The sequence below is a fragment of the Lysinibacillus composti genome (assembly GCF_016908465.1).
Classification (GTDB): Bacteria; Bacillota; Bacilli; order Bacillales_A; family Planococcaceae; genus Ureibacillus; species Ureibacillus composti_A.
On record NZ_JAFBDY010000007.1, the window covers coordinates 57,672 to 115,342 of the forward strand.

58 protein-coding genes, 1 pseudogene and 1 other annotated feature (2 of these 60 cut by a window edge) are annotated in these 57,671 nt (G+C 35.0%); of the genes and pseudogenes, 24 read left to right on the forward strand and 35 right to left on the reverse strand.

Going from position 1 to position 57,671, the window contains the following annotated elements; all coding sequences use genetic code 11:
• Positions 1-272 carry the 3' end of an enoyl-CoA hydratase-related protein gene (locus JOD29_RS09490; protein ID WP_124764378.1) on the forward strand. Its footprint begins 505 nt before the window's first position, so the window shows 272 of its 777 coding nt (coding positions 506-777); its start codon lies beyond the left edge, outside the window; it ends in the stop codon at positions 270-272.
• Positions 273-326: 54 nt separating this feature from the next.
• Here JOD29_RS09490 and JOD29_RS09495 read toward each other — a convergent pair whose 3' ends face one another.
• The 8 genes from JOD29_RS09495 to JOD29_RS09525 all read right to left on the reverse strand — a co-directional run bounded on the left by JOD29_RS09495 (position 327) and on the right by JOD29_RS09525 (position 9,480).
• Positions 327-968 (reverse strand): DedA family protein, encoded by a 642-nt coding sequence (locus tag JOD29_RS09495; RefSeq protein WP_124764379.1) that lies wholly within the window; start codon positions 966-968, stop codon positions 327-329.
• Positions 969-1,153: 185 nt separating this feature from the next.
• Positions 1,154-2,431, reverse strand: a complete 1,278-nt coding sequence (locus tag JOD29_RS20735) for a S9 family peptidase (RefSeq protein WP_338088300.1) — start codon at positions 2,429-2,431, stop codon at positions 1,154-1,156.
• 54 nt (positions 2,432-2,485) lie between these two features.
• The gene (locus JOD29_RS20740) at positions 2,486-3,211 is read right to left on the reverse strand and encodes a TolB family protein (RefSeq protein ID WP_338088301.1); all 726 of its coding nucleotides are present in this window, start codon (positions 3,209-3,211) and stop codon (positions 2,486-2,488) included.
• Between the two features lie 96 nt (positions 3,212-3,307).
• Positions 3,308-4,861 carry a long-chain-fatty-acid--CoA ligase gene (locus tag JOD29_RS09505; protein WP_124764380.1) on the reverse strand — a complete coding sequence of 518 codons (1,554 nt, stop codon included), beginning with the start codon at positions 4,859-4,861 and terminating at the stop codon, positions 3,308-3,310.
• Positions 4,862-5,093: 232 nt separating this feature from the next.
• Entirely contained in the window at positions 5,094-7,025 is a 1,932-nt protein-coding gene (locus tag JOD29_RS09510; protein ID WP_124764381.1) for an FtsX-like permease family protein, read from the reverse strand.
• A complete protein-coding gene (locus tag JOD29_RS09515; protein ID WP_124764382.1) occupies positions 6,997-7,773 on the reverse strand; it encodes an ABC transporter ATP-binding protein in 777 nt (258 codons plus the stop codon). The genes JOD29_RS09510 and JOD29_RS09515 overlap by 29 nt, the downstream gene beginning before the upstream one ends.
• A gap of 22 nt (positions 7,774-7,795) precedes the next feature.
• On the reverse strand, positions 7,796-8,776 hold the full coding sequence (locus JOD29_RS09520) for a sensor histidine kinase (protein ID WP_124764383.1): 981 nt from the start codon (positions 8,774-8,776) through the stop codon (positions 7,796-7,798).
• A complete protein-coding gene (locus tag JOD29_RS09525; RefSeq protein ID WP_124764384.1) occupies positions 8,776-9,480 on the reverse strand; it encodes a response regulator transcription factor in 705 nt (234 codons plus the stop codon). The genes JOD29_RS09520 and JOD29_RS09525 overlap by 1 nt, the downstream gene beginning before the upstream one ends.
• A 323-nt stretch (positions 9,481-9,803) precedes the next feature.
• Here JOD29_RS09525 and yhfH point away from each other — a divergent pair, with 323 nt between their 5' ends.
• Complete coding sequence (yhfH, locus tag JOD29_RS09530) at positions 9,804-9,929, forward strand: protein YhfH (RefSeq protein WP_124764385.1); 126 nt, start codon at positions 9,804-9,806, stop codon at positions 9,927-9,929.
• Between the two features lie 130 nt (positions 9,930-10,059).
• Here the strand turns inward: yhfH and JOD29_RS09535 are convergent, their stop codons facing one another.
• The 7 genes from JOD29_RS09535 to hemE form a co-directional block, all read right to left on the reverse strand.
• Positions 10,060-10,590 (reverse strand): FixH family protein, encoded by a 531-nt coding sequence (locus tag JOD29_RS09535; protein WP_124764386.1) that lies wholly within the window; start codon positions 10,588-10,590, stop codon positions 10,060-10,062.
• A complete protein-coding gene (locus JOD29_RS09540; protein WP_124764387.1) occupies positions 10,591-11,982 on the reverse strand; it encodes a sensor histidine kinase in 1,392 nt (463 codons plus the stop codon).
• Complete coding sequence (locus JOD29_RS09545; RefSeq protein ID WP_124764388.1) at positions 11,983-12,672, reverse strand: response regulator transcription factor; 690 nt, start codon at positions 12,670-12,672, stop codon at positions 11,983-11,985.
• Positions 12,669-13,637: a YncE family protein gene (locus JOD29_RS09550; RefSeq protein WP_124764389.1), complete on the reverse strand. Its 969-nt coding sequence runs from the start codon at positions 13,635-13,637 to the stop codon at positions 12,669-12,671. The genes JOD29_RS09545 and JOD29_RS09550 overlap by 4 nt, the downstream gene beginning before the upstream one ends.
• Before the next feature lie 178 nt (positions 13,638-13,815).
• Positions 13,816-15,240, reverse strand: coding sequence for a protoporphyrinogen oxidase (hemY, locus tag JOD29_RS09555; protein WP_338088302.1), 1,425 nt, complete (start codon positions 15,238-15,240; stop codon positions 13,816-13,818).
• Positions 15,241-15,259: 19 nt separating this feature from the next.
• Positions 15,260-16,192, reverse strand: coding sequence for a ferrochelatase (gene hemH / locus JOD29_RS09560; protein WP_124764390.1), 933 nt, complete (start codon positions 16,190-16,192; stop codon positions 15,260-15,262).
• A 217-nt stretch (positions 16,193-16,409) separates the two neighbouring features.
• On the reverse strand, positions 16,410-17,462 hold the full coding sequence (gene hemE / locus JOD29_RS09565) for a uroporphyrinogen decarboxylase (RefSeq protein WP_124764391.1): 1,053 nt from the start codon (positions 17,460-17,462) through the stop codon (positions 16,410-16,412).
• A gap of 402 nt (positions 17,463-17,864) precedes the next feature.
• Between hemE and JOD29_RS09570 the strand changes: the two genes are divergently transcribed.
• Positions 17,865-18,374 carry an antibiotic biosynthesis monooxygenase family protein gene (locus tag JOD29_RS09570; protein ID WP_124764392.1) on the forward strand — a complete coding sequence of 170 codons (510 nt, stop codon included), beginning with the start codon at positions 17,865-17,867 and terminating at the stop codon, positions 18,372-18,374.
• 585 nt (positions 18,375-18,959) lie between these two features.
• On the opposite strand, the gene JOD29_RS09575 is transcribed toward JOD29_RS09570, so the two are convergent.
• Entirely contained in the window at positions 18,960-19,943 is a 984-nt protein-coding gene (locus JOD29_RS09575) for an ornithine cyclodeaminase family protein (protein ID WP_124764393.1), read from the reverse strand.
• A gap of 30 nt (positions 19,944-19,973) precedes the next feature.
• Positions 19,974-21,316: pseudogene (locus JOD29_RS09580) on the reverse strand (MFS transporter).
• A 449-nt stretch (positions 21,317-21,765) separates the two neighbouring features.
• Here JOD29_RS09580 and JOD29_RS09585 point away from each other — a divergent pair.
• Entirely contained in the window at positions 21,766-22,263 is a 498-nt protein-coding gene (locus JOD29_RS09585) for a helix-turn-helix domain-containing protein (protein ID WP_124764394.1), read from the forward strand.
• Between the two features lie 48 nt (positions 22,264-22,311).
• Here the strand turns inward: JOD29_RS09585 and JOD29_RS09590 are convergent, their stop codons facing one another.
• On the reverse strand, positions 22,312-23,511 hold the full coding sequence (locus JOD29_RS09590) for an ABC transporter permease (protein WP_124764395.1): 1,200 nt from the start codon (positions 23,509-23,511) through the stop codon (positions 22,312-22,314).
• Entirely contained in the window at positions 23,504-24,244 is a 741-nt protein-coding gene (locus JOD29_RS09595) for an ABC transporter ATP-binding protein (protein WP_124764396.1), read from the reverse strand. The genes JOD29_RS09590 and JOD29_RS09595 overlap by 8 nt, the downstream gene beginning before the upstream one ends.
• A gap of 104 nt (positions 24,245-24,348) precedes the next feature.
• Here JOD29_RS09595 and JOD29_RS09600 point away from each other — a divergent pair, with 104 nt between their 5' ends.
• The 6 genes from JOD29_RS09600 (at position 24,349) to JOD29_RS09625 (ending at position 27,718) form a co-directional block, all read left to right on the forward strand.
• Positions 24,349-24,774 carry an HIT family protein gene (locus JOD29_RS09600; protein ID WP_124764397.1) on the forward strand — a complete coding sequence of 142 codons (426 nt, stop codon included), beginning with the start codon at positions 24,349-24,351 and terminating at the stop codon, positions 24,772-24,774.
• Between the two features lie 188 nt (positions 24,775-24,962).
• Positions 24,963-25,490, forward strand: a complete 528-nt coding sequence (locus tag JOD29_RS09605) for a tryptophan transporter (RefSeq protein WP_124764398.1) — start codon at positions 24,963-24,965, stop codon at positions 25,488-25,490.
• Positions 25,491-25,631: 141 nt separating this feature from the next.
• The gene (locus JOD29_RS09610; RefSeq protein WP_124764399.1) at positions 25,632-26,009 is read left to right on the forward strand and encodes a YtxH domain-containing protein; all 378 of its coding nucleotides are present in this window, start codon (positions 25,632-25,634) and stop codon (positions 26,007-26,009) included.
• Positions 26,010-26,212: 203 nt separating this feature from the next.
• Positions 26,213-26,746, forward strand: a complete 534-nt coding sequence (locus JOD29_RS09615) for an HTH-type transcriptional regulator Hpr (protein ID WP_192894221.1) — start codon at positions 26,213-26,215, stop codon at positions 26,744-26,746.
• A 179-nt stretch (positions 26,747-26,925) separates the two neighbouring features.
• Positions 26,926-27,462: a DUF3267 domain-containing protein gene (locus JOD29_RS09620; protein WP_124764401.1), complete on the forward strand. Its 537-nt coding sequence runs from the start codon at positions 26,926-26,928 to the stop codon at positions 27,460-27,462.
• Positions 27,463-27,532: 70 nt separating this feature from the next.
• Entirely contained in the window at positions 27,533-27,718 is a 186-nt protein-coding gene (locus JOD29_RS09625) for a hypothetical protein (RefSeq protein ID WP_124764402.1), read from the forward strand.
• Positions 27,719-27,787: 69 nt separating this feature from the next.
• Here JOD29_RS09625 and JOD29_RS09630 read toward each other — a convergent pair whose 3' ends face one another.
• The gene (locus tag JOD29_RS09630; protein WP_124764403.1) at positions 27,788-27,886 is read right to left on the reverse strand and encodes a YjcZ family sporulation protein; all 99 of its coding nucleotides are present in this window, start codon (positions 27,884-27,886) and stop codon (positions 27,788-27,790) included.
• A gap of 136 nt (positions 27,887-28,022) precedes the next feature.
• Between JOD29_RS09630 and JOD29_RS09635 the strand changes: the two genes are divergently transcribed.
• A complete protein-coding gene (locus JOD29_RS09635; RefSeq protein ID WP_124764404.1) occupies positions 28,023-28,910 on the forward strand; it encodes a peptidylprolyl isomerase in 888 nt (295 codons plus the stop codon).
• 122 nt (positions 28,911-29,032) lie between these two features.
• On the opposite strand, the gene JOD29_RS09640 is transcribed toward JOD29_RS09635, so the two are convergent.
• Together JOD29_RS09640 and yhaM are read right to left on the reverse strand one after the other, a co-directional pair.
• Complete coding sequence (locus JOD29_RS09640; protein WP_124764405.1) at positions 29,033-29,365, reverse strand: zinc ribbon domain-containing protein YjdM; 333 nt, start codon at positions 29,363-29,365, stop codon at positions 29,033-29,035.
• A gap of 105 nt (positions 29,366-29,470) precedes the next feature.
• Positions 29,471-30,409 (reverse strand): 3'-5' exoribonuclease YhaM, encoded by a 939-nt coding sequence (yhaM, locus tag JOD29_RS09645; protein WP_124764406.1) that lies wholly within the window; start codon positions 30,407-30,409, stop codon positions 29,471-29,473.
• A gap of 175 nt (positions 30,410-30,584) precedes the next feature.
• On the opposite strand from yhaM, the gene JOD29_RS09650 reads away from it, so the two are divergent.
• Positions 30,585-30,770 (forward strand): YhzD family protein, encoded by a 186-nt coding sequence (locus tag JOD29_RS09650; protein WP_124764407.1) that lies wholly within the window; start codon positions 30,585-30,587, stop codon positions 30,768-30,770.
• A 143-nt stretch (positions 30,771-30,913) separates the two neighbouring features.
• Here the strand turns inward: JOD29_RS09650 and JOD29_RS09655 are convergent, their stop codons facing one another.
• Positions 30,914-31,696, reverse strand: coding sequence for an enoyl-CoA hydratase (locus JOD29_RS09655; RefSeq protein ID WP_124764408.1), 783 nt, complete (start codon positions 31,694-31,696; stop codon positions 30,914-30,916).
• A gap of 339 nt (positions 31,697-32,035) precedes the next feature.
• Positions 32,036-32,281 (forward strand) — a binding site (T-box leader).
• A 161-nt stretch (positions 32,282-32,442) separates the two neighbouring features.
• On the opposite strand from JOD29_RS09655, the gene serA reads away from it, so the two are divergent.
• Entirely contained in the window at positions 32,443-34,062 is a 1,620-nt protein-coding gene (gene serA, locus JOD29_RS09660; RefSeq protein WP_124764409.1) for a phosphoglycerate dehydrogenase, read from the forward strand.
• A 266-nt stretch (positions 34,063-34,328) separates the two neighbouring features.
• On the forward strand, positions 34,329-35,015 hold the full coding sequence (locus JOD29_RS09665; protein ID WP_124764581.1) for a TraR/DksA C4-type zinc finger protein: 687 nt from the start codon (positions 34,329-34,331) through the stop codon (positions 35,013-35,015).
• Between the two features lie 334 nt (positions 35,016-35,349).
• Here JOD29_RS09665 and JOD29_RS09670 read toward each other — a convergent pair whose 3' ends face one another.
• Positions 35,350-36,141 carry an HAD family hydrolase gene (locus JOD29_RS09670; RefSeq protein WP_124764410.1) on the reverse strand — a complete coding sequence of 264 codons (792 nt, stop codon included), beginning with the start codon at positions 36,139-36,141 and terminating at the stop codon, positions 35,350-35,352.
• A gap of 173 nt (positions 36,142-36,314) precedes the next feature.
• Between JOD29_RS09670 and JOD29_RS09675 the strand changes: the two genes are divergently transcribed.
• Complete coding sequence (locus tag JOD29_RS09675; protein WP_124764411.1) at positions 36,315-36,932, forward strand: PH domain-containing protein; 618 nt, start codon at positions 36,315-36,317, stop codon at positions 36,930-36,932.
• 306 nt (positions 36,933-37,238) lie between these two features.
• Positions 37,239-37,643 (forward strand): DoxX family protein, encoded by a 405-nt coding sequence (locus JOD29_RS09680; RefSeq protein ID WP_124764412.1) that lies wholly within the window; start codon positions 37,239-37,241, stop codon positions 37,641-37,643.
• Between the two features lie 58 nt (positions 37,644-37,701).
• Here the strand turns inward: JOD29_RS09680 and JOD29_RS09685 are convergent, their stop codons facing one another.
• The 4 genes from JOD29_RS09685 to JOD29_RS09700 all read right to left on the reverse strand — a co-directional run bounded on the left by JOD29_RS09685 (position 37,702) and on the right by JOD29_RS09700 (position 42,164).
• Positions 37,702-37,953 (reverse strand): DUF3006 domain-containing protein, encoded by a 252-nt coding sequence (locus JOD29_RS09685; protein WP_124764413.1) that lies wholly within the window; start codon positions 37,951-37,953, stop codon positions 37,702-37,704.
• A 295-nt stretch (positions 37,954-38,248) separates the two neighbouring features.
• The gene (locus JOD29_RS09690) at positions 38,249-39,769 is read right to left on the reverse strand and encodes a coproporphyrinogen III oxidase (RefSeq protein ID WP_124764414.1); all 1,521 of its coding nucleotides are present in this window, start codon (positions 39,767-39,769) and stop codon (positions 38,249-38,251) included.
• An 884-nt stretch (positions 39,770-40,653) separates the two neighbouring features.
• On the reverse strand, positions 40,654-40,998 hold the full coding sequence (locus JOD29_RS09695; RefSeq protein WP_124764415.1) for a YlbF family regulator: 345 nt from the start codon (positions 40,996-40,998) through the stop codon (positions 40,654-40,656).
• A 20-nt stretch (positions 40,999-41,018) separates the two neighbouring features.
• Complete coding sequence (locus JOD29_RS09700) at positions 41,019-42,164, reverse strand: DUF445 domain-containing protein (protein WP_124764417.1); 1,146 nt, start codon at positions 42,162-42,164, stop codon at positions 41,019-41,021.
• A 128-nt stretch (positions 42,165-42,292) separates the two neighbouring features.
• On the opposite strand from JOD29_RS09700, the gene JOD29_RS09705 reads away from it, so the two are divergent.
• A complete protein-coding gene (locus JOD29_RS09705; RefSeq protein WP_124764419.1) occupies positions 42,293-42,496 on the forward strand; it encodes a YheE family protein in 204 nt (67 codons plus the stop codon).
• A gap of 336 nt (positions 42,497-42,832) precedes the next feature.
• Here JOD29_RS09705 and JOD29_RS09710 read toward each other — a convergent pair whose 3' ends face one another.
• Complete coding sequence (locus tag JOD29_RS09710) at positions 42,833-44,563, reverse strand: ABC transporter ATP-binding protein (protein WP_124764583.1); 1,731 nt, start codon at positions 44,561-44,563, stop codon at positions 42,833-42,835.
• Positions 44,563-46,305: an ABC transporter ATP-binding protein gene (locus JOD29_RS09715; RefSeq protein WP_124764421.1), complete on the reverse strand. Its 1,743-nt coding sequence runs from the start codon at positions 46,303-46,305 to the stop codon at positions 44,563-44,565. The genes JOD29_RS09710 and JOD29_RS09715 overlap by 1 nt, the downstream gene beginning before the upstream one ends.
• Positions 46,306-46,909: 604 nt before the next feature.
• On the opposite strand from JOD29_RS09715, the gene JOD29_RS09720 reads away from it, so the two are divergent.
• Positions 46,910-48,295 carry a hemolysin family protein gene (locus JOD29_RS09720; RefSeq protein WP_192894218.1) on the forward strand — a complete coding sequence of 462 codons (1,386 nt, stop codon included), beginning with the start codon at positions 46,910-46,912 and terminating at the stop codon, positions 48,293-48,295.
• 75 nt (positions 48,296-48,370) lie between these two features.
• Entirely contained in the window at positions 48,371-49,270 is a 900-nt protein-coding gene (locus JOD29_RS09725; RefSeq protein WP_124764425.1) for a cation diffusion facilitator family transporter, read from the forward strand.
• 177 nt (positions 49,271-49,447) lie between these two features.
• Here JOD29_RS09725 and JOD29_RS09730 read toward each other — a convergent pair whose 3' ends face one another.
• A complete protein-coding gene (locus tag JOD29_RS09730; RefSeq protein ID WP_124764427.1) occupies positions 49,448-50,098 on the reverse strand; it encodes a response regulator transcription factor in 651 nt (216 codons plus the stop codon).
• Between the two features lie 11 nt (positions 50,099-50,109).
• Entirely contained in the window at positions 50,110-51,225 is a 1,116-nt protein-coding gene (locus JOD29_RS09735; RefSeq protein WP_124764429.1) for a GAF domain-containing sensor histidine kinase, read from the reverse strand.
• 197 nt (positions 51,226-51,422) lie between these two features.
• Between JOD29_RS09735 and JOD29_RS09740 the strand changes: the two genes are divergently transcribed.
• From JOD29_RS09740 to JOD29_RS09755, 4 genes are all read left to right on the forward strand, one after another.
• Positions 51,423-52,043: a GntR family transcriptional regulator gene (locus tag JOD29_RS09740; protein ID WP_158610554.1), complete on the forward strand. Its 621-nt coding sequence runs from the start codon at positions 51,423-51,425 to the stop codon at positions 52,041-52,043.
• A 160-nt stretch (positions 52,044-52,203) separates the two neighbouring features.
• Entirely contained in the window at positions 52,204-52,629 is a 426-nt protein-coding gene (locus JOD29_RS09745; RefSeq protein ID WP_124764433.1) for a disulfide formation protein C, read from the forward strand.
• A 1-nt stretch (position 52,630) separates the two neighbouring features.
• Positions 52,631-53,101 carry a thioredoxin family protein gene (locus JOD29_RS09750; protein ID WP_124764435.1) on the forward strand — a complete coding sequence of 157 codons (471 nt, stop codon included), beginning with the start codon at positions 52,631-52,633 and terminating at the stop codon, positions 53,099-53,101.
• Between the two features lie 60 nt (positions 53,102-53,161).
• Complete coding sequence (locus JOD29_RS09755; RefSeq protein ID WP_124764437.1) at positions 53,162-53,998, forward strand: RluA family pseudouridine synthase; 837 nt, start codon at positions 53,162-53,164, stop codon at positions 53,996-53,998.
• A gap of 56 nt (positions 53,999-54,054) precedes the next feature.
• Here JOD29_RS09755 and JOD29_RS09760 read toward each other — a convergent pair whose 3' ends face one another.
• Positions 54,055-54,876, reverse strand: coding sequence for an aldo/keto reductase (locus JOD29_RS09760; protein WP_124764439.1), 822 nt, complete (start codon positions 54,874-54,876; stop codon positions 54,055-54,057).
• 26 nt (positions 54,877-54,902) lie between these two features.
• Entirely contained in the window at positions 54,903-55,733 is an 831-nt protein-coding gene (locus tag JOD29_RS09765) for an aldo/keto reductase (RefSeq protein WP_124764441.1), read from the reverse strand.
• Positions 55,734-55,980: 247 nt separating this feature from the next.
• Between JOD29_RS09765 and JOD29_RS09770 the strand changes: the two genes are divergently transcribed.
• Complete coding sequence (locus JOD29_RS09770) at positions 55,981-57,594, forward strand: long-chain fatty acid--CoA ligase (protein WP_124764585.1); 1,614 nt, start codon at positions 55,981-55,983, stop codon at positions 57,592-57,594.
• A gap of 46 nt (positions 57,595-57,640) precedes the next feature.
• On the opposite strand, the gene JOD29_RS09775 is transcribed toward JOD29_RS09770, so the two are convergent.
• Positions 57,641-57,671, reverse strand: partial view of a hypothetical protein gene (locus JOD29_RS09775; RefSeq protein ID WP_124764443.1) — the 3' portion only. The gene runs 167 nt beyond the window's last position; 31 of the gene's 198 nt are visible here — the last part of the coding sequence; the start codon falls outside the window, past its right edge — the gene reads right to left on this strand; its stop codon occupies positions 57,641-57,643.

Genomic DNA, 57,671 nt, shown 5'->3' on the forward strand with positions numbered 1-57,671 from the left:
TAGAGGCAATGGAATACGGATTGCTAACAAAAATTGTCCCTGCAGAACAACTATTAGAAGAGGTTAATCTCTTCGCTCAATCTATATTGCAAAATGCACCCATTGCTATTAATCAAGCTAAATTCGCAGTAAAACAAGGAATGAAGGTTGATATACAAACAGGTTTACAAATTGAACGTAAAGCCTACGAACTAACAATTCCAACCAAAGATCGCATTGAGGCACTTCAAGCATTTGCAGAAAAAAGGAAGCCAAATTTTAAAGGGAAATAAAGCTTCTGGAAAGATAGAAAAAACACCATTCACATGTGTGTGAATGGTGCTTACTTATACTTTTTTCTTCGAACGGAATGCGCCAATAATGGCCGGTAATACTGAAATAAATATGATAATCAAGATTACGGTTGAGAAGTTTTCTTTAATAACAGGGATATTCCCAAAGAAGTAGCCAGCTAGGGTACAAATAAGCACCCATAATGCACCGCCAAGAGCGTTATAAACTAAAAAATACGAATAATTCATTTTACTTGCTCCGGCTACAAACGGGATAAATGTACGAATAAATGGCATGAATCGTGCAAAGACGATTGTTTTCCCACCATGTTTATTAAAGAATCTTTGTGCTGCATCCATTTTTTCTTGGTTGATGATACGACCTAAAAATGAATTCGATGAAATCGTTAAACCTACCTTTTTCCCGATATGGTAGTTTAACGTATCTCCTAGTACAGCTGCTAAAAAGAATACTATGATTAATGTAACTAAATTGAAGGCATCCATAGCTGCTAGTGCACCGCTAGCAAATAATAAGGAATCCCCCGGTAAAAATGGCATAATCACGACTCCAGTTTCTACAAACACAATTGAGAAAATAATTCCGTATGACCATATTCCGAAATCTTGAATAATCTCAACTAAATGTTCATCAATATGTAGAATAAAGTCAATTAGACCCTGTATAAATGACATAATACTTCTCTCTTTCAATATGAATTTATTTTGCTTCTGTTCTAATGAAGTTGAAAAAATGAAACAGTTCATTCAGCGAATGCGCTAGCACCTATATTAAGAAGCATTTTTCATTATAATCTCTAAATCCTCTTTTAACCATACCTAATAATGAATATGCATTAGCATCATATCATCCCCGCAGGCTAAAGATATTTTTCAAACCAACTGACGATTTGACGTAACCGTTCGATCCGAAGATTCGGTGTCCCTGTTCGTGATAAGTTATGATTATTTTCAGGGAAGCGCACAAAGCTTATCTCTTTCTTCATCGTTTTAAGAGTCATAAATAGTTGCTCTGCTTGTTCAATTGGACATCTGAAATCCTTTTCGCTATGCAAGATTAATAAAGGCGTTTCTATATTCTTAGCATATTTCAGTGGTGAGTGATCCCATAATTTCTCTGGGTTCCTCATATCAGTGCCAAGTTGCCAATCTGTAAAATAATACCCTATATCTGAAACGCCGAAGAAACTAATCCAGTTGGATATACTTCTTTGTGTGACCGCTGCTTTAAATCGGTTTGTATGACCAACAATCCAGTTCGTCATAAACCCACCATAGCTACCGCCTGTTACTCCTAGTCGACTCTCATCAATCCAGCTATTTTCTTGAATTGCAAAATCTAGCCCAGATATGATGTCCTCATAATCGCCACCGCCATAGTCTCCGCGCACCGCGTTCACAAAGGTCTGACTATATCCATGGCTACCACGAGGATTCACATATAACACACCATATCCCTGTGCTGCTAACAGTTGTAACTCATGGAAAAACGTGTTCGAATACATTGTATGTGGGCCACCATGTATTTCAACAATTAAGGGATATTTTTTTCCCTCTTCCAAACGAATAGGCTTCATCATCCATCCATGTACATCTACTCCATCACCACTCTTATAACTAATTGGTGCGGGAGTTGCTAATTCAACTTCATTAAGAAATGCATCATGAAAATGAGTTAAATTTTTCCGATTCCCCGTTGTAATTTCGTAATGATACAATTCTCCAGGAGAAGTGGGATTCGAAACACAAACTAAAGCAAATAAGCCACCTTTTGAAACATCATAGTCATAAATGTGCTCTTCTTCAGGAGATGCTGGATATATGGCTCCATCTAATGTTCCGTAATAAAGTCGAACATCTCCCATTGAGGATAATCGAAAATAGTAATCGTTCGTTTCAGTCCAACAAATAGATGGTGCGTTCACCCCCTGTTGGATATCAGCAACAGCATAATCACCCACCGGAGAATCAATGCCTTCAGTTAAGTTCTGAGTTATATTAGTTAATGTATCAAATATATATAAACTAGCTTGTGTTGCGTTTTTATAGGAATCGTCACTACCCACATAAGCTACATAACGATTGTCTGGCGAAAACCTTGCACCACCAAAGTATCCATCCTGATTTACAATAACCATTTCTTCCTTAGTTTCAACATCAACTAAGTAAATTGGCTCGCTAAAGTTAAAATCTTAATTTTCTTCTCGATTTACTCCAATTATTAGCTTCTTACCATCAGAAGAAATGTCCATAATTTTGTGTGAATAGTTCCCTCGCGAAAATTGAGTAACCGACTGATCTCTTAATGAAATCATTGCAATTTGTGAGTAAACACCTTGTTTAACTAATCCTTCTCCACCAATTCCGTCCATTTTGTATTTCATTTGGTCAACAATATATGGTTTGGGAGGGTTCTTTTGCTCTTTATTGTTCTTTTCGAAAAAATCAGCGTCTTCTGTTATTTGACTAGTAATCCAAATTTCCCCCCCACAAGGAGACCATAAAAATGATTCTACTTCTGATTCGAAAGTTGTTATTTTTTTTGGTTCCCCACCATCTTTATTCATTAAATATAACCGGTTCTTTTCATCACGGTTGGAGATAAAGGCAACTTGGTTTCCGTCTGGAGACCATTGTGGATTTACGATTTTCTCTTTCCCAAATGTCCATTGTAAGACTTTTCCCGTTGAAAGCTCTATATGAAATAAATGAGAATAATACTTGTTATCTTCCTGATCCATTTGTGTTCTTATAAATATTGCTGATTCTCCGTCTGGTGAAATTCTTGGATTAGTAATCGATTGAATTTTATATAAATCTTCTGCATTTAATAGCCTTTTTGAAGTCACAAAATCACCCTTTTCTTCATATTTCGAATCGCGTATTTTATAGTTTAACATTCTTACATTTTCTGTCAATTCTCTCTTGGATATTAAAAAAAACTCTTTCCACCATGAAATTAGTGAAAAGAGTTTTAATGATCTGGAATTACTAACTCTCGTATACTGTATACTTTAATTAGTTTTCTCCATTTCTTTCAACTCACGTTTTAAGATCTTGCCTGTTGAGTTTTTTGGAATACGATCAATAAACTCAATTACTTCAGGTATTTTATATTTTGCTAAACTTTTAGCACAAAATTGTTGTAGTTCACAAATAGTAGAAGTGTTCTCTTTTAATGTAACGTATGCATAAACAGTTTCACCAAAATCCGGGTCTGGAATTCCCACTACTGCTGACTCTAAAACATTGGGATGAGAATATAGTACTTCCTCTACTTCACGAGGGTAAACATTGTATCCACCCACAATAATTAAATCTTTTTTCCGATCAACAATGTAAAAATAATCATCTTCATCTTTTCTTGCTAAATCACCGGTATAAAGCCATCCTTCACGAATTGCATTACTAGTTTCTTCAGGTAACTTATAATACCCTTTCATTACATTCGGTCCACGAACAACAAGCTCTCCTACTTCTCCTATTGGTACTTCGTTTCCTTGGTCATCTACTACTCTATTTTCGACATTAGGAATTGACATACCAATTGAACCTGGTTTCCGTTCCCGATTTAACGGGTTAAAACATGTTACTGGTGCTGCTTCAGATAATCCATAACCTTCAGAAACTTTTATGTTAAATCTCTCTTCAAAACTATGAAGCACTGAAATCGGTAAAGGTGCCCCACCTGATATAGCTAAACGCAGATATGAAAAATTCTCGGGATTCCCTTTTTTAAATTGACAAAGGAAATTCAACATGGTCGGCACTCCTGCAAAAACGGTAGCCTTTTGAGTTTCAGCTAATTCGTAAATTTCACTTGGACTAAATCTTGGCGCAATCAGAATATTAGCTCCTTTTAATAATGGCGCATTGGCCACTACGGTTAACCCAAAGACATGAAACAATGGTAATGTTGCAATAACCCTGTCCTCTGAACTCATTAAAAAGTGATTGGACACGTCCCGCGCATTAGAATATAAATTTTTGTGTGACAGCATTGCGCCCTTTGGATACCCTGTTGTACCCGAAGTATATAAAATAACTGCAGTATCTTCATGATCAATTTCAACACAATCAAATAAAGTAGTAATAGAATCTAATTCTTTATTAAATAATTTTACTTTTTCCTTTACTGACTCTGAAAGAATTGATACTTTTTCTTCTATTTTATTGGATGATTCGCAAATAAGATAACTTTCTACTTGAGGAAAGGCATGGATTCCTTTCTCAATCGTCTTTAAAAATGATTCTTCCGCAATAATTGCTTTAACGTCCCCATTGTTCACAATGTAAGTTATTTCATCCATTGTATAAATAGGGTTAATAGGTATAACTGTTACACCAGCCCTCATTGCAGCATAAAGTGAAATTAAAAATTCCGGTCTATTCCCAAGTAGTAAAGCAATATGTTCCCCTTTTTGTATATTCAAATGTCTAATAACAGAAGCAAATTGTCCGACAGCTTGTTCAAATTCACCATAGGTAATATCTTTCCCTTTATAATGAAAGGCAATACGATTTGGCTGTTCAAGCGCACGTTGTCGTACTTGTTCAACTAAATTCAAAAAACATACAGCCCCCTTCTAAGCCATAACCAAATTGTATACATTTTGTCAGTCACTAAAACATTGTAAAACAACAATAATTTTCTGACAATATATTTCTACTTTTCAAATAGTTTTTGTTCAAAAATTCAGTTTCTCACTATTTTTTCTAATAAGAGTACATTAATTTTAAGCTGCGAACGCTAGCTCCGAGGGCAACTGAAGCAAAACGGGTGTTCTTCACTTTTCTTTACTAATTTCGAACATGTGCAATATAACGCCAACGGATTAAATAATAATAGATTACTTGTACTAAGACTAATAATACAAAAGATAAAACAAATTCCTTTACGATTGATATATTAGCAATGTCTTGCAAAATCTTTTGTAACATGAAAAAAGCAAAGATAATATGCATCATAGCAATTCCCCATGGGAGGAAAAATTGCGGAAATAAATAATGTGAAACAAGGGTCTTCAACTCATTATCCGCTAAGCCCATTCGTTTCAGCACATCAAACTTTCTTTTCTCTGCATCTAGATTTGTATACAGTTTAAAATAAATAAAACTACCTGCTGCTAACAAAAAGACTGCTGCAACTAATAAACCAACTAACGTAAATAAAGAATAGGTTGCTAATAGGTACGAATAACTCAATCCAGCATTTTCAAAATAAAATGGTAAAGAATACTTATCTTTTAAATACTCATTTGAAACTATTCTAAAAATATCTAAACCAATATCAGTCGTTTCAATCCATTGTGGAATATCGAACGTAAATAAATGATACCCAGGTTCTTCGTCCGGGAAACCACTAAATGGTTTTTTTAATTTTTTAAAATCTCCATCACTAATAATAATTGAGTTTAAACTAACAATCGAACTAGGGAAAATCAACTCCGGATAAACACGATCAATCGTAATGGGTATATGATTTTCGACCAAAACAGTTCGGACTTTTGTTTTCGATAATTCCTTTATGGATTCTTCTGTATAAGGTATGAACATTGCTTCCCCTGGTAATAAACGAACCATTGGATAACCATAAGAAAATAATAGACTATTGATATCGGACTCTCTAAACACTTCTACCTCAAATTGAGTAAAGGAAGACGTTTGTTTAACAACATCAAAGTGTGTCATATGATAGGACAATCCCTTATCCTCTAATTGTTTAACAATCGAAGAAATATGCATCTCTTCATAGGGATTATCTGTATGTCCTTTGTAAATTAATCCAAGAGGGTTTAATTTATCGTATTGAGATGTGTACGATGACAACGTAGCAAGCGTTCCAATACATAAAAAGGCTAAAGATGATACCATCGTTACAATAAAAAACATTCTCCCATTATTCTTCATAATAAATGTCTGTTCTGCAATAGAGAGCATGTTTGCGTTTTTCCAATATAATTTCTTTTTCTTTCTAATTGCCTCCAATAAGTACTGAGTCGTATCAGAAAAGAATAAATATGTCCCCACTGTTATACATAACAAGACTAATGAAGCAATAGATATGACAGTTGCTTTTGTTGTGAAAAGAGCCAAAAGATATCCAGCAGCTATTAAAACCATTGCAAGGATTGCCTTTTTTCGAGAATAACTTTTATGGACAATTTCATTTTTATGGCCCTTCATGTAATCAATTAACTTTCGTTCTGATGAAAGATTCACACTAAGTTTAGTAATGACGATAAAAGCACTTGAATAAACGGTTACCGTTAATAAAAACGGCTTCCATGAAAAATATAAAGGAAGGTCCTCTAACATAAGTATTTCACGGACGATCATGAAGAAGAACTTTGAAAAGGCATAGCCAAATATCATCCCTAGGAAAATTGAAATTGTACCAATTAAGAGCGTTTCTAAAAAGATAAGTTTACTTAGCTGTCTTTTTTCCATTCCTAAGTGCAAAAGAATAGCAAATTCCTTACCTCTGGCCTCTAAAAATGCCTTCATGGAGTAAAAAATAAAGAACCAAGAAAATAATACTAAGATAACTTCCGCTATCACCATTCCGAGTATAGGTACATTTCCTAATAATCCGTCTTCAATCTCTGGATGAAATACCAACATAGAATAAATAAAAAACACAAAAACCGAAAAGAAGCTCGCCATAAAAAAGGCCGCATAGATTCGAAAGTTCCGAACGACATTACGGTAAGCGAATTGATGTAAGGTCACCTACTTGCCCTCCTCCTAACAAACTAAGCACATTTAATATGCGTTGGAAAAAAGTTTGGCGCCTGTCATCACGATAGATTTCATTAAAGTACTCTCCATCTTTTATAAACAAAACACGATCACAGAAACTTGCTGCGATTGGATCATGGGTAACCATGACGATCGTCGAATGTCTCTCTTTATTAATTTTACTTAGTAAATCTAGTACTTCTTTAGAATTGTTGGAATCTAGGTTTCCTGTCGGTTCATCCGCTAAAATAATGTTAGGTTCATGAATTAATGCCCTTGCGATTGCAGTACGTTGCGCCTGTCCACCGGAAATTTCGTTGGGACGCTTATATAAAAATGAATGTAAGCCTAATTTCTCCACTAGTCCCTTTAATCGTTCCTCCATCACATGTACTGGTTGTTGATCTAAAGTTAGTGGTAATACAATATTTTCTTCTACTGTAAGTGTTGGTAAAAGATTGAAGTCTTGGAACACAAACCCTAGCTGTCTTCGACGAAAATAAGCTAGCTCTGTTTTACTTAAAAAATGTGGCGTAATGCCATTTAAAATAATCTCACCTGAAGTTGGTTGGTCAATTGTGGAAATTAAATTAAGTAAAGTCGTCTTCCCACTACCTGAAGGACCCATCACAGCAATAAATTGCCCCTTTTCAACTTCAAAGCTTAGTTGATTTAACGCACGATGTGTTACTTTTCCTTCATAAACCTTTGTTACATCCTTCAATTGTAAAATTGGCATGATTAATCCCTCATTTAATCTGTTATTTAAATATTAGTGTTATGGTTGTTCCAACTCCAACTTGTGAGGTGATGATTAATTCGTGATTTAACTTTTCACATATTTCTTTTGCTAAAAATAACCCCATACCAGTAGACTCTCCAGTTTTCCGACCATTTTCTCCTGTAAAGAATGGTTTGGTCACTCGTGAAATATCCGATTGTGGTATGCCAATTCCTTCATCCTTGATTGTTAGAGTTATAGAAGAATCGGTTTTTTCTGCAAAAAATAATACCTTTTTATTTGGTTCAAATGTATATTTAACTGCATTCGTTACAAATTGCCCTAATACGAACCTTAACCATTTTGAATCACTTGCCACAATAAGATCTTCATCAATTTTCGTTTCTGGGAACACCCGATGTGTAATAAATAAACGTTTGTTCTCATTGATTGTTGCATTCACAATCTGTTTTAGATGAACTTGTTCAACTTGCATATCTTCCTCAAAATTTTCAAGTCTTGCGTTCATCAAGACCATCTCAATCCCTCTTTTTAGGCGATCCACTTCTTCTTGAACACTTTTTTTATCAAGAGGATCTCCTTCCTGTAATAGTAATTCTAGTACTGAAATCGGAGTTTTCATTTGATGGATCCATTGATTTAAAAATTGATCGTGTCTATTTTTCACCGCATACAATGTTTGCACCTCATGTTGATATAATCGGTACAATTCATGAAAGTAGTCCTCAGTCTGGGAATGTTCTGGTGACTTCGCATTTTTCTGTAAAGCGTCTTCCATCGAATTTGGTAAGTGTACAATTCGATTTAAGTAATTCTTTCGCATAATAAAACGCGCTGCCAAAAACGAAGTAATTAACACAATGCTAATTACAACAGAATAAACAGCTGTATCAATATTACGAAAACCATCTAACCAATAGAGAGAGAGTATGAACAAAACAACAATTAGTTCAAAGATTACAAATGAAATGTTCTCTTTTATAAAAAGCCGTAAACTCATTACATTTCCTCCGCACTTAAGATAAACCTATAACCCGCTCCACGTACGGTTTCAATGACTGAAACAACTCCATAATCCGTCAGTTTTTTTCGAACCCTTGTCATATTTACATTTAAAGTATTTTCATCGACAAAGGCTTGGTCATCCCATAGTTCCTCTAATAACTTTTCTCTTGGAACGACCTTTGGGGATTCACTTAGTAAAAGCTCTAAAATAGTACATTCTTTTTTCTGTAACGGAATTACATCATCCTTCAGGTGTAACTCCATTCTTTCAAGGTAAAGTGTTAATTGCCCTACCTTAATTGTCCTCTCTTCTAGTCTTACTGAATACTCACCATAAGTTCTCCTTAAATGGCTTTTGATTTTCGCTAGAACAATCTCATAATTAAACGGTTTTGTAATAAAGTCATCGCCGCCATTTTCTAATGCGAAGATTTGGTCCATTTCTCCAGATCGTGCGGATATAAAGATAATTGGACAAGTTGTGTGTTGACGAAGCTGTCGACACCAGTAATACCCATCATAGGAAGGTAAATTAATATCTAGTAAAACAATATGGGGGTCAAAAGCTATACACTCTTCGATAATTCCTTCAAAATTTTGTACAACTTCAACCTCATATTGATATTTCCTTAAAGTTTCTGCTAATAATGTTGCGATTTTCATATCATCTTCAACGATAAATATTCGTGTATTTTCCATTTTCATTCCACCTCTTCAGCTTTGAAAAGTTCATGCTAATTGTAACAGATTATAAGAATATTACGTGATACCTACGCACTCATCTTTTTTAAGAACTTTACAAATCAGAGCCGCAAGCATGCAATTTCACTTTTAAGAACAAAATTCTTATTAATAATTGATGTTAAAACCCACTCACACCTTACATTTCACTGCTTCCATTGCTTTAAAAAATAATTGTCTAAAAATTTCCGATTTCATATTGACGAAAGCTAACTGTTATAATACAATGTAAATAATCAACTCAGTAATATAACAGATTGTCCAGAAGGAGGGGCTCCACAATGTTAGAGAATGTAGTTGAATTCTTCAAGAACTTACCTGAAAAAGTTTGTGTTCAATGCGGTGATAAAATCGAAGAGCAAAGTGAATGCTACAGCAACACTTGTGATAAATGTAACTCTCTATAATCGGTTTTATTATTGATACACTATGCTTATTTTAAATCGCCAACAACTCTTGATTTCAACAAGATGAACCTATAATTAAATTGCTTACATGTAAAATCCTCAAAGCACGCTCATGCTTTGAGGATTCTTTTTAATGTGAGGAGTGTTCTCCATCACTTTCTGTATTCATTTTGGAATGGTCATCTGTACTAGTGTGTTCTTCCATATTTTCACCTGTATCACTGCTTTCGTCTTCAATGACTTTGCTCATATCCGGGTTTCCAGCAATAATTTGTTGCTTCGGCATGGTGTGCATTCCTCGCGCAGTTGTGTGAGCAAACATATAATAAACGCCGTCATGATCGAAAGTTATTTCCGCTTTATAAACACCATCTGCATCTAGCTTGCCTTCTATCATTTTAGCCTCTTCACGATGTCCGGATTCCCAAACTTCGAATTTAACAGATTCAGCATCATTAATATTTTCATTATTTTGTGTTACATGCGCTGCTAGTTCAACCGTTTCGTTAACCGCTACTTTCTCCGGTGTTAAGATGTGAACTTTTACTTCTAACGCCGAAACATCGACCGGTTCATCATTTGTATCGATCTCTGGTTCATTTGAAGAACATCCTAAAAGGAATAGCGGCACTGCTATTAAACTAACTAACCACTTTTTCATTTATATTTCCTCCATACATGGTATTGTAATTGTTACGATTGTACCTTTTCCTAACTCGCTTACTATTGCTAGCTTACCATTATGTTGTGTGACGAGTTGATCTACAATGCTTAACCCTAACCCACTTCCACCGTCTGCACGGCTTCTTGCTTTATTTACACGATAAAACCTCTCGGTAATATGAGGTAAATCTTCAGAAGGAATACCAATTCCATTATCGGCAATTTCAATCACTGCCTTTTCCTTCATTATTTTAGTCATTATGTTAACTTTTGAGCCTACCATCGAATAACGGATTGCGTTTTCAATGACATTGATAAAAATTTGCTTTAACTTTTCTTCATTGGCAAGGGCAATAATATTTTCATCTAATGAAACGCTTAGTGTAATTTTCTTATTTTCTGCTTGCTGTTCCAATAGTTTTACAGAATCCCTAACTGTTTCAGCTAATACAATTGGGTATAGTTCTAGATCCTCTATATTATTTTTAGACCTTGCGAGCTGAAATATTTCATTTGTTAGTCTTTCCATTCTGTTTGCTTCACGAACAATTAACTCCATCGCCTCTTCTTTCTCTTTTCCTTCAACGAAGTTATTTTGAATGGCTTCACTATATCCTTTCACATAACTAATGGGTGTTCTCAGCTCATGGGAAACAGTTGCAAGAAACGTTCTTTGCTCCTCATCTTCTCTCTGAATTTCAGCAGCCATTTCATTAAAGGCTTCCGAAAGCTTTCCAATCTCATCTTTTGATGTAACACTAACCCGAGTTTCATAATTTCGCCGAGACATATTTTCTACTGCTTCATGTAATTCATTTAAAGGTTTCATAAGGAGTTGAATCCCTTTACGGACGAAATATCCTACGACAATAGCAAATAGTAAGACACTACTAATAAGAATGACCACTTCCTTTTTCGGAAGCTCGCTTATCTTCGCTAATGGGTAGTAAAGATACAATATCCCTTCTAAACGATCTTGATCAGTTAGTGGTAAGATAACGGAAATGACTTGTCGATCAAATCTCTTTTCATATCCTATTTTGGTAATATAATCTCCCTGAAGTAATTGCTTTCGCTCATCAGTACCAATCAATGTATCGTAATCAATTTCAAACGGTAAACAGGCACTTAACTCTTTAGGATTGCGAACGGCAAACACTTTGTAATTTGAAAACAGATTATACTGATCAACCTTGTCAACTAGTTCATCCGTCACTTTCCCACCGATGTACATTGTTTGTAGATTTTCTCCTACCTCAACCATCGAATCTTTCGTATGTTCTACATACAATTGCTCATAAATGATATCAGTAAAGACATACATAAATGCAATGGTAATAAATAAAAAGACGAGGATTAATGCCCATATTTTAATTGATAATTTTTTCATTTAAATTTTTTCAAAGCGATAGCCAATACCCCATACTGTTTGTATGTAATCGCTTGCTTCCTTTGATTCTTTTGCAAGTTTTAAACGTAGTGTCTTAATATGAGTATCAACAGTTCTTGTCCCACCTGCATATTCCATATCCCAAACTCGTTCTAAAAGTTGCTCCCTTGAATAAACGATATCTGGATTTTTTACAAATAAATATAAAAGTTCAAATTCCTTTAATGTTAATGGGATATGTTGATTACTCACAAAGGCTTTTCTAGCTACTTCATCAATCTTAATTGGACCAAACTCAATTGTTTTATGAGTTATTTGTGTATCACTCTTTCCAGTTCGTCTTAAAACCGCTGTTATTCTTGCGACAAGTTCACTTGCTGTAAATGGCTTTACAATGTAATCGTCCCCACCAATTGTTAAACCCTTTACTTTGTCATCGTTAGCGTCACGTGCGGTTAAGAAAATAACGGGAACCGAGGAGATTTTCCTTATATTTTCGCAAACGACAAATCCATCTTCCCCTGGCATCATCACATCTAATAACACAAGATCGATATCTTCATTAAAGATTGTATTATAAGCCTCTTCACCATTTGAAGCCGTATATGTCTTAAAGTTATATTTTGATAGAATCATTTTAACTAAATTACGCATGTCTTTTTCATCATCAACGATTAATATAGTCGTCATGTCCCTACCTCCCTAACTAATAATTGAAAAGGTCCTTTATTCGTCTCTATTTCTTTTTCTATTTTTCCGTTACGGATGAAGTACACTTTACTATCATCGTAACCAGCTACAACTATTTGGTCCCTTATATAAGTAACAGAAAAAGGATTAGCACCAACTTCGATGTGCCACAAAACCTTACCCGATAAATTCGTTACAACTAATTCATTCGATCCATGGTTTACAATATAAACTTCATGATCACTTTTGGCAAAACCAATCGGCATAAAGGCTGCTTCTAGAACACCTATATTTTTCCCGGTGTGTAAATCATAAATATCAACTGTCTGGTTTGGCTGACTTCCTTCCCCATGTCCACCAATCCAAATGGAATTCTTTTCAGGCACAACGACTATGCCATTTGAGGATTTATCGATCTCCCACTCTTGTTCAACTTCTAACGTTTTCATATTTAGAACTGATAGAACAGTATCTTTATAGTTTACAACATATAATTTCCCATCATGTGAAGCCATAGACATCGGATAATTTCCCAGTTTTGTTTGGTTTAATTTTTTCCCATTTAGGTCATAGCTCGTAACGGTATTATTAGCGCTGTTTGTTATAAAAAACAATTGGTTCTTTTCATCATAATAGGCATTTGTCGCACCTACTCCTGTTTCAATGGTTGCCTTCTTTTTTCCATTAGAAAGCTGATATAGGTCAGCTTCATTTAGTTCATGTCCATACATTAAAATTTGATCTTTTTGAATTAAGACAGCCCCTGTATAAGCCTTATCAAATTTCCATGTGGCAATCTTATCTCCTGATGGATCATAAAAGCTAACAGCTGGTTCCACAATATTTACAGCGCCGACAAAGGATTGATGATGATTAATAGGAGTAAAACCTTTTTCGGAACACCCTGTTAAAACCATAAGTATTGCAAGGAGTATAAAGACTTTTCTATCCTTCACTATGGTCATCACCTCCAAATCCTATCATACTGCAAAAATGTGAAGTTTAAATGAAACAATTAGTAAAATAGGTGAACTTAGAAAAGCGGAGGCGGTATAAGTGTCCCGTGCAGCTAGACACTGCTCAAACCTCGAAATTTTATACTATACAAAAAAATAGCCCTAAAAGCTTTTTTGCTTTTAGGGTCTATAATTTATTTGAGATTAATTGGCGTTCTGTAATATTTTCAATTAATTGAAGTGCTGCATTTCTTCCCTGTGTAATACAATCGGGTACACTAATGCCATCATATGAACTGCCAACTAGCATCACTTGTGGAAATTCATGTTGAATCTCTTCTTTCACCTGTTGCATCCGTTCGTCATGTCCTACCGTATATTGTGGCATTGATTGCTTCCAACGCGAAACATTCGTAAATTCTGGTGAACTAGTTATTCCGAGTGCTTTTTCTAAATCATTTCGGACAGTTCTCTCAATATCTTCATCTGATAATTCTACGATTGCTTCATCTCCAACGCGTCCAATATAAGCACGTAGTAAATCATACCCTGGTGGCGCTACATTATTCCATTTATGATTTAACCATGTACATGTTGTAATGGATAAATCACTATTTCTAGAAACGAAAAAATTTAGAGCGTCTTTATATTTATTTTCGCCATTTTGTTTAAATGCCATCGTCACAGTAGCAATTGTTGAGTAGTTCATGTTAGGTATGTCTTCTAAAAGCCCATCCTTTTGAAAAATGTCCTTCGTTACATTAAATGGCGTTGTCATAATCACTGCGTCGCATTTTATAGGGGCAATGTGATTCGAGTGAATCTTTACAGAACCATCATTTAAATTTTCAATTGCTTCGACTTTAATTCCCTTTAATATAGAACTTGGATGTAATTGCTTTTCCAATTCCTCTACTAAAGTTTCAAGCCCATTTTTAAAAGTGTTATATGTCTCCACATGCTCTTTTGCAATTGATTTGCCAGATTTATTTATGCCAAGAATTAAACTTCGATACTGTTTCTCTAATTGATAGAACTGCGGGAACATCGAGCGAATACTTAGATGATCAATATCTCCTGCAAATGTACCAGCAAGTATTGGTTCAACTAAATTTTCAACTACTTCTTTCCCAAAACGACGTCGAAAGAAATCACCTATTGGCTCGTCAGTTTGTTCTTTCGTTTTAGGTAATAAAAGATCGCCAACAGCTCTAATTTTACCAGTTAATGAAATTAATCCGGATGTAATGAATGAGGAGACTTCAAGTGACCCACCGAACATTATACCGTTTGGAATCGGGTACAATTGACTACCGACTGCAACGTAGGTTTGCCCTTTGTTGTTATTAACTAACTGTTGTTCTATTCCTAAATCACTCGCCAACTCCTGTACACTGTTTGAGTAGTCTAAAAAAGATTCAGGACCACGATCGATGATAAATCCATCTTTTCTCAAAGTTTGAATTTTACCACCTAACCGTAATGAAGACTCTATTAATACAACATCGATTGGCAAATTTTTCAGTTGTGCTTCCTTTTGTAAATAGAATGCCGCCGTTAAACCGGTAATACCACCACCAATAACGGCAACTTTTCGTCTAGTCAAAGTCACCCTCACCATCACCTCTAAGTTATTCTGCTAGCTTTTTATCGATCGCATCCACCATCGCATCAATAAATAAAGGATGTGTATTTGGCATTGGCGGACGACGATAATTCGCTCCAAGTTCTTCACATACTATTCTACATTCATAGTCATTATCATAAAGAACCTCTAAATGTTCTGTGACAAACCCTACTGGTGTATAAACAAACGAACGGAACCCTTTTTCTTTATAAAGGTCTCTTGTTAAATCTTGAACATCTGGTCCAAGCCAAGGTTCTGGAGTTTGTCCAGCCGATTGCCATCCTACTTCCACATTTTCAATACCCGTTGCTTCTTGAATTAAACGAGCTGTTTCGATTAATTGTTCCTCATATGGGTCCCCGGCTAATTTGATTTTTTCTGGTAAGGAGTGATTTGAAACGATTAGACAAGCTTTTTCTTGTTCTTCAGCCGACATTTCAGCAAATGCATTGTTAACTACTTGTTTCCAATATTCAATGAATTTTGGTTGATCGTACCAAGCCTCAACAGATGTGATTTTCATAGAGCTTCCTAATTTTTCAGCTGCTTCTTTAACACGTCCATTATACGATTTAATTGAGAATGTAGAGAAGTGTGGTGCAAGAACAATCGTTACCGCTTCTGTAATTTCATCCTTCACCATTGCTTCAACTGCATCTTCAATAAACGGATCAATGTGTTTTAATCCGATGTATAATTTATATTCCACTTCATCTTGTACTTCGTTTAAACGTTCACAAAGTGCCTGAGCTTGTTTTTTTGTCATCTCTGCTAGAGGTGAAATACCACCAATTGCTTTATATCGGCTTTTTAAATCTTCTAAATGCTCTTCAGATGGCTTACGACCGTGACGAATATGTGTATAATATCTTTCAATATCTTCTTCTTTATATGGCGTTCCATATGCCATGACTAGTAGTCCACGTACTGGTTTCATGTTTTCACCTCAAAAATTATTATTAGAAGACATATCTCTGCCAAGAACTGTACAAAGTATAAAAACGCCACTTCTTGCTCCTGCGGTTACTCGTCGCAAAATGCTTTAGTTGCAATACTTTGCGACCAATCATGTTGGCCGAGATGGTGTCATTTTATAATGCGGATATCCATGAACCTTTTACTTTCGTATCCGCCAAAAAAACTATTTGTATCAATTATCGTTCAAGTAAGCTAGCTTGCTCACGACTATATTCATGAATAAATGTAGTTAATCGTTTTAATACATCTGGGTTAACTTCAGGGAATACACCATGGCCTAAATTGAAGATATGGCCAGGTACTTGTAATCCTTGATCAATAATATCTTTTGCGCGTTGTTCGATCACATGCCAATCAGCTAAAAGAAGTGATGGATCTAGGTTCCCTTGAACTGCCTTCATAACGCCTAGTTCACGTGCTTTTCGAATTGGCATGCGCCAATCTAACCCTACTACATCGATCGGTAGGTCATTCCATTCGTTCACTAAATGACTTGCACCAACACCGAATAAAATTAGCGGTACATTTTCTTTTCGTAACTCAGCAAAAATACGAGTCATCACTGGTTTAATAAATACGCGATAATCCTCAACATTTAAAGCACCTACCCAAGAGTCAAATACTTGAATAGCTGTTGCTCCTGCTTCAACTTGAGCAGCGATATCTGCAATAATCATATCTGCTAGTTTGTCCATTAGACTAAACCAAGCTTTTGGTTCTGTTACCATAAAGGATTTCGTTTTATTATAATTGCGGGAAGGGCCCCCTTCAATCATATAACTCGCTAAAGTAAATGGTGCACCTGCAAATCCAATTAATGGAACGTCTAACTGTTCTTTTGTCAAAAGTTTAATCGTATCTAAGACAAAAGGAGTGTGTTCTTTTGCATTAAACTCTCCAAGTTTTTCTACATCCGCTACTGAACGAATTGGGTTAGAAATTACAGGACCTACACCTGCTTTAATTTTTACGTCAACACCAATTCCTGGCAATGGCGTTACAATATCTTTGTATAGAATTGCTGCATCTACATTGTATTGATCAACAGGTAATTTCGTAACGTAAGCACATAGTTCTGGTTGATGTGTAATTTCTTCTAATGAATATTTTTCTTTTATTTTTCTATATTCTGCTTGAGAACGTCCAGCTTGTCGCATAAACCAAACAGGTGTATAGTCTGTTCGCTCGCCTCTAGCGGCTCTGATTAATGTATCATTAAACTTTCTCATATTCTAACCCTTCCCCTCATGATCTAGTTAGCTTCGATGTAAATTGTAAATAGTCTACGATTTTTGGTAGCCTTTTCATACATCAAGGCATAAGTTTTAACAGTATAGGAATTCCTATACTGTAATTCGCTTTGTCTTATTTGTGTGTAGCGCAATCGTTACAAAAAACAATTGCTTTTTGCGGTTACTCGCCGCAGTAAGAAATTTGCTATATAAAGTTAAATCTTTTTCATTGATATCCGTTTACAGTCTATACTTTTCCAATAGTAAAGTATAGTTTTATCAATCAAATGTCATAAATTTGTACAATAACACCAAACAATTGGACCTTACTTTTTGACAAATATAAATTGGTTGTTTTTAATAAAAATTAAAATGAAGAACTTAGAATGGGGGATTAAAATGTTCTTTTTCATTACTTCCGGTACGGCTGATTATATGGAAAAACTAAGAATTAAATATAGTACTGAAAACATGTTTGTACTTCACGGTACAGGAAACTCTCTACTATTACATGAGACCGAAAATAAGAAATCGAAGTTTGCTACTCCCCGAAAACATGAAGTCATTGATCAATCAAATCAAATCGAACAAAGAGGATATTTCGTTTTAAACCATATCCCTGTTTCAGATGAAGGAAGGCCCATTTTTGAAAAGCGATTCCTAGAACGCTCCCGTGAAATTGAAAAAGAGCCTGGTTTTATAGCTTATCGATTATTACGCCCACTTGATTCAGACACTTATATTGTCCTTACACAATGGACTGGGCCGAATTCCTATGATGCCTGGAAAAATTCTAATTCCTTTATTAATGCACATGGTCAAAAACAACCTGGCGAGAGACGACAAAATATTTTCAACGCCGCAAGTTATGTAACAACTTATTCAGGAAAGCTTTCTGAAGAGAAATAAATATGAGTTACAAGCCGTTCATCCTTAAAGGACGGCTTTTTTGCTTGGGTGTGCGATGTCGGCAGTTGGCTCCTTTGTGAATAACCATCTGAATGAGTCACGACTTAGGAAGAAGCTGACTATGTTCTTATTTAAAAGCTTTTGGAGTGTGATTGAAGTCTTGGAATAGCGTTGATAGTTCAGATGAAGACTTTTGCATTGTCGTGAGCTTGGAATGCATGTGGCTCATTCACACGATGATTTTGGGAGTTGAGTTTGGATGTCATTCTTCCCTTTATGAACGACTTTTTGTTCCTGATTTTACCTTGGAATGTCGTTCATACCCTTGATGAAGTTCATCCTCGAACTCTCGCAATCCCATTTTGAACTTCATCGCCCTAATGAAGTTCATTCCACATGCCTTTTTCAACCTTTTTGAACTTCATTCCCCCGTTGAAATTCATCTCTATCATTCACAATCCCATTTTGAAGTTCATTCTCTATCATCGCAATCCCACCTTAATCTTCATCGCCACAATACCACCCTATCTTTACCACAATATAAAAGGAGCATTCATTACGAATGCCCCCGAATCCCCCTTGCCCTTACACTTCAATATTTAACCCCGTACCAAGTGTTTGCGCTTTTTTGTATACGCCTTTCGCAACTGCTAAGTCGTAGTAAGATGCACCAACAGATTTGAAGAATGTGATCTCCTCTTCAGTCTCGCGTCCATTCACTTTTCCACTTACTAGGCTTTCTAATTCGGCATAGACATCATTAAACGACCAAATTCCTTTTTTTTCTGCGTCCATCAACTCACCAGCTTCATCTTTTGCACCATGAAGGTCGTCCACCACAATTTTGGATGCCGTTTTAATCGTCGTATGGTCAATCTCATGCATATGTGGAAGATATGAGCCAACACCGTTTACATGTGTCCCAGGTCGTAAATACTCTCCATCAAATACCGGTGTTGTTGACTTCGTTGCACAGCAGATGATATCCGCTTTACTTACGGCATCATTTACTTCGTCGGCAATCTCAAATTCTACTTCAACACCAACCGCTTTTAATTGATTTGCAAAACTCATAGCTTTTTCTTTTGTACGATTAAATAATATGATTTTTGAAATACCACGAATCGCTAGAACACCCAGTGTTTGTTCAAAAGCCATTGCGCCTGTTCCAACGACTGTTAATACTTTTGCATCTTTTTTGGCAAGTGCATCTGTCGCTAAAGCCGTCATCGCTCCTGTGCGAAGTCTAGTTAAATAGGAAGCATTCATGACAGATAAATGCGAACCATCCTCTGTGCTTGTTAACACAATAATTCCTTGAGTTGTCGGTAGCTCTTTTGCAGGATTGTTCGGAAAGATGGTTACTACTTTCACTGCCGCTACTTTATTCTCTAGATCCGCACTCGGCATATAAAGGGATGTCGCACTTTCTTCTGGAAACTCCAAAACTGTACGATGTGGTGATTGTACTTTATTTTGAACTTTTGCAATTAACGTTTCTCGAACATCTCTAATGGCATCTTCCATTAAATAAAAACTTTTGATTTCCTCTTGGTTTAAAATAATCAATTCCCACACTCCAAATCTTCTAAACATTTATTAATTTACTGTTGTTGTTTCACGCTTTTCTACTTTTGCTTTATTTTCTACTTTTACACTATTAAACTCATCTAACTCTTGGTTGCTCTTTTCTTTTACTGCTAGTACAGCAATTAATGAAATAACTGCCGTTAAGATTATATAAATAGCAACAGGTACATAAGAATTGTTAAACTTCACAAGTAAAGCTGTTGCTACTAATGGTGCCGTACCACCTGCTAATGCAGCACCAATTTGGTAACCTAAAGAAACTCCCGTGTAACGAATTTTTGCATCAAAGATTTCTGAGAACATTGTTCCTAACACTGCTGTGATTGGTGCCCAAATGATCCCTAATCCAATAATTGTAGCAATTAAAAGCGTTGCAAATGTACGTTGTTCTAATAACATAAAATACGGGAATGCATATAACATCATGGCTACAGTACCGTATATATACACTTTTTTACGTCCAATTTTATCTGATAAATTACCCATAACAGGCATTAAGAATGTCGTCACAATCGTACCAATCATAACTGCTACTAACACTTGAGTACTTGTAAATCCTAAATTATTAGTTCCATAAGATACGATAAATGTGGCAAAGATATAGAATGGTGCCGTCTCAACAACTTTTCCACCAACTGCAATTAAAACCTCTTTCCAGTGGTATTTTAATGTATCTGCTATCGGTAGTTTCGGAATATCTCCGGATTCTTTTATTTTTTTGAATGATGGCGTTTCGTCAAGACCTTTACGAATCCAAAGACCGAATAACACTAAAACTGCACTTAAAATAAACGGAATTCTCCAACCCCAAGCAACGAATGCCTCTTGAGATACTACAGATGTAATAAATGTTAAAGCACCAGAACCTAAGAACATCCCTATTGTTACACCCATTTGAGGGAACGCACCAAATAACCCTCGTTTATCTTTTGGAGCATACTCTACAGCTAGTAGAAGTGAACCACCCATTCTCCTCCTATACCAATCCCTTGAATTAAACGTAATACAATTAATAGAATTGGAGCTGCCACACCAATTGCTTGGTATGTTGGAAGTACACCCATTAAAACAGTTGCACCACCCATGATTGTTAATGTAATTACTAATGTTTTCTTCCGACCAACTCGGTCACCAATATGACTGAAAATAACTCCACCTAATGGTCTAATTAAGAACGCCAGTGCTAATGACGCATATGCCAATAGCAACCCTACTGTTGGATCTTCTGCGACGAAGAACACTTGGTTAAATACTAAGGCTGCAACCGTCCCATAAAGGAAATAATCGAACCATTCAATTGAACTCCCTACTAAACTGGCAATCCAAACCTTTGTCATTTCTCTCCTACTCATACACATTCCCCCTTGCACGAAATTAAAGTGACACTTCAATAATTAATTAAAAAATTTTTGAAGCGTCACTTAAATTTATGTAAGTCAATTATTACATAGTTAGGAATTTTCGGTCAATATAATTTTAGCCATCCTCATCAAGTTCTATCAAGCTCTTTAGATGTTGAATTAAGTCTCCAGTAATCATTAAAAAAAAGAAACTTTTAAAATCTCCTATTTGAACTCGACATAATGTTGATTAAGCGCATTACCAATTCCCCCTGCAATTTATTAAATGCGCTAAATACAAATACATCGCTTTTTCAAATACAAGTTTTGAAGTAGAATCTGAATGACCACTTTATTTATCTCTTGAAATTCGATTGCCTTAAACTCTTAAAAAATGTACAAGTGTTTGAGTTAAATAAATCAGTAAAGTATAATTATCAATTGTTTAAGGATGTGATCAGATGACGATTGGCGAACAACTTCGAAGCATTAGAAAGAATCATAAAATGACGTTAAAAACCCTTTCTGAAAAAACCGGTGTATCTATTAGTTTTTTATCTCAAGTTGAGCGTAATAAATGTAATGTCACTCTGGAGTCTCTTAGAAAAATAAGTGATGCGTTAAATGTAAATCCAAGTGTCTTTTTCCCTCAAAATCAAGAAGATGATTCTAATAAACTTTATCCCTTTATTTATGAGGATTTATCAAATCAAATTACTGGGGCATCGTTTCATCCAATCTTAGTTACTTTAAAACCTAAAGAAAATATTGGGAAGGAATTCTCTCATTACGGACATGAATTTATCTATGTTCTTTCTGGGATTTTGACCATTTCTTTAGAAGGAAAAACCTTTGAATTGAATGAAACGGAGTCTTATATGTTTGATTCATCGCGTAATCATTATTGGTGGAATAATAGTGATGAAGATGTTCATTTTCTTTTAGTTTCAACTCTATAACATAAGAAAAAGCCGAGACACTCTATAAAACGAGTGCTTCGGCTTTTTTTAGTAAACAGGTGTTGGATTTTTCGATACTTTAAATGTTATTTCACTAATAATTAAAATAACCAATGCTGAAACAAAAAATAACGGTTGTCCGATTGAACAAAGCATGACAATGATTGCTTGAACAATCATAAATAATCTGATTAATTTGTGGACCCCTTTATTTCTCTGATTTTCTTCCACTGGAAATAGCATATCCATTCTAAATTCACTAGATGATAATAACGCATATTTTAACTGAATCGTTGTAGCAAAGGAAAGTGCAGCTGCTACAATCCAAGTTACGATAGGGATGTTCACGAAAAACGCAATAATTGCCGTTATGGCTGTTAAACGGACCCATAAGTAAAAATGATCGTCCGTTCGAACAAAAGTACGGAACACTAAATAACTTTGTGTATTTCTTTTATTAAACGGAACAAAATTATAAACAGAATTTAGCCATGAACGACGTCTAATTGACCCTCTTAAATGCGGTACATCGGTAAAGTAATTCGCAAATCGATAGAATCCCATCATACGATTTTGTTCTAGTTTAACAAAATGCTCATATGGAATTGGCTGTTCCCTCACCTTTTTCTTTAGTGAAAAATTATAAGCAACCAACAAGATGACATATATTAATCCCACTAAAAATCCTGTCGTTAAAACAGTTTGAACCGCCAATATGGAAAGTAATATACGAGCAATTCGATCAATCAGTACATGATTTCCACGATTACTGTAACGATAGTTGAACTCGATTTGAACATTACAATACTTTAATAAAATAATTAACAGTAAACCAATCCAAATTTCCGATGTTGATAAATCTGTAACAGCATTTAACAATGGAATCGATACTAAGTAAACAACCGCAACTAATCCTATTTGAGACCAAAAAGTCCAATTCAGAGCCTTTTTAAAGTAAACAAACATCTTTGACTCAACAGGCAATAAATACACTTGGTCTGGTTCTTTTAACAACGTTACTGGACGACTAAAACCTAAAACTAAGCCAATAATGATTGCTATTAGCCAAACTGCTGGAAAATCGTGATCTACAACTTTTAGCCATTCACTATATTGATAACCGACCGAGCCAATTACGAACACCATAACAATAGCCAAATGACCTGTAAAAACATACTTCATGTATTTCTGAACTTCATTCATATAATGAATAAATCTTTTTGACCAAACGCTTTGCAAGTTATTCATTGTCTTGCTCCTTCGTCATGGCAATATATAAATCGTCCAGTGTTGCATTTGGCATATTAAACGCTTTACGTAAATCAGCCATTGTCCCTTGAGCACGAACTCGGCCTTCATGGAGTAAAATAATTCGATCACAATGTTTTTCAGCTGTCGATAAAATATGTGTAGACATTAATACGGAAGCACCCTGATGTTTCTTTTCATCCATTTGATCAAGTAAAGATTGAATACCGAGTGGATCTAGTCCAACAAACGGTTCGTCAATAATATAAAGCGAAGGATTTACAAGAAACGCACACATAATCATTACTTTTTGGCGCATCCCTTTTGAGAAATGTGAAGGGAACCAATTTAGTCGTTTTTCCATTCGGAATTCTTTCAATAAAATTTCTGATCTTTCTTTTAATGTTTTTTCATCAATACCGTAAGCCATTGCTGTTAACTCTAAATGTTCTTTTAATGTTAACTCTTCATATAAGACAGGTGTTTCTGGAATATATGAAAATGAAGAACGGTACTGATCCATATTTTCCTTTAACGTTACACCGTTCAAGCGAATTTCACCATTTTGCGGAAGGAGTGTCCCGATAATATGCTTGATGGTTGTACTCTTCCCTGCTCCGTTTAAGCCAATTAATCCTACAAGCTCACCTTTTTCAATTGCAAAAGATAGATCTTTTATTACGGGTTTTCTTGTATATCCACCTGTAACATCTTTTAGTTGTAGCACTGTCATTTTAGTCACTCCTATTCTTGTTATCAGTTTAGCAAAAAAAGCGAATGGAATCAGTTCTCATATGTTAAAATGAATACAAAACTTGTCATGAGAGGATGTTTTTTATGAATGATTGCATTTTTTGTAAGATCGTTGATGGTACAATTCCAAGCACAAAAGTCTATGAAGATGAAAACGTATATGCATTTATGGATGTTTCCCCTTTAACAAAAGGACACACATTACTTGTCCCAAAAACGCATGTGAAAGATCTTTTTGAAATGCCGGAAGAAGTAGCAGCGAATCTTTATGCTGTTGCACCTAAAATTGCAAATGCCATTAAATCAGCTTTTAATCCTGCTGGTCTAAATACAATCAATAATAACGGCGCTTTTGCTGGTCAAACTGTTTTCCATTACCACCTGCATTTCATTCCTCGTTATGATGAAACAGATGGCTTAAAAGTAAAATGGGAAACAAAACAAAGTGAATTTACACCTGACGTATTAGGACAAGTTGCTGCACAAATTAAAGAAAACCTTAATTCTTAATAATTGGTTTTAAGTATGCTTTTCACTGCTCTAATATTCATTGGAGTAGTGAAATTATTTTTATAGTATTCTATTATAAGAGGTTGCAAATTATATCTAATAATATTAAAATCATCTTAAGTTTTCGCTAACGGCAATGAGTGCACGTTAGGAAAATCAAAAAGAGCTTAGTAGAGGAGAGCAAAGAAATGAATACGAAAAATTTAGTTTTAATGGCGCTTTTAGTTGGTGTTGGTACGGCTTTATATTTAGTCATCCCTGGCATTAATGGAGGCATGAAGCCAGACTTTATGTTAACAATGATGATTATTGGCATTCTTTTATTCCCAACTGTTAAAGAAACATTTTTAATTTCAGTTGCAACTGGTGTTTTGTCTGGTTTATTCTCAACATTCCCAGGAGGATTTGTTCCAAACGTTATTGATAAAGCAGTAACTGGCTTTGTAGTATTAGCAGTTGTGCTTGTGCTTCGCCACTTCGTACAAAAAATTGCAGTATCAACTGTTTTAGTTGGATTAGGTACAATGTTATCAGGTTCTGTTTTCTTATCAATGGCCTTAGCACTAACAGAAGTACCAATTGATTTCGCGGTAATGTTTGCTACAGTTGTTTTACCAGCTGTCGTAATGAATGCAATTGCATTTGTCATTATCTATCCAATTATTACGAACCTATTAAAACGTTCTAACTTTCAAACAAGTGTTACTAGAGCATAATTAATTTAAGTTTTAAAACCTGAAGCTACTTAATGTACATTTCCATTAAGTAGCTTCTTTTTCATTTTCTTATTTCATGGTTTAATAAGGGTAGAAAAAGGAAACTTTCTTATTAGGGATCACACAAAGGAGATGATGTACATGAAAGCAAAACCATTTTTAATTGGTCTATCTGCAGGTATACTCGGCGGAATGACAGCTATACTTTTCACTGCTCCACAATCAGGGAAAGAACTACGCACTAATGTAAGGTACAACTCAGTTAAAGCGAAAGATGACCTTTTGAATGTAAAAAAACAGGTTGTCCAAGTAAAAGAATCCGTTTCTACACTAAAAAGCGAAGCAAGAAATAATATACCGAAAATAATTAGTGAACTTAAAGAGTCAATTACTAAATATAAACAAGAAATCGAACCACAAACTGAAAAACTAAAACAAGAAATAGAAAGTTTACAGCAATCTATTACAGAAATCGAGAATAATTTATCAGAAGCAAATAATAAAAAAGAAAATAAATAACAAAAACCTGTAGTACTTTTTACCCAAAACAAACCTAATTCGCAACCCACGATCTACTATTTTTATCATAAAATAGTATTTTTAAAACATGTTTCAATTATTCAATTTTTCTAACTTTAAACTTTTTTCTTTTATTGCTATAATATTTAAAACAAACGCTACGAAAGAAGAAGGTGAATGGTTTGTCTGGAGAATCTTATACAATGAAAGATGCTATGCTTTACAGTCAAAGAGTTGCGCAATTATCTAAGGCACTTTGGAAAGCGGTTGAAAAAGATTGGCAGAATTGGATTAAGCCTTACGATTTAAACATTAACGAACATCATATTCTATGGATTTCATTCCATTTGAAAGGTGCATCAATTTCAGATATTGCTAGATTCGGTGTAATGCACGTTTCAACTGCTTTTAACTTTTCTAAGAAATTAGAAGAACGCGGGTATTTAACTTTCTCTAAACGAGATGATGACAAACGTAACACATATGTAGATTTAACTGACGAAGGCAATGCGTTAATTCTTAAAATGTACGATCATTATCATGATTCTAACCATTCAATCATAGATGGATCACTGCCATTAAAAGAATTGTATGGTAGATTCCCAGAATTTTTAGATGTTATGGCTGTTATTCGAAACATCTATGGTGAAGATTTTATTGAAATTTTTGACCGTTCCTTCAGTAATTTTAAAAGTTCACTTGAAGAGCATGAAGACCGTTTAATCGCTAGAAGCTAGAGAGTTTTGTAGAATAACAGGCTACATTTATTTAATGAAAGATGATGGTACTTCTTTTATTAAAATGTGAACAAAGAATAAATTGTTAATTTCATGTCAACATTTTGGGATGAGTGTAGTAATACACTCATTTTTTGTTTACAATAATCTTTATCTTAAAATTTTAAGGAGTATCATACATGCATTGCTGGAAAACAATTAATGTCCAACGAGAATATGGACCAACCAGATTAGCAATATTGTGTTCCATTATTTTTGTGATTGTATTTTCCTTTTCGTTCGTATTTCTAAGCCCATTACCTCCTGCAATATATAATGATGACTTTATATGGGTCTTTTTTATTTGTATTTTTGTACTTTACCCGATCCATAAATTGGTTCATTATTATTCGTTATTTAACTATAGAAAGAACGTTAAGATTAAAGTACGTTTTGAATTAATTCTAATTATTAACATTCGAATCAAAAACATGATTCCTAAAAAAAGGTACATTTTTACACTTCTCTCACCTTTTTTAATTTTAAATTCAGCGTTAATTATGGTTACACTTTTTTATCCGCAGTATTCGCATTATAGCTGCATACTCCTCGCCATGCATTGCAGTATTTGTTTAATTGATTTGTTATTTGTTATAGACCTGGTAGGTGCACCTAAAGAAGCAGTAATCGAGGAAACTCCAAAGGGATATGAAATTTTAGTACCACCAAATTTTTAATGGCTATACACTTGTCATTTATTAACATCATTGATATTCTTAAAGGAAGTGAGAGAGGGGAGGAATAGACTTGCTACTATTAGTTGTAGTGCTATTCTCGTGTGTTTATTTATTACAAATAAACAGAATGACATATGCACTTTGTATTCAAAAAGAAATCCCTGAAGAGAGACACCCCAAAATATTCCGAACTATAAATGTTCTTATTACGATCTTATTAGTTTCTTTTTATATTGAAGTTTCTGTTGCAATGTAAAACAAAGTAAAAAAGAAGCTAAAGGTTTTTTTAATCCCTTTAGCCTCTTTTCAAATTGCGCAATTTAGATTAGTACATGAACGCTGCACCAACGATAATTAATAAAATGAATAATACAACTAGAAGCGCGAAGCCACTGTTGTAACCGCCGCCGTAAGAACTACCCATCTCGAACACCTCCTTTCAAAGTCTATATTATTCAACGGAGTTATTCGAATCTAGGCAAGGGACATGGAACCGTTTCGTTTTTTTTACGTTTTTGTTATAGTTAACATATTTAAATACGAGGAGAGTTTATATTAATATGAAAAAGACATTTATGGCACTAACGCTTGCTACTTCTGTATTCGCACTTTCAGCATGTGGAAATACAGGTGATGAAGTCGTTGTATCATCAGAATATGGCGATATCACTAAAGATCAATTTTACGATGAAATTAAATCACTTGCTGGTAATGCATTACTTGAACAAGTAGTTATCGAACAAATTTTAGAAAACAACTATAAAGTGACAGATGAAGAAGTTGACGAACAGTTCAATTCAATGAAAGAACAATACGGTGATTCTTTTGCATCTGTATTAGAAGCAAATGGTTTAACTGAGAAAGCATTTAAAGACAACGTACGCTTCTCTCTTCTACAAGAAAAAGCCATTAAAGACGTAGAAGTAACAGATGAAGAAATTAAAAAATATTACGACCAAGCAAAATATGAGTTAAATGCGCGTCATATTTTAGTAGCTGATGAAAAAACGGCTAAAGAAGTGGAAGATAAACTTAAAAAAGGTGAAGATTTCGCTAAATTAGCAAAAGAATATTCTCAAGATGGCTCAGCTGCAGAAGGTGGAGAATTAGGTTGGTTCACAGTTGGAACTATGGTTCCGGAATTTAACGATGCAGCATATGCTCTTGAATTAAACAAAGTAAGTGAACCAGTTAAAACTGAATTCGGTTACCATATTATTGAAATTACGGACAAGCGTGAAGTAAAAGACTATGGTACTTTAGAAGAGAAAAAAGATGAAATCAAAGAAACAATCGCGGCAACTAAAGGTGATTGGGATGCAAAAGTTGCTGAGTTAGTTAAAGATGCAAAAGTCAATATTAAAGATGAAGATTTAAAAAGCGCTTTAAATAAATACGACACTTCTTCAAAAGATTCTAAAGAAGAAGAAAAAGCAGCTGAAAAATAATAAAAAAACGCGTAACTCCTTTATAAGGGGTACGCGTTTTTTTATTTAATCCGTCTTAGCTTAACGAATTTGTATTGTTCTCTCCTTGTTTAAAAGGTGTGAGACATCTACTGAATGAAAAATTATATTTTCTTAACGAACTCTGATTTTAATTTCATCGCACCAAAGCCATCGATTTTACAATCAATGTTATGGTCACCTTCGACTAGTCGGATATTTTTAACTTTTGTTCCGATTTTTAATGTTGAAGAACTACCCTTTACTTTTAAGTCTTTGATGACAGATACAGTATCTCCATCTTGTAACAGATTGCCATTGAAATCTTTTACAACTAGAGACGTTTCTTCCACCGCATCCTCCTCAGACCATTCATAAGCACATTCAGGGCAAACATACAAATCGCCATCTAAATATGTATATTCCGAGTTACACTTTGGACAGTTTGGTAAATTCAATTTTATGAACCCCTTTTCATTAATTTTCTATAAGTTTTATATTAGCTTTTTCTAAGGTAACATACTTAAATTCTATTATGAATGAAGTTTCGTCAATACTATACTTTATTCAAAAGTCGGTTTGTAAAAAGAACGATTATCTAACGCAAATAGTCTTTCAGTAAATTCACCAGGTTTAGTTTTTGATAGAGCTCTAGTTAGCATGTTCATTTTCGCATCAACATTATCAATATAATGCAAAATTTCAGCTTCTTGAATCATCGGTTTTTTCGGGCTTCCCCATTCTTCTTTCCCGTGATGCGACAAAACGATATGTTTTAAAATCGTTACTTCCTCTCCATCAATCTCTAACTCTTTTGCTGCCTGCCCTATTTCATCAACCATAATGGAAATATGGCCTAATAAATTCCCTTCGATCGTATAGGTTGTCGCAATGGGACCAGAAAGTTCTTTGACTTTACCGATATCGTGCAAAATGATACCAGAATAAATCAAATCTTTATTTAACGTTGGGTAAAGGTCACAAATGGCTTTCCCTAATCGCAACATCGAAACAACATGATCAAGTAATCCTGAGGCATAATCATGGTGGTTTTTAGAGGCAGCTGGGAAAACTAAAATTTCTGGTTGATATTTTTTAATCATATATCTTGTAATTCTTGATATATTTGGATTTTTAATTTCAAAGAAAAACTGAGTTAGCTCTTCAAAAAGTTGTTCTTTCGGTGTAGTCGAAGATGGTAATAAATCATGGATTTGAACTCCCTCTTCAGGCTTAGCTACACGAATCTGCTTAATGCGAAGTTGATTTTTTCCACGGTAATCATGGATTTCCCCACCGACACGTACAATCACTTCAGCTTGGTATTTTTGTTCATGTTCTTCATTTGTATCCCATAACTTTGCTTCAATATCGCCACTCTTATCCTGTAAAATGAGTGTCATAAAAGGTTTTCCAACAGTGGTTACCCCTTTGGTTGCCTGTTTAATTAATAAAAACTGATCTACTGGTTCCCCTGCCTGGAGTTGCGTAATACCTTTCATAAAGAAACCCCTCCTTTTATCTACAATCGATTTATACTATTCATCAATTAATATTGTACCATGTGACATTCACTCATAGTACGAAAACATCACTATCTATACTTTTTTAGGACATGATGTTAATTTAATTTTCATATATAATTGTAAATATCTACAAGGGAAAGGATGGGATATGATGGAGAATTATCGTTTCACAGCATTTGAAAAGTCGGGGAAGGTTTTATTTGATGAAGTATGGAGCTTTGAAAATGAAGCAAAGGCAAAAGCTGAAGGACAAAAAGAAATTGAATTAAGAGGCGTAGCAGCTCAAACACATCGTCTAGTAAATTCAGCAGGAAAACTAATACTCTTTCATGTCTAATCGATTATCGTTTTAGTCTGAAAAATAACTTCTTGATGATGTTCCTTTTCGGATGCCATTTCCTCACATTTTAAACTTCATTACACAGATAAAAAGGCTGATTAGAATCAAAATTTCTAAGCAGCCTCTACCACTATTTAAATTTATTTGCCCTTAAATTGTTGAATTCGTTTTTCGATGAAGGCTTTTATTCCTTCTAGATGATCTTCGGTTTTTCTCATTCGTAACTGCGCTTCTGTCTCCATTTTTAAGGTATTTTCAAGTTCCGACAATTTTTGAGCGTGCAGAATTTTTTTCGTTTCAAGCATCGCCAGAATTGGAGAAGATAAAAACTTTCCAACAATCTGATCAACCATCGCTTCGATTTCACCATCATCTGCTTTGTGATCAATTAACCCTAATTTTAAAGCCTCATTGCCATCCATCACGTTACCTTTCCAGATGAATTGTTTCGCTTTTGGTGTTCCCACTCGTTCTTTCATAAAGAAATGTCCGCCACCATCAGGAATCAATCCAATGCCAATGAAATTCATTGCAAGTTTACTGTTTTCTTCCGCAACAATTACATCACTCGCCAACGCTAAACTAAAGCCAAGTCCAGCAGCTGCACCATGGATTTGGGTAATTGTAATCATTGGTAATTGGTAAAAGGCAAGGGTCAAACGCGTGATATAACTCATGATTTGTTCAAAATCTTTCGGATCTCCTGACGTTAACATCATTTTGATGTCTCCGCCCGCTGAGAATGCTTTCCCTTCTCCCTTAAGGACAAGGATTTGTATTTCTTTATTTTCCCTTAGCAATTCAAAACATTGAGCTAATTCCTGTATCATCGTAAAATTCATTGCGTTCATGACATTAGGTCGATTTAACGAAACAGTTGCTCGACGTTCAGCATACTCTACTTGAATTGATTCAAAGTCCATTCCCACAACCCCTTTCATCCATATTTTTATTTTACATATTCTTTTTTATCACCCAATATCCTTTATTTATAATCCACATTCCCTTCTTTTGTTAACCGGTTCTTCGGACTCATACTAAATGGTGAACTTATTATGTGAATATTTCTTTGAAATTAATTTAACTTTCTAAATTATAAAACAAATTTCAATATATACGAACATTACAATATAAAAAACTCCTTTTCGTTCGTAAACCAGTTGTTTATTTAAGCGTTTTCATACCTATTATTAATTTTTTCTAAAAATTCTGTTGACAAGAACCTACAATCGGGATTATGATGTTATCAAATTTAATCAACGAAAAATATTATGACGGAGACATGCTCTTTCATTTTGAAATCTAAGAGAGTTGGTGTTTGGTGCGAACCAACGTTTTCAATGAAAGTAGTTCCACTCCCGAATAGATAGGCGGAACTTCTTAGTAAGCTTATCCGTGTTATGCACGTTACGCATACTTAAGGTTGTGCGAAAAGTTTTCAAAATCTTTTGCCAACGAAAAAAGGGTGGTACCGCGTAAGTAGATTATTATAGCTTTTCGCCCCTTACATACTAGAGTGTAGGGGCGGAAGGCTTTTTATTTCTAGTGAAAGAGAGACACATGCTCACTATTCATTAAGAATGGGTCAATCGTTTCATACATTCTAAATTTGATTAATAGCTTTTCCCAAATTCTATCCAATCACATGAAAAAGGAAGGTAATTAACCCATGGTAACTAAAATCGCAACTGCTACAGACGTCATTAATGTTTTTATCGCTGATCCACTAAGCGAGGATGGTATTCAACCTCTTCGTCAAGAAACTGACTTAAACTTAAATGTAATTATCGATACAGGTCTTACTCCAGAAGAATTAATTAGCAAAATTGCTGATGTAGATGTTTTATTAGTTCGTAGTCAAACAAAAGTAACTCGCGAAATTATTCAAGCTGCAAAAAACTTAAAATTAATCGGCCGCGCTGGAGTTGGTGTTGATAACATCGACCTTAACGCTGCAACTGAACACGGTATCATTGTAGTAAACGCTCCAGATGGAAATACAAACTCTGCAGCTGAACATACAATCGCTATGATGACTTCACTTGCTCGTCATATCCCACAAGCATATAACACTTTAAAAAATGGTAAATGGGACCGCAAATCTTATGTTGGTGTGGAACTTAAAAATAAAATTTTAGGTGTTGTAGGGTTTGGTCGTATCGGTGCCGAAGTAGCTTACCGTGCAAAAGGCCAACGTATGGAAGTTATGGCATATGACCCATTCTTAACTGAAGAACGAGCAAAAGAACTTGGCGTTACGAAAGCAACAGTTGAAGAAATTTGCCAAGCAGCTGATTTCATTACAGTTCATACACCACTTTTACCTGAAACACGCAACTTAATTAACAAAGAAAAATTCGATATGATGAAAACAGGCGTACGCATTATTAACTGTGCTCGCGGTGGAATCATTAACGAAGATGATTTATATGAAGCAATCGCAGAAGGTAAAGTAGCAGGTGCGGCTCTTGACGTATTCGTTGAAGAACCAGCAACTGATCACAAATTATTAACTTTACCAGAAGTAATTGCTACACCTCACTTAGGTGCATCTACAATTGAAGCACAAGAATCTGTTGCAGTTGACGTTTCTAATGACATTATTAAGTTCTATAAAACAGGAACTGTGACAAATCCAGTAAACATGCCTTCAATTCCAAAAGAATTACTTGCACAAGTAGAACCATTCTTCGAGTTAGCAGAAAAATTAGGTGCATTCCTTTCTCAAATTACTGAGGAAGCTATTAAAGAAGTAAATGTTTCTTACGCTGGTGAAGTGGCAAACTACGATGTTCGCCCACTAACATCTAACGCATTAAAAGGAATCTTAAAGAAAAACCATGGTGAAAATGTAAATGATGTAAATGCACGTTACTTATCTGAACGAATTGGCGTTAAAATTAATGAGCATAAAACAACAACTGCGAAAGGCTTCACAAACTTAATCACTGTTGAGGTGAAAACAGAGAACGAAGTACATACAGTAGCAGGTACATTACTTAACGGTCTAGGTGCTCGTATCGTGAAAGTTGAAAACTATGTTGTCGACGTGATTCCAACAGGTAAATTACTTTACATTAAAAACACTGACAAACCAGGTGCAATCGGTCGCGTAGCAACAAAATTAGCAGATAAAGATATCAACATTGCAACAATGCAAGTTGGTCGTGCACAAGTTGGTGGTACTGCTGTTATGATGCTTACAATCGATAACGAAGTAACAGAAGAAGACTTAGCATATGTTTCTCAACTAGAAAATATCGATGAAGTAAAAGCAATAACTCTTTAAAATGAAATGCGAAGAACGCCCGTTAGCTCCGACAACAACTGGAAGAACCGACAAAAGGTCGCTTTTTGACCTTGAAGGCGGTTCTGAAGTTGTCGAGGAGCTGGCGTTCGTAGCTAGACACTGTTCGCACTTCGGAATTTATTCTTATCTTTTAATCATAGGTAACTTTGGACAGTCCAAAGTTACCTTTTTTCATTTTCACTTCATAAATAACTTTTTTAGAATCCGTTCATACTATCTTCGAGATGAGAAAGGACGTGAGCAACATTTTAAACGAAAAACAAATGACAAGATTGAAAAAGATGTTAATTGAACAAAAAGAATCACTTTTAGTCCATCGTAAAATGGATGATGATACCGAATATTTAGAGCGCGGTAGTTTGCGTGACTCAGTCGATGAATTATCCACTGTTGATAATCATCCAGCTGATTTAGGAACAGAATTATATGAACGCGAAAAAGATATGGCGTTAAAGGTACATGATGAAGATGAATTAGCAAAAGTGAATGCAGCTTTAGTCAGAATGGAAAATGGTACATATGGAGTTTGTGAAGTTTGTCAACAAGGTATTCCATATGATCGATTATTGGCTATTCCTTATACAGCATTTTGTATCGAGCATACAGATGCGAAATCTGTTCCAACAGATCGTCCTGTCGAAGAGCAGGTCATCCTACCACCTGTAGATAATTCATTCTCAGGGAGAGATGATAAAGACGACATTCATGACTATGAGGATACATTCCAACTAGTGGCCAAATACGGAACTTCTGAAACTCCTTCAGATTTTGAAGGCGATTTTGAAGAATACAGTGAACTTTACGATGATAATGAGGAAATCGCTAATAATGATGATTTTGACTCATTCCACATTTCAGAAGTAGATGAGCTACCGGGGCAAATTTCAGCTAAGGAAATTGAAGAAAATCGTAAATACGACTATTTAGAGTAAAAAAGTAAAAACGTTCTGAGGCTTTTTCAGAACGTTTTTAAACTTTTAACTATGGAAACATTCTAATAGAAATTCTAATAAAGCGTACGGTGAGAGCGGTCTAACATGTTGAAACATGTCTTTTCGACTTGTCTTGAGGCCAACACGACGTTGGTCATGGGGGCAATGCCACACGACGTGGCGTTTTTGCCCCCGGATTTGTGTAAGGACCGCTCACATTTAATTTGCCCTTCTAAAATTTCCGGAATTTTTTCGCAGCTTACAGTGGTAGGCTGCGCTTTCTAAGAAAGGCTAACCTTCATTTATTTTATTTCTATCTAAACGTCTTGGAGTGTTAAAGTGTTTTCACAAGCTCTAAAAATTCTGTTAATGATGTTACTTCATAAGTTGGTGTTACTTCAGTTTGATTAGTGTTTCCTTCACGATTAATCCAAACATTGCGCATACCAACTCGAGAAGAACCTAAAATATCAGTATTTAAGTTATCGCCGACCATAATGCCTTCTTCAGCAGTGATTCCAGCTTTAGACATCATAAAATTAAATAATGATGCATTCGGTTTTCCTTCACCAAAATCTCCTGAAATAATCACATGATCAAAATATGTGCGAATTTCAGGGGTAATTTCTAATTTAAGATTTTGAAGGCTTGGTGCCCCATTTGTTAATAATACAAGCTGATACTTGCCTTTTAATTGATCTAGGATAGCATATGTATCTTCATAAACGAAAGGAGACTTTTTACGTTCTTCTACAAACCGTTCCCCAAGTTCAGCTCCTAGCTGCTGTTCATCTTCAATTCCTAAAGCTTTCAATCCATTCGTCCAAGCACTTTTACGGTAGTTTGGAACAATACCCTTCATTTTTTGGAAAGAATCAGTTGGATCGTCGAATGTACCCCAAAGTCCTTCAAAAGGGTTAATTCCAATTAAAACAGTATAATCATAAGTTTCATATGATTCATAAAGAGCTCTAGCTTCTTTCCTAACTGTACTCTCTAATTGTTGCGGGTCAACTTGAACTTTCGTCGCAGCATATTCACATGTTTTATCGAATGCAGTTTGAATACTTTTTTTATCCCACAATAATGTATCATCTAAGTCGAAAATAATGGTATGAATCGGCATCTTAATTCTCCTATTGAATTTAATCTTTTATTTAATTTTATCATATATTCAGAATTATTAGGACAACTCTTCAATATTTTGAAAGGTTCTCTTAAAAAGGAGTAAAGTAAGCATATATTTTAAATCTAAAAGTATAATATACACGTAAAACTTTTATGAAATGGGGTACCACAATGTTGAAAAAGCTTGCATCTGATGCACTTGGACTATCAGACATCGGTAAAGTAATCGAACCACAAGATTACAATAAAACAGAATCGGATGACTATGTTTTACACGAAAAAGGAGAACAAATATATTTTATTATTAAAACGAAATCAGACGAATATTGCTTTACTAATTTAGCACTTATTCATGTTGATGGAGATTCTGCAGTTAGTAAAAAGCGAACTTTAAGACGTTATGATTATAAATATAACCGAATTCGCAATGTATCTTTAGAAACTGCTGGTACAATTGACCTTGATGTTGAGATTAAGTTTACGATAGGTGAACGAAATTTAAGTATTGATATTAATAAAAACTTTGCAGAAAAAATTAAAGATCTATATAAAACACTCGTTGAAATGGAACGAATGATGAAAGAGAACGAAAAACATTCAAAATATGCATTAGAAAGTCTTGATATTGCAACAAGAAGTATTTCTGCTGCTGGATTTAACCAAACAGCCTCTCCTGCTGATTCCTTTAAATCCATCGTTGAATTTTCAAATCAATGGTTAACAGATAGCAGTAAAAAATACACAACTGAAGATTTCGGCAATGTATTCGATCTTTTTATTAAAAATTAAATTCACGTAAAATTTTAGGGCATCTCTACTTTTTTGAGATGCTTTTTTATATATCAAGTAATGGAAATAACAACATTACGCGATAATTATTATTTTTTGTACATAAATACAAGTTTCTTGTTATAAATGTATATATTTTATTGATTTCAGCAAATATAGTAGATATACTTTGATTACTTAAATATACTAGGTTACGAAAAGTAAATGTTATTTCAGTGAATACTTAATTGTTATTCACTTTTAATTTTACACTATAACTTACTTTTTACAACTTACTAATCAAAAATAATTAAGGAGGAAATAGTAATGAATAAACAACAATACATGTCATTATTAGTACGTGTAGTTTTCGGCTTTATGTTCTTTTATCATGGACTTGTAAAATTCCAAGGAGGAATTAGTAATATCGTTGCATATTTTGATTCACTTGGTCTGCCTGGTGGCCTTGCATATGCAATCGCAATCATTGAATTAGTTGGTGGATTATTATTAATTCTTGGTCTTGGAACTCGTATCATCGGGGCAATTTTTGCAATCATCATGGTTGGTGCAGTCTTTACAGCAAAACTTCCACTTGGATTATTTGGTGATGGAACTTACGCTGGATATGAGCTAGAAATTATCTACCTAGTTTTAGGTATCTACTACATCTTTGCACAACGTTCAAAGTTCTCATTGGACAACGTATTTTCAAAAAGTAAAGCAGCATAAATTATGCCAAAAAAAACGCTACTTCCATTCATTAGAAGTAGCGTTTTCTATTATTAAATTATTGCTTGTTTTGATTTTTGAGTTCTTTTAGTATGCTTTCAACACTCTTTTTTGTCTCAGAAGTCTCCTCTGCCAGTAGCCGAATGATATATCGTTCTCCATCATCTTGTATCGAAACAAGATCTCCTTCAGTTAGTTGAAGCCCAATTTCTGAACGATGGATGAGAAGTTGGTCTGTCTCTTCAGGCCGTTTTAAAAAGATTCCATAATCCCCTTCAAAACGGTCTAGTGTGTATTTATTTAAGCTCACTCATGATCTCTCCTTTAGGTTTAAAAGGTGTTCAGCTTCACTGAAATTAAGCTATATTTGCCAACTTTTTGTATCATAAAGCTATTTCCCTCTTTTGAAGCTGAACCGCTCGTAAGTCATTTTCAATACAATTGATGCTTCATTGTTATCTTCAGCTTTTTCATTAGTATTTAATACTTCAACTTAGAGCGATTTATCATTGTGGAATGATCCCCTGTTTGTGGAATTTTATTTAACATCGTATTGTACTAACGAAAAAATAGGTTAGGAGCATACTGACTCCCAACCTACATTACTATTGTTCAATATTTACTTTCCCATAAAGGTCATTTAGCATCTCGATTTTTCTCTCGATTGCTTCTTCATATGTCATGATATAGGCTGCAGGGTCTTTCGGATTATGATATTGAGTAATCTTCCCTGTTTCTGGATGAACAAATTTAGATGACGCACCACAACCAATTCCCAAAATTGTATGCGCCTCTTCCATAATAAGAATGTTGTAAATGCTTTCTTCACCTGGCTTTGAATAGCCCACGTTCTCTAAGTTCCCTAAAATATTTTTCTGTCTATAAAGATAATAAGGAACATAGCCATTTTCAGCAGTCCATTCTGTAGCCATTTGCATCATTTTAGAAACGGTATCACGATCTGCTACTTTATATTTATCTTTATTATGTGTCATTTCTGATGCTCGTTTAAATGATAACGTATGAACTGTTAATGATTCTGGCTGCATTTTCGCGCTTTCATCTAATGAATGTTGGAACTCTTCAATGCCTTCATTTGGTAATCCAATAATTAAATCCATATTGATGTTATTCATGCCAGAATTTCTTGATAACCAAAATTTATCAATCGTTTCTTGAACTGTATGATGACGACCAATTGCTTTTAACGTCTCATCTGTATAGGATTGAGGGTTAACGGAAATGCGATCAATTCCCCATTTTTTAAGTACTTCAATTTTTTCTAATGTAATCGTATCTGGGCGACCCGCCTCAACCGTAATCTCTCGAATTTTCTCTGGATTTGGGAACGATTCAAACATCGTTTTATATAATGCATCCATTTCCTCTGCCTCAATGGAAGTTGGTGTCCCCCCACCCCAATATACGGATGTAATATTCATATCATTCTCTTTAAGCCATTTCCCCATTGCGCGAATCTCAAGATGTAACCCATCGATAAACGATTCAACGCGACCAGCTTTACGATTACTTTGAATCGCATACGCAGGGAATGTACAATAGGCACATTTTGTTGGACAGAAAGGAACCCCAATATAAATAGAAAGCTCTTTTCCGATTTGGTCTAAATCAGGGATTGTAATTAATTGACGTTCAACAATCTCACGCATTAATGCAATCTTTGAGTCTGAAATTCGGAAATCCTTCTTTAAAATCGCAAAGATTTCTTCATCACTTTTACCTTCTTTTCGGTATTTATGATAAAGCTTCGTTGGACGAACTCCAGTTAAGATCCCCCATTGTTGAGTCATACCTGTATATTGTTCAAGCACATCTAACATGACATGCGACAATGCTCGCTTCATGCGGATATTTTGCTCTTTTTCTGTTCCTTCTGTTTCATAACCAATAGCGTAATTACTTGTATAAGATTGACCATCAACCGTTAACACACTTGATGTATGGATCGTGTAATCTTCATCGATTGAATGAGTAAATTGAATAGATAGATCTGCATCATCTGAAGATACAACGATTTTAGAGTCTTCATAAAATAAATTTGCTATATGGTTTAACACGCGATTCCAGTCTTCTCTAAACTGTTCATTCACTTGTATTTTTTTCATTGCTCAAACTCTCTTCCTAAATAATAATAGTAAATCTACCGTTTCATTTAAAATCACTTTTTCTATTGTAACAATCAATTGAAGTATCTGTCGATTTGTTTTTCTTCATTCAACATAAAAGACGGGGCTTATAGGATAATAATATATTTATCTCTAAGATAAGAAGCTAGTTCCAATTGTTATTAATTGCCTGAATGAAGAAAAATCCTCCGGTGGATGTCACGGATTTTGAGAGGGGTTCATTGTGCGAGGTATACAATTCGAAGAAAGTTGAAGGTGGTGGACGTGGGTGATTACGTACGCACTGAAAATTCGGAAGCACATATATCCAAGGCTTATTTGATTATACTAGCTGTGCTCGATTTGCGAGGCGAGTTTTTCTTGATGTAGAGTTTGCTATTACTCTTCTTGAACTTCATGGGCCAGATAAAGGACGAATTTTCTCTGCTTATGTTTGCCCTAGATACCTCCTCTTCGTACATTAACGGAAGAATTTTCCCTTATATTAAAAAATGCCTTTATTTTACCCGAAATAAGGGAAGTTTTTTCCCTTATCTCATCTAATCGTTGAATTTGACCATAATCTAGAGCAGTTAACGGAATTTTATTCCCTTATATCTGCCCTAGATGCCTCCTCTTCGTACATTAACGGAAAAAATTTCCCTTATATAAAAAAATCCTTATATCTTACCCGAAATAAGAGATGTTTTTTCCCTTATCTCATCAAAATGGTTGAGTTTCACCTTATTTACAGCAGTTAACTGAATCTGATGAAGTTCATTGTCGTTGATCTCCCAACTCTTTTTGAACTTCATGGTCACGTTCATGAAGAACTTGTTTCATAAAAAAAGACCACACTCCAAATAAAGTGTGGTCCGAAAATTTTATAGTCCATCATATAACGATTGGATTGGTTTAACAAAAATGCGATTAGCTTCTTCAATCACATTACTTACTGCCATTTCAGCTTCTAACATCGCTAAAATCTTTACGTTTTGTTGAGCTAATTGAGCAGCTTTTTGAACATAGTTGTATTCGTCTTCTAGCAACTCTTCTCCAGCAATTTGTTTTTGTTGTAGTTTCAGTTGAATATCACGGAAGTTTGTAAATAACTTTCTTGCTTCATCATCATTTTTTACAGCTTCTACTGCTTCTTTTAAAGTTAAAAACTCTTTTGTTTCACGTAAAGACGCCTCTAATTTATTCATGTCATTGTAAATGTTAGACAAAGGATTACCCACTCTCATTTTTAATTTAGCATAAATACAATCAAGCCTTGCACAATCCCAATGATGCCTCCAAGAACAGCTCCTAAAATGGTAATCATTTTTAATTCACGGCTGGCTATTCCAATGACAAGTTCCTCTAGTTTTTCAAGAGGGAATGAATCAACTTGTTCTCGGACCACTTCTTGTAAATTTAATCGATTTAACACATCTTCGAGTTTATTTTCGGCTACAACAAAACCTTTATCAACTATTTGGGGAATCAACTCATTTTTAGCCCATTCATTACCTTCTGGAAGGTAGTAGTTAATTGATTTATCTAGACGGTCTGTAATGGCAAGTTCCTTTTTTGCATATGTCTGTAAGTTTACTAGGATTGGTTCAAATTGTACATCTTTTAAATAATTCATTGCTGGTTGCTGTTTAAACTTATCCCATTCTTGTGAAATGATATTGACTAATAGGTTTTTAGTTCCTGGTGAATTTAAAAATTTCACAAGCTCACGTTGAATTTTTCCCACAAGAGAATGGGAATCGCCTAGAAACATTTGAATCATGCCGCCAAATGACCCCTTAGAAGATAAAAAGTCATCCATCATATTTCGGATCGTTGCCTCACCTTTTTCAGATACAAAATAATCTTCACCTTTATTTAAAATGTAAGTGACAATTTCCGGTATTTTTTTATTGATTGTCTGTTGGATATCTTCAGGTAGAAGCTGTTCGATTGACTTCGTAGATAATGTATTCTTTACTTGCAAAAATTGTTTTTCGATTACTAAGTCAACTTTTTCTTCAACTTTTTCAGGAATCCCATGAATGCCAGCTAATTTCACCCAATCTAAAATGGTCTTATCATTCGTAAAAATAATTTCTTCAATTTTTTGCTGGCTATAATTCAAAATATTTTTTCGGATATCTTCTGAAAGGAGCTTTTTCTTAAACACTTCTGGCGTTAACAGATATTTTGTGACAGTTTCACCTAATTGTTTAGCTAATTCGCCTCGTCTCTTTGGAATCAGTCCTGGGGTAAATGGTAGTTGCCATGATTTAATTTTGATTGCATTATAGGGTCTAAACAACATTTTGATGGCCAAGAAGTTTGTGAAACCTCCTATTAATGCTCCAACAACTGCCATAAATATAATTGTAATAATTGCGTTTTCCATTCGTATTCCTCTCATTCAATTCAAACTTATCTCATTATAACAAACGAGTTTAATGGAAAGAAAATGTTAGCCTTACAACCAATCTTTTAGTAAGATGAACTCAAGTTTGAAGTACAAGGGGGATGTACATGCTACAGCATTTCAATTTTAAACCGCTATTTGAAAATACCTCCATTCCAGGATGGGCGATTTCATTTTATTACAAACAACAGCGTTATAGTGCAGAATACATGAAAGACGGAAAAATATTATGGATTGGGGAAGCGCCAGCTGCAAAAGCAGATATTGAAAAAATGGTTCACGAATTAATGTTGTACCATGTTTATGATTAAGTAGTTCAACTAGAAGCAAGTACATTTATTTATACTTCTATAATAAGTTAAAGAGTCAAGGTTCATTTGAAGGGTGAACGTTAATTACAAAATTGGGTGTTAAAAAGCAGTTCATCGAGAGAATGAACTGCTTTTCTTGAGCGTATTAGAAGCTAAATCTTCTTCATCCATTCGATGAACGGGGGTTCCCGACTGATTCCACATTACCCCCCTCTTCATCCAGGTAATGTACAATTTTTCTCGGCTGTATCTCGATAAAAAATCCTAAGCCCATACTGCCTCTTGCGCCTTTCATGTAGCCTACCTCTAAAGACCCTTCGCCTTCACCGATTCCCTCTATAGCAACCCGGCCTGTAAGCGATACATTTTCTCGTAACGACCACCTAATGCTACCAGTTCTTCATGTGTACCACGTTCAACTATTTTGCCACGATCTAATACTAATATTTGGTCAGCATTTTTAATCGTAGATAATCGGTGGGCAATGATAAAAGTTGTTCTTCCTTGTTTTAATACGTCCATCGCATGCTGAATGATTTCTTCTGTCTCTGTATCAATATTAGAAGTGGCTTCATCTAATATCAAAATTGCTGGGTTAAATGCTAGCGCTCGAGCAAAGGATATGAGCTGGCGTTGACCAGAGGAAAGTGTACTACCCTTTTCTAAAACAGGTTCATCTAATCCTTTTTGAAGATTTTTCAGTACCCGCTCTCCGCCTACTGCTTCTAATGCTTTCTTTACAGTTTTTCGAGAAATTGTGGGGTCACCTAAACTCACATTCGTTTCAATTGTTCCTGTAAACAAGTAAGGATCTTGCAACACAATTCCCATATGTTTTCGTAATGCTTGTCGTGGTATTTCAACTATATTTTTTTCATCTATTTTTATTTCTCCTTTTTGTGGGTCATAAAATCGAAAAAGTAAATTCATAATTGAACTCTTTCCCGAACCGGTATGTCCTACTAAAGCAATGGTCTCTCCTTTTTTCGCAGTGAAACTTATGTTTTTCAAAACATATTCATCCTCTTTATAGGCAAAGCTAACATTGTTAAAAACTACATTTCCTTCGTATCTACTAACCATTTCAGTACTAACAGGTTCACCTTTATGATTTAGTAATTCAAATACTCTAGAACTCGCTACTAATGAACGCTCTAATTGGGAGAACTGATTCACCATATTTACGATTGGATTAAACAAACGTGTTATATAGTCAACGAAGGCATACAATGTACCCGCAGTGATTACTGTATTTGTTGTGACGGACTGTGTACCAAAGTAATAAATTAAGATGGCGAAAATGATTAGTCGAAGTACACCCACTAAATTAAAGGAAGTTGCAGAATCTAAGAACAATAGTTTTCGTTGATAGTGGTAATGTTCATCGTTCATACCTGCAAACTCATTTTTCATTTGTTCTTCACGTTTGAATGCTTGAATAATATTCATTCCATTAATCGCTTCATTGATCATCCCATTAATGTCCGCTATTTTTGTACGAACAACTTGATTATATTTGGAAGCAAATTTCCGATAACCGATCATCCAAAAATAAACGATTGGAACGACAATAAGTGAAATCGTAGCCATTTTCCAATTTAATAGAAAAAGTGCTACATACACCCCCAAAATTGAAATTGTACTACTCGCAAATTGCTGAAGCACTTGAACATACAAATTTCGTATCGCCTCAGTATCATTCGTTACACGCGCAACAATTTTCCCAGCTGGTAAGCGGTCAAAATATTCTATTGGCAAGGTTTGGATATGGCCAAAAACATCCTGACGAATCTTTTGGACAATACGGTTTGCACCAATTTGCAAATAGATGTACATAAAGTAGCGAAGAACTGCAGTTGACAGCTCTAACCCTAAAAACACTGTGAGTAGGATGAGAATTGGCTGAAAATCAATGATCCCAAGTGTCATATAATGGTCAATGATATATCTTGCAATAAAAGGACCTGCTAAGTCTGTTAACACACCAACTGTAAGGAAACTTAGGCCAATTAAAATGGGCCTTTTAAAAAGCAATGTATATTGAAACAACTTTTTATTAGTACTCATCATTCAGACACCCCCTCAAGTTGCTGGCGATCATATTGTTCTTTATACCAGCCCGACTTTGAAAGAAGTTCTTCGTGTGTACCTTCCTCAATAATTATTCCGTCATCTAACACGATAATCCAGTCTGCGTGATGAATGGCTGAAAGACGATGTGTTGTAATAATAGTCGTTTTTTCTTTTCTTTCACGCTGGATATTTTCAATAATTTTCGCTTCCGTTTTTGCATCAACTGCTGACAGTGAATCATCCAATATTAGGATCTCGGGATTTTTAATCAATGCTCGTGCAATGGAAACCCTTTGCTTTTGACCACCCGAAAGTGATACTCCCTTTTCTCCCACAAGTGTTTCAATTCCTAAAGGTAGATTCTCCAAATCCTTCTCGAAATCGGCAAGTCTAATCGCTTCCTGTAATCTAATTCTTCCACCGCCTTCAAGTCCAAATAGAATATTTTCTCTTATAGATCTGGAGAATAAAAAGTGATCTTGTGGAACATAACCAATCCAGTCCAAGACCTGCTCTTTCGGGATTTTGGCAATATCGACATCACCAAAAACAAGTTGACCTTCCCCAAGTGGATATTCTCTTAATAGCTGTTTTACGAAAGTAGTTTTACCTGCACCTGTTTTACCAACGACTCCAAGGGTTTGCCCCTTTTGTAAATGAACTGAAATACTTTGTAAATTCTTCCCTTGCGAAAATGGATATTGGAATGTATATTGTTCGAATCCAATGCTAGAAGGATTTACAGCTTTAAATGGATCATGAGAATCTTTAACATCCTCTTCATATTTTAACGTTTCTTGAACTCGATCTAGTGATGCATTTCCTTGCTGCATAACATTGATTAGTTCCCCAACTGCCATCACAGGCCACACAGCTAATCCTAAATAAACAGTAAATGTAATCAGTTGGCCAACAGACATTTCACCATTCGAAATTAGATTAGCCCCATACCCCAATGTCACAACGTAACTAATCCCAGTCCCAACTTTCGTGATTGGACCAAATAACGCATTAATTTTTGCAACATGGATATTTTTCTGAAATACTTCTTCACTCATTTCAGAAAAACGAGATTCGTCTTTCTTTTCTTGTACAAAGCCGCGGATTACTCGCACACCAGCAACTGATTCAAGAACATGATCATTTAAGGTACCAAATGAATTTTGGGCTGCTGTATAACGTTCATGGACAATTTTTCCTAAATATTGCATTAAGATGGCCATAATTGGGATCGGTAGCATTGCAAAAAAGGTTAATTTCCAAGAGATAAAGATACCCATTGCTACGATAATTGCCCCCATATAAACAGTAGAATCAATTAAGGTCATAATCCCGAATCCTGCAGTTAGTGACACAGCATTTAAATCATTCGTCGCTTTTGCCATTAAGTCTCCTGTACGATTTTTCTCATAAAATGTTGGTGTCATTTTTAAGAAATGATGCATTAATCGTTTACGTAAGATTCGCTCAAGCGTTATGGCTCCACCAAAAAGTCGATACTGCCAAATAAAATTCATTACATAACTACCAATAATAATTGCCACAAATAAAATTAAAAAATTCCGAAGGGTTGCAGCAGTCATTTGGTCTTTCGTTATTTCATCAATTGCATTCCCTAATAACCACGGAGGTATGACTTCTAAGAAACTTGCAATAATAAGAAACACAATTGCGATTGTGTATTGCTTCCAAAATTTTCGAAAAAACCATTTTAATTTCAATAAAACATCAAACAATATGGGCACCTTCTTCCTGTTGGGAGAATACGATCCGCTTTTTGTAACTCTCTTTTTAATAATTTTTTTGAAAGTTAATCTTTCCTTTACATAATAATTGGATAGATTTTTTGAGTGCAACAAAAAAGGCACCTCCCCCTTTATAGGAAAAGTGCCTAAAAAAGGTACGGATATATACTATACCCGTACCTAACATTAATATTGTGCGCGTTCGAGCAATTAATAAGAGTAATGTGGAAGGGGCGGATTATAATATTCGATTGCTGGCGTATTTTTAAATCTCATTTTCATAATCCTTACCTCCTTACTTTTATATTTGCTCCTAAAATGTAGCACTTGGATTTTTACGAGTCAATAATTATTAGAAAATATTTATAATTTTAACAATTGATTAAAAAAACCGAAATAATTCACACTTTTCGTTAAGAGAACATAATATAAATATTCTCTTTGATCAATAATTATTCATGAAAGATTGATAAATTTTAATTTTGAATTTGTATTCATAATTTGTATTTTTATTAAAAATATTTTATCATTGTATTGTTATTTCATATTTTTAATTACAGGAGGTGTACTCTTTGTTCGCACCCCTCATTTGGGCATGGGACAAAGAAAGTATTTGGACGTAGACATAGTAGAGCTAACCATTAAGTTGGCGGCGTTTATTTTTTTAATTGCTGCTACGGCATTTTTTGTTGCAACTGAGTTTGCAATTGTAAAAGTAAGAACAACACGTATTGATCAATTAGTTGCTGAAGGAAATAAAAGAGCAATTAAAGCTAAAAAGGTTATTTCAAATCTGGATGAATATTTATCAGCTTGCCAATTAGGAATAACTATTACAGCCCTTGGTTTAGGTTGGTTAGGTGAACCTACTTTTGAGATGGTTTTACATCCTTTATTTGACCTAATGAATTTAGAACCAACTGTATCTAAATTCCTTTCATTCCTTATAGCATTTATGCTTGTAACTTATTTACACGTTGTCGTAGGGGAATTAACTCCAAAAACGTTTGCCATTGAAAAATCAGAAGAACTTACTTTAAGACTTTCAGGACCATTATTAGTGTTCCATAATGTGATGTATCCTTTTATCCGCGCGTTAAACGGTTCAGCAAGAGCATTATCGGGATTATTTGGATTTAAAATGGCTTCCGAGTCAGAAGTAGCTCACTCTGAAGAAGAACTTCGCATGATTTTAACGGACAGTTATAAAGGTGGAGAAATCAACCACTCTGAATACGAATACGTAACAAGTATTTTTGAGTTTTCTGAACGTACTGCGAAGGAAATTATGGTACCTCGAACTGAAATTGTTAGTATCGAAAAAGATTTAACAATCAAACAAGTATTTGAAGTAATGGGTGTAGAACAATATACTCGTTACCCAGTAACAGATGGTGACAAAGACCACGTTATTGGACTTGTGAACTTAAAACATTTATTAACAGCGTATATTCAAGACCCAACAAATGGAGATAAACAAGTTATTGAGTATATGCAACCTGTTATCCGAATTTTTGAAACGGTTCCAATAAGTGATTTATTACTTAAAATACAACAAGAACGTATTCATATGGCGATTCTAATGGATGAATATGGTGGAACATCTGGATTAGTTACAATTGAAGATATTATCGAGGAAATTGTTGGTGATATCCAAGACGAATTTGATGAAGATGAAATCCCTGAAGTTCAAGAAATTAGTAGCGGCCATTATATCATAGATGCAAAGTTATTAATTGAAGAAGTAAATAATATGCTAGGTATTCATATTGATGATGAAGATATAGATACCATTGGTGGATGGTTCTTAACTCAGCGATTCGATGCAGTCGAGGGTGATAGTTTTGAATTTGAAGGATATGAATTCAAAATTAAAGAATTAGACGGACACCATATACTTTACTTAGAAATTACAAAATTACCTGAGGTTGAAGAAGAAAATGAAGACGAATCTTCAAACTCAACAGAAGATAAAGAATAAGATCTTAATGACAAACGACTTTCCAATTGGAAGGTCGTTTTATCATGTTCAGGACTTTTGCTTGGAGGAAACAAAGTGGAACTGTATACAAATTTACGAGCCGGGGAAAAAGGTGCATGGCTTTCAATTGGTACATATTTAATTTTGAGTTCACTGAAACTAATCATTGGATATATTGGGGCATCAGAAGCTTTAAAAGCTGATGGATTAAACAATACAACAGACATTATTGCATCGATTGCTGTGCTTATCGGTTTAAGGATTTCACAACGACCACCTGATTCAAACCATCAATATGGCCATTTACGAGCTGAAACCATCGCTTCCGTTGTTGCATCTTTTATTATGATGGTGGTTGGTATTCAAGTTCTCTTTAGTTCTGTTATTAATTTATGGAACCCAGTCCGAGAAACTCCTTCAACACTGACTGCGTATGTTGCTTTAGGAAGTGCACTAATTATGTATTTGGTGTACCGATATAATTTAGCTTTAGCTAAAAAGATTAACAGTTCTGCTGTAAAAGCCGCCGCATATGATAATCGTTCAGACGCCCTTGTAAGTATTGGAACTGCCATTGGGATCTTTGGAGCAATCTTAGGCTTCCCAGTTATCGATACGATCACAGCGCTCATTGTCGGGTTAATTATTATTAAAACTGCGATTGAAATCTTTTGGGAGTCTGTTCAAACGCTAACGGACGCATTTGATATTGATGAAGCTGAGACGTTGTCAGTACTCATAAAAAAAGTAGAAGGGGTTATTGAATTAATTGATTTTAAAGGACGATCTCATGGAAATATGAGCTTTATTGATGTAACTGTCACAGTAAACCCACACTTAAATGTTTGGGAAAGTCACAAGATCACTGAAAAAATAGAATCTACAGTTAGACGGTTTAATCCATATTGTATGGTCCTTGTACATATCGAACCGTACGAAACTAGAAAGCCAATGGAAGAAGACTTTCATTTTTAACAAGTAATGTGGAGAACGTCCTTTGTAAAAAATACCGCTAACTCAACAAGCAAAAAAGGCATCTGAAGAGTTGAAGCTCCAGATGCCTTTAATTATGTTCAAACATTATTGTTGAATATTTAGCTTGTATTCCTTGATCAATTAGCGAAAGATGACCTCCCCATATTAATGGTAGTTTCAATTTATTCCGCTTCCTTCTGTTAAATTATGTTTAACAGCATATAATGCCGCTTGAGTGCGATCTTGTACTTCAAGTTTTGTAAAAATATTTGAGATATGTGTTTTAACTGTTTTTTCAGTTACAAATAAAGATGAAGCAATTTCTCGGTTACTTTTTCCTTTTGTTAACTCTGCTAATACATCCTGTTCTCTTGGTGTTAACGGACTTTTTATGTGTGGTAAGTTCTTCTCTTCTTTTTTTCGTTCTTCTAATTGAGATGTTGCGACCGGGTGCATAATATTTTCCCCATTCATAATTCTTCTTATTGAATTTACTAAATCATCTGGTTCAATATCTTTTAATTGATAGCCTGCTGCCCCCGCTTCAATTGCAGGTAATACGTGGTCTTTATCTGAAAAACTAGTTAACATTAAAACCGCTACATTTGGCCATTTTGCCTTTATTTTTTTGGTCGCTTGAATACCATCCATTTCAGGCATTACAAGATCCATTAAGACAATATCAGGTTGCAAATTTTCAACAAGCAAAACGGCTTCAACGCCATTTTTTGCTTCTCCTACTACCTCGATATCTTTTTGTGTTTTCAAAAAGAACAGCAGCCCTCTTCTCACAACATGGTGATCATCCGCAATTAATACTCGAATCATCTTCATCCCCCCTAATATGGCAAACGGATTAATAATTCCGTACCCTTTCCTATTTCACTTACCCAATCTGCTGTACCACCAATCGCAACCGCGCGATCACGAATTGATTGTAAGCCAATTGATGGAATCGTAACATCAGGGTCAATAGCAAAGCCTCTGCCCTCATCTTTAATAACAAGTAAAATATCTGTTGATGTAACCGTCATATAAATAACTGCTTCTTGTACACCTGCATGTTTTCTTACATTATTTAGCGCTTCTTGGGCAATCCGATATAAAGTTTCCTCCACTCGAGATGGAAATTGTAAAACGCCAGAAACATTAACCGTTAACTTAATGCCCAACATTTCAGAATAAGCTTTAATGGCATCTATAATTCCACTTTCTAATCCCTTAGGCCTTAATTGCCAAATAAGAGCTCTCATTTCTGTTAATGCTTCTTGGGTAAGTTGTTGTATTTCTTTAAACGTTTCCTTAATTTCTTGCCCTTCACTCATTTCAATCCCTGCTCGTGCAGTTAACGTAACAGAAAATAATAATTGATTAACGGAATCATGAAGGTCCCGAGCCAGACGATTACGTTCATTTAATAAAGCCATTTCCTGTTCTTGTTTTGTTAAATGGATTCGTTTGATTGCAGAACCCATCTGAAAAGCGACAGATTCAAGAAGTTCTAACTCTTCATCAGAGAAACTTTCAATATGTGGTGAAGCAACATTTAATAGACCGAATCGTTCTCCCCCAGATTGTAAAGGAACAGTGGCGTGGTGCGTGATTCCATCCGTATCCCCTACATTTGCCTCAATTGCACTCTCCAATCGTTGACATTCAATAATATTGGACGCTTTTTTTAACTGATCATTTCGAAAGCGAGAAACACACCAACATCCTCCATTTTTCAAGTACTGACAACCATTAAATTCAAGTGCATCTGGTAATTTTTCATGAACTACTAGCTCAGACTTCCCTTTCTTATTAATAAAAAAAATCCAACCTGTACTAAAATTCGTTCCATTTAAAAATTTACATAATGCACCCTTTAACATCGGAACCATTTCCGTTTCTTCATTAAGAAGTTCTGCAATTTCTTTTAAAATTGTTATATTCGAATGATCGTTCATTGCCATTCCGATTCCTCTATTCAAAAATTTAATATTGTTTTTATCATATCATTTGTGCCTAGCCAAACGCATTTGTTCGGTTCTCATACTTTAGATTGAAATTTACTTTTACTAACAGTTATTGGAATAAAATTGTAATTTTAATAGATTTATATATGTTGTATAATACTTACATGTTATATGTTACTAGGGGGGAAGAAACAATGCAGACTGTGTTTACATCAAGCTCCAGCGCTTACCGACTTGCTTATGAAACGATTCGAAATCAAATATTAGGTGGCGAACTAGATGGCGGCACGAAACTAGTGGAAGAAAGACTTGCAGAAGATATTGGTGTTAGTCGCACACCAATTCGTGAAGCTATACGACATTTGGAACAAGAAGGACTAATCAGAAATAAACGCGTATACAAACCAACAAAAGAAGATTTAATTCATGCATTTGAATTTAGATCATTGATAGAATGTTACGCTATTCAACAAGCAGCCAAAAACATGTCAGTAGAAAAGTTAGAAGAACTCAAACTAGCGCTAGACGATTCCCAAAAAGGAGAAACGGCTCACATAGTTGCCGCGAACAAACGCTTCCACAATATTATTTTATCTGAGTGTAATAACCCAGTGTTGATTCGTACTTCCGAACAAATGGATTCTACTATACATATAGCTAGCCAAAAGTTAGTACAAAATAAACGACCTTTATTATATGAGGAACATAGACAGTTATATCATGCTATAAAAGACAGAGATGAAAGCTTAGCTGCTGAACTAATGAAAAAGCACTTAAATAATGATTTAAGCTTCATGCTACAGTTAATTGAATAAAACATGTGAAAGACTACCTTAAGGGCGAAAATGAAAACGCTTTATATAGTAGTCTTTTATTCTTTTATTCGTGCTGTGGACCAAATCAATTTCATTTACTTCTATTTATGAACCATCTATAATCAAAACAACGAGAGAAAATCTTTTTAGGAGATAAAAAATGAATAAAAAACTTGAGAATAGTTTACTATTTATATGGCTCACATCACTAGTAGCAACACTAGGTTCCCTCTACTTTTCTGAAATACGCCAATATGAACCTTGCGAATTGTGTTGGTATCAACGTATTTTAATGTATCCGATTTTGCTTTTAACTACCGTAGCATACATACAAAAAAATGTAAGAATCGCCGTGACAACAGCAGTATTCTCGTGTATTGGTGGAGCTATTTCCCTATATCATTATGGTATTCAAAAACTTGACTTCTTATCTGAGTCAGCACCTGCTTGCGGACGAGTACCATGTACAGGTCAATATATTAACTGGTTTGGCTTTATTACTATTCCATTTTTAGCATTAACTGCATTCATTTTAATTGCTATTACGAGTTTTTATATGATTAAACAAATAAAGGAGGAAAAGTAATTTGAAAAAACTTGGAATTATTGGTGGAGTTGTCATTGTTTTATTTATAGTAATTATTTTATTAACAAATCTTTCAAACAAAGATAAATTAGAAAATAATCCATACGGAACGAATAATTTACGTCAATCTACTATTGATTTATTAGATGATGAAAATTACCAAAATATAATATTACCGGATGCACTAGAAGAAAAGATTGCTTCGGGAGAACCGGTAACGGCTTATTTATTTAGTCCTGAATGCCCTCACTGTAAAAATATGACGCCGAAATTAATGCCGATTGCAGACGAAATGGGTGTAGAAATTGACCAGTTAAACATTCTAGAATATCAAGCTGGCTGGGATGACTACAATGTAGAAGCAACACCTACTTTAATCCACTTTAAAGACGGCAAAGAAGTGAATCGTTTAGTGGGCGATGCACCAGAAGAAACAATCCGTCAGTTTTTCAATGAAGTTGTTTTAAAATAATTGTAATAAGTAAATCGTGTTCTTAAGGAGCACGATTTTTTTATGGAGGATCGATCTAACATGTTTCAATACGAAATTATACAAAACGGATTAACCGTTGAAGATTTACTACGCAATAATTGGCGTTTAGGAAAGAAGCTAGTTCATGAGTTAAGGATGGCAAAGGCTGTCACTTTAAAGGATGGTACACCAGTTTTATGGAAGGACAGGCTTGAAAAAGGAACAATTCTTCAATTTAGATTTGATATTCCCGAGTCTAGCTATATTCCCACTGAAAAATGTGAAGTAACGATTCAATATGAAGATGATCATTGTTTAATTGTTTCCAAACCTAAAGGGATGTCAACTCACCCTAATGATGAGTGGGATCGCGATACTTGCATGAACCACGTAATGGCACATATCCAATCCAATGGTGGGCATTACGCAGAGCATGTTCACCGTTTAGATCGCGGTACAAAAGGATTACTACTTGTAGCAAAGCATCCAATTGCAAAATCGATATTTGATCGAATGATTGAAGAGAAAACAATAATTCGAACGTATCAAGCGGAAGTGCAAGGAAATATTCGAGAAACAAGTGGAACGATTAAAGAACCCATTGGAAAAGACCGACACCACGCAACACGTCGAGTTGTTTCAGCATCAGGCCAACATGCTGTCACTCATTTTGAAGTAGTAAAACGATTTAAAAATACTTGTGTAGTACGCCTAATTCTTGAAACAGGTCGTACACATCAAATCCGTGTTCATATGTCTTATATTGGTCATCCCATCGTAGGAGACACGATGTATAATGCACGTGAAACGGCATCTGGCGATTACGAATTACATGCAATTCAACTCGAATTCGACCATCCGTTTCTAAATGAAAGAATTATTGTAGAGGATCAATAAAAAAACCAATAGAAAAGACTCAGGTGGTTGAGTTAAAACCTCCTGAGTCTATTTTATTAAAAGTTGAAGTTATCTGGATCTGAACCTGTGCGGTGGAATGTATTTAAAGCTGTAATAGTTGCAACTTCTTCATTCGTTAATGCAAAATCAAAGACATTCAAGTTTTCTTTAATACGTTCTGGTGTGACAGATTTAGGAATTGCAATATTACCAATGTCTAAGTGCCATCTTAAAACGATTTGTGCTGCGCTTTTATTATATTTCTCTACTAATTTTTTAATCACAGGATGTGTAAAGACAATACCTGTGCCAAGTGGAGCCCAAGCTGTTACTGCAATATTATTAGCTGAGCAGAACTCACGTAACGCATTTTGCGATAATGAAGGATGACATTCGATTTGATTTACCATTGGTTTCACATTTGCCACTTCAAATACTTCTTTTAAATGATGCTCGTGGTGATTTGAAACACCTGGTACACGAATTAATTTCTCTTCATATAGACGTTCAATTGCTTTATATGTGTCAGCTAACGTTGGCTTTGGCCAATGTGTTAAATATAAATCAACATAATCTAGTCCTAATTTCTTTAATGATGTCTCAAAGGCACGCAATGTGTTATCAAAGCCTTGATCGGCATTCCAAACTTTTGTTGTAATGAAAAGCTCTTCACGAGGAACTCCCGAATCTTTAATAGCTTTTCCAACTGCTTCTTCATTTTCGTAAATTGCTGCTGTATCAATTGCACGATATCCTGCATTTAATGCTTCAATTACCCCTTGGTATGCTACATCGTGTTCTTTCATTCGAAAAACGCCGTAACCTAGACGAGGCATTTCTACTCCATTTGCTAAAGTGATTGTTTTAGAAATTGTCATTCAAATCTCCCCTTTACCCTATTTATTTAAAAATCAAAATGGAAATTGTCCGGATTTTGACCGAAACGTTGATTTTTGTTTAAGTTATTTAATTGTGTAATCTGTTCGTCGGAAAGTTCAAAATCAAAAATTTGCATGTTTTCCTCGATGCGATTTGGTGTTACAGATTTAGGAATAGAAATGATGTCATGTTGGTAATGCCAACGTAACACAACCTGTGCTGCTGTTTTGCCAATCGCATTTGCAATGTTTACAATTGTCTCATCTTGTAACACTCCACCTCTACCTAGAGGGGACCATGCAGTTACGGCTATATCGTTTTCAGTACAGAAACTGCGTAACTCTTGTTGTGATAAGTAAGGATGTAATTCAATTTGATCTACCATTGGTTTAACGTTTGCTTTCGCAAAGATTTTTTCCAAGTGATGTTGATGGTGATTTGAAACGCCAGGTACTCGAATTAGCTTCTCTTCATATAGACGTTCAATTGCGCGATACGTATCCACTAATTTATCTTCAACAGGCCAGTGTGTTAAATATAAATCGAGATACTCCAAACCTAATTTTTTTAAAGAAGTTTCAAAAGCTCTTAAAGTTAAATCGTAGCCTTGGTCTTTATTCCATACTTTTGTCGTAACAAAAATCTCTTCTCTTGGAACACCTGATTCACGTATAGCAATTCCGACTTCCTCTTCATTTCCATATAAAGCAGCAGTATCAATAGCTCTATATCCAACTTCAAGTGCTTTTTTCATCGCTTGAATGGATTCTTCACGGTCAGTCATTTTAAAAACGCCTAAACCTAAATAAGGCATCTCAACTCCATTAGCCAATTTTTTAGTTGGAATGATTGTCATAGAATTCCCTCCTCTATCAAATACCTTTATTATACATTTCGCTTTCATATAATTGTAATGAAATTACTCGGGATTTGAATAATTTATTAACTATTAGCTAGATTTCAGCCTGCAAAAATTACTTTTAAATAGATTCTAATGATTCTCGTTATAAAAGCCATGTTCTACAAATATATTGCTTTAAGTCTTTGTGATTTCACAACCATGTTAGTTAAGAATTCTTAAAGATTAGGAGATGGTCTATATGATGATGGAAACCCCTCTATTATTAACAAGTTTTTTAAAACGTGCTGAAAGATATTATCCTGAGAAGCTAATAATTTCAAGAACAAGTGCACAAAAAACGCATAGAATTCCATATAAAGATTATGTAAAAAGAACTCGAAAGCTTGCCGATGCTCTAACAAAACTTGGCATGACACGTGGTACAAAAGTTGGTTCTTTCGCTTGGAATCACCACCGACATTTAGAAGCGTATTTTGCTGTGCCTTGTGCGGGTGCAATCCTTCATATGATTAACATCCGATTATCTCCTGAACATATTATCTATGTTATTAACCATGCAGAAGATGAAATTTTACTAATTGATGGAGACCTATTCCCTTTATTTGAAAAGGCTATTCCTTATTTAAAAACGGTAAAACATATCATTGTGATGCAAGACGACTTCACTGTTCCATCATCAAGTTTCCCTAATGTTTACTCTTATGAACAACTACTTTCAGAAGCATCCGATGAATACGAATTTCCGGAAGACTTAGATGAAAATAGTCCCGCAGGTATGTGTTATACAAGTGCAACTACTGGAATGCCAAAAGGTGTCACCTATACACATCGAAGCTTAGTCTTGCATAGCCTTACCCTTGGCTTATCGGATACACTTGGTCTGTGTGAAAAAGATGTGATCATGCCGGTAGTCCCTATGTTCCATGTCAATGCATGGGGAATGCCTTTTGCAGCAGTAAACTTTGGAACAACTCAAGTATTACCAGGTCCAATGTTTACCCCAGCTCTTCTGTTAGATTTGATTGAGCAAGAGAAAGTAACGACTACTGCTGGAGTACCGACAATTTGGTTAGGAGTTGTTCAAGAACAAGAAAAGAATCCCCGTGACCTATCATCACTGCGATCCATTGTTTGTGGAGGATCTGCTTCACCAAAAGGGTTGATTAAAACATTTGAAGAAAAATATAACATTCCCTTTATTGTTGGCTATGGCATGACTGAGACAAGTCCTATTGTCAGCCTTTCAAACTACACAACAGCTATGGAAGATTGGACCGCTGAAGAGAAAATTAACATTCGTGCAACACAAGGGTTAACTGTCCCACTATTAGAAACGGAAGTAGTGAATGAACAAGGAGAAGTACCTTGGGATGGTGCAACTATGGGGGAACTTCGCATTCGCGGACCTTGGATTGCTAACGAATATTATAATGATGAACGAACAGCTGAGGCATTTAAAGATGGCTGGCTTTATACAGGTGATATCGCAGTTGTAACACCAGAAGGCTATATTAAAATTACAGACCGTACAAAGGATTTAATCAAAAGTGGTGGTGAATGGATTTCATCAGTCGATTTAGAAAATGCCCTAATGACACATGAAGCTGTATTTGAAGCGGCAGTTATCGCCATCCCTCATGAAAAATGGCAAGAACGTCCATTGGCATGTGTTGTTTTAAAAGAAGGTTTAAAAGTCACAAAAGAAGAGTTAATAAGCTATTTAGAAAATCAATTTGCTAAATGGTGGTTACCAGATGATGTGGTGTTTTTAAAAGAGATCCCAAAAACTTCAGTTGGTAAATTCCTAAAAGCCCGTCTGCGTGAAGATTTAAAAAATTATCAAGTCAATTCCTAATAGAAACGCCGTATTCAAAAGAACATTAATTGAATACGGCGTTTTCTTAATTTCGATTACGATAATTATATTTCTCT

Bases quoted from the DNA above. Each gene is read 5' to 3' on its own strand.
- JOD29_RS09550 (WP_124764389.1), bottom strand. From the start codon at position 13,637: ATGACCATAGTGAAGGATAGAAAAGTCTTTATACTCCTTGCAATACTT.
- JOD29_RS09720 (WP_192894218.1), top strand. From the start codon at position 46,910: ATGGGACAAAGAAAGTATTTGGACGTAGACATAGTAGAGCTAACCATT.
- JOD29_RS09540 (WP_124764387.1), bottom strand. From the start codon at position 11,982: ATGAAAAAATTATCAATTAAAATATGGGCATTAATCCTCGTCTTTTTA.
- JOD29_RS09525 (WP_124764384.1), bottom strand. From the start codon at position 9,480: ATGGAAAATACACGAATATTTATCGTTGAAGATGATATGAAAATCGCA.
- yhaM (WP_124764406.1), bottom strand. From the start codon at position 30,409: ATGAAAGGTATTACGCAACTCCAGGCAGGGGAACCAGTAGATCAGTTT.
- JOD29_RS09545 (WP_124764388.1), bottom strand. From the start codon at position 12,672: ATGACGACTATATTAATCGTTGATGATGAAAAAGACATGCGTAATTTA.
- JOD29_RS09535 (WP_124764386.1), bottom strand. From the start codon at position 10,590: ATGAAAAAGTGGTTAGTTAGTTTAATAGCAGTGCCGCTATTCCTTTTA.
- JOD29_RS09670 (WP_124764410.1), bottom strand. From the start codon at position 36,141: ATGCCGATTCATACCATTATTTTCGACTTAGATGATACATTATTGTGG.
- JOD29_RS09765 (WP_124764441.1), bottom strand. From the start codon at position 55,733: ATGACAATCATTCCAACTAAAAAATTGGCTAATGGAGTTGAGATGCCT.
- JOD29_RS09495 (WP_124764379.1), bottom strand. From the start codon at position 968: ATGTCATTTATACAGGGTCTAATTGACTTTATTCTACATATTGATGAA.
- JOD29_RS09770 (WP_124764585.1), top strand. From the start codon at position 55,981: ATGATGGAAACCCCTCTATTATTAACAAGTTTTTTAAAACGTGCTGAA.
- JOD29_RS09745 (WP_124764433.1), top strand. From the start codon at position 52,204: ATGAATAAAAAACTTGAGAATAGTTTACTATTTATATGGCTCACATCA.
- JOD29_RS09760 (WP_124764439.1), bottom strand. From the start codon at position 54,876: ATGACAATTTCTAAAACAATCACTTTAGCAAATGGAGTAGAAATGCCT.
- JOD29_RS09700 (WP_124764417.1), bottom strand. From the start codon at position 42,164: ATGGAAAACGCAATTATTACAATTATATTTATGGCAGTTGTTGGAGCA.
- JOD29_RS09515 (WP_124764382.1), bottom strand. From the start codon at position 7,773: ATGCCAATTTTACAATTGAAGGATGTAACAAAGGTTTATGAAGGAAAA.
- JOD29_RS09705 (WP_124764419.1), top strand. From the start codon at position 42,293: ATGCTACAGCATTTCAATTTTAAACCGCTATTTGAAAATACCTCCATT.
- JOD29_RS09730 (WP_124764427.1), bottom strand. From the start codon at position 50,098: ATGATTCGAGTATTAATTGCGGATGATCACCATGTTGTGAGAAGAGGG.
- JOD29_RS09690 (WP_124764414.1), bottom strand. From the start codon at position 39,769: ATGAAAAAAATACAAGTGAATGAACAGTTTAGAGAAGACTGGAATCGC.
- JOD29_RS09605 (WP_124764398.1), top strand. From the start codon at position 24,963: ATGAATACGAAAAATTTAGTTTTAATGGCGCTTTTAGTTGGTGTTGGT.
- serA (WP_124764409.1), top strand. From the start codon at position 32,443: ATGGTAACTAAAATCGCAACTGCTACAGACGTCATTAATGTTTTTATC.
- JOD29_RS09585 (WP_124764394.1), top strand. From the start codon at position 21,766: ATGACGATTGGCGAACAACTTCGAAGCATTAGAAAGAATCATAAAATG.
- JOD29_RS09590 (WP_124764395.1), bottom strand. From the start codon at position 23,511: ATGAATAACTTGCAAAGCGTTTGGTCAAAAAGATTTATTCATTATATG.
- JOD29_RS09710 (WP_124764583.1), bottom strand. From the start codon at position 44,563: ATGAGTACTAATAAAAAGTTGTTTCAATATACATTGCTTTTTAAAAGG.
- JOD29_RS09675 (WP_124764411.1), top strand. From the start codon at position 36,315: ATGTTGAAAAAGCTTGCATCTGATGCACTTGGACTATCAGACATCGGT.
- JOD29_RS09680 (WP_124764412.1), top strand. From the start codon at position 37,239: ATGAATAAACAACAATACATGTCATTATTAGTACGTGTAGTTTTCGGC.
- JOD29_RS09655 (WP_124764408.1), bottom strand. From the start codon at position 31,696: ATGGACTTTGAATCAATTCAAGTAGAGTATGCTGAACGTCGAGCAACT.
- JOD29_RS09740 (WP_158610554.1), top strand. From the start codon at position 51,423: ATGCAGACTGTGTTTACATCAAGCTCCAGCGCTTACCGACTTGCTTAT.
- JOD29_RS09620 (WP_124764401.1), top strand. From the start codon at position 26,926: ATGCATTGCTGGAAAACAATTAATGTCCAACGAGAATATGGACCAACC.
- JOD29_RS09650 (WP_124764407.1), top strand. From the start codon at position 30,585: ATGGAGAATTATCGTTTCACAGCATTTGAAAAGTCGGGGAAGGTTTTA.
- yhfH (WP_124764385.1), top strand. From the start codon at position 9,804: ATGTTAGAGAATGTAGTTGAATTCTTCAAGAACTTACCTGAAAAAGTT.
- JOD29_RS20735 (WP_338088300.1), bottom strand. From the start codon at position 2,431: ATGGTTATTGTAAATCAGGATGGATACTTTGGTGGTGCAAGGTTTTCG.
- JOD29_RS09635 (WP_124764404.1), top strand. From the start codon at position 28,023: ATGAAAAAGACATTTATGGCACTAACGCTTGCTACTTCTGTATTCGCA.
- JOD29_RS09570 (WP_124764392.1), top strand. From the start codon at position 17,865: ATGTTCTTTTTCATTACTTCCGGTACGGCTGATTATATGGAAAAACTA.
- JOD29_RS09520 (WP_124764383.1), bottom strand. From the start codon at position 8,776: ATGAGTTTACGGCTTTTTATAAAAGAGAACATTTCATTTGTAATCTTT.
- JOD29_RS09755 (WP_124764437.1), top strand. From the start codon at position 53,162: ATGTTTCAATACGAAATTATACAAAACGGATTAACCGTTGAAGATTTA.
- JOD29_RS09630 (WP_124764403.1), bottom strand. From the start codon at position 27,886: ATGGGTAGTTCTTACGGCGGCGGTTACAACAGTGGCTTCGCGCTTCTA.
- JOD29_RS09610 (WP_124764399.1), top strand. From the start codon at position 25,632: ATGAAAGCAAAACCATTTTTAATTGGTCTATCTGCAGGTATACTCGGC.
- JOD29_RS09600 (WP_124764397.1), top strand. From the start codon at position 24,349: ATGAATGATTGCATTTTTTGTAAGATCGTTGATGGTACAATTCCAAGC.
- hemH (WP_124764390.1), bottom strand. From the start codon at position 16,192: ATGAAACCAGTACGTGGACTACTAGTCATGGCATATGGAACGCCATAT.
- JOD29_RS09595 (WP_124764396.1), bottom strand. From the start codon at position 24,244: ATGACAGTGCTACAACTAAAAGATGTTACAGGTGGATATACAAGAAAA.
- hemE (WP_124764391.1), bottom strand. From the start codon at position 17,462: ATGAGAAAGTTTAATGATACATTAATCAGAGCCGCTAGAGGCGAGCGA.
- JOD29_RS09615 (WP_192894221.1), top strand. From the start codon at position 26,213: ATGAAAGATGCTATGCTTTACAGTCAAAGAGTTGCGCAATTATCTAAG.
- JOD29_RS09735 (WP_124764429.1), bottom strand. From the start codon at position 51,225: ATGGCAATGAACGATCATTCGAATATAACAATTTTAAAAGAAATTGCA.